44 protein-coding genes and 1 pseudogene (1 of these 45 running past the window's edge) are annotated in these 57671 nt (G+C 56.0%); 24 read left to right on the forward strand and 21 right to left on the reverse strand.

Annotated features, from left to right (window positions below; all coding sequences use genetic code 11):
• The 5 genes from C475_RS22665 to C475_RS21700 all read left to right on the forward strand — a co-directional run.
• Positions 1–1647 (forward strand): vWA domain-containing protein (locus tag C475_RS22665; protein WP_152436579.1); only part of this gene is annotated, 1647 nt, incomplete at its 5' end.
• A 137-nt stretch (positions 1648–1784) separates the two neighbouring features.
• Positions 1785–2789 (forward strand): hypothetical protein, encoded by a 1005-nt coding sequence (locus tag C475_RS23570; RefSeq protein ID WP_152436580.1) that lies wholly within the window; start codon positions 1785–1787, stop codon positions 2787–2789.
• Positions 2790–3086: 297 nt separating this feature from the next.
• Positions 3087–4337 carry an RNA-guided endonuclease InsQ/TnpB family protein gene (locus C475_RS21690; RefSeq protein ID WP_006886065.1) on the forward strand — a complete coding sequence of 417 codons (1251 nt, stop codon included), beginning with the start codon at positions 3087–3089 and terminating at the stop codon, positions 4335–4337.
• A gap of 278 nt (positions 4338–4615) precedes the next feature.
• Entirely contained in the window at positions 4616–4930 is a 315-nt protein-coding gene (locus C475_RS21695; RefSeq protein WP_049931180.1) for a hypothetical protein, read from the forward strand.
• A 313-nt stretch (positions 4931–5243) separates the two neighbouring features.
• A complete protein-coding gene (locus C475_RS21700) occupies positions 5244–5777 on the forward strand; it encodes a hypothetical protein (RefSeq protein WP_152436581.1) in 534 nt (177 codons plus the stop codon).
• A gap of 601 nt (positions 5778–6378) precedes the next feature.
• Here the strand turns inward: C475_RS21700 and C475_RS22670 are convergent.
• Positions 6379–7110 (reverse strand): universal stress protein, encoded by a 732-nt coding sequence (locus C475_RS22670; protein WP_006886068.1) that lies wholly within the window; start codon positions 7108–7110, stop codon positions 6379–6381.
• Between the two features lie 135 nt (positions 7111–7245).
• On the opposite strand from C475_RS22670, the gene C475_RS25390 reads away from it, so the two are divergent.
• The 9 genes from C475_RS25390 to C475_RS21740 all read left to right on the forward strand — a co-directional run bounded on the left by C475_RS25390 (position 7246) and on the right by C475_RS21740 (position 19096).
• Positions 7246–7506: a FeoC-like transcriptional regulator gene (locus C475_RS25390; RefSeq protein WP_394295285.1), complete on the forward strand. Its 261-nt coding sequence runs from the start codon at positions 7246–7248 to the stop codon at positions 7504–7506.
• A gap of 18 nt (positions 7507–7524) precedes the next feature.
• A complete protein-coding gene (locus C475_RS21705) occupies positions 7525–7950 on the forward strand; it encodes a universal stress protein (protein ID WP_006886069.1) in 426 nt (141 codons plus the stop codon).
• A 35-nt stretch (positions 7951–7985) separates the two neighbouring features.
• Positions 7986–9146: an NAD-binding protein gene (locus C475_RS21710; RefSeq protein WP_006886070.1), complete on the forward strand. Its 1161-nt coding sequence runs from the start codon at positions 7986–7988 to the stop codon at positions 9144–9146.
• A gap of 572 nt (positions 9147–9718) precedes the next feature.
• Complete coding sequence (locus tag C475_RS21715; protein WP_049931182.1) at positions 9719–12154, forward strand: amino acid permease; 2436 nt, start codon at positions 9719–9721, stop codon at positions 12152–12154.
• Positions 12141–12710: a diadenylate cyclase gene (locus tag C475_RS21720; protein ID WP_006886072.1), complete on the forward strand. Its 570-nt coding sequence runs from the start codon at positions 12141–12143 to the stop codon at positions 12708–12710. Before C475_RS21715 ends, C475_RS21720 begins: the two co-directional genes overlap by 14 nt.
• A gap of 366 nt (positions 12711–13076) precedes the next feature.
• Complete coding sequence (locus C475_RS21725; protein WP_006886073.1) at positions 13077–13814, forward strand: universal stress protein; 738 nt, start codon at positions 13077–13079, stop codon at positions 13812–13814.
• A gap of 2 nt (positions 13815–13816) precedes the next feature.
• Positions 13817–16099 (forward strand): amino acid permease, encoded by a 2283-nt coding sequence (locus tag C475_RS21730; RefSeq protein ID WP_049931185.1) that lies wholly within the window; start codon positions 13817–13819, stop codon positions 16097–16099.
• Positions 16100–16265: 166 nt separating this feature from the next.
• Complete coding sequence (gene trkA / locus C475_RS21735; protein WP_049931187.1) at positions 16266–17603, forward strand: Trk system potassium transporter TrkA; 1338 nt, start codon at positions 16266–16268, stop codon at positions 17601–17603.
• Entirely contained in the window at positions 17600–19096 is a 1497-nt protein-coding gene (locus C475_RS21740; protein ID WP_049931189.1) for a TrkH family potassium uptake protein, read from the forward strand. The genes trkA and C475_RS21740 overlap by 4 nt, the downstream gene beginning before the upstream one ends.
• A 254-nt stretch (positions 19097–19350) precedes the next feature.
• Here C475_RS21740 and C475_RS22675 read toward each other — a convergent pair whose 3' ends face one another.
• Positions 19351–20487, reverse strand: a complete 1137-nt coding sequence (locus C475_RS22675) for a lysylphosphatidylglycerol synthase transmembrane domain-containing protein (RefSeq protein ID WP_082223402.1) — start codon at positions 20485–20487, stop codon at positions 19351–19353.
• A gap of 409 nt (positions 20488–20896) precedes the next feature.
• On the opposite strand from C475_RS22675, the gene C475_RS22680 reads away from it, so the two are divergent.
• From C475_RS22680 to C475_RS21750, 4 genes are all read left to right on the forward strand, one after another.
• Entirely contained in the window at positions 20897–21922 is a 1026-nt protein-coding gene (locus C475_RS22680; RefSeq protein WP_006886077.1) for a lysylphosphatidylglycerol synthase transmembrane domain-containing protein, read from the forward strand.
• An 82-nt stretch (positions 21923–22004) separates the two neighbouring features.
• Complete coding sequence (locus tag C475_RS22685) at positions 22005–22928, forward strand: CPBP family intramembrane glutamic endopeptidase (RefSeq protein WP_161625240.1); 924 nt, start codon at positions 22005–22007, stop codon at positions 22926–22928.
• A gap of 245 nt (positions 22929–23173) precedes the next feature.
• Positions 23174–23653 (forward strand): cation:proton antiporter regulatory subunit, encoded by a 480-nt coding sequence (locus C475_RS21745; RefSeq protein ID WP_006886078.1) that lies wholly within the window; start codon positions 23174–23176, stop codon positions 23651–23653.
• Between the two features lie 63 nt (positions 23654–23716).
• Positions 23717–24916, forward strand: coding sequence for a cation:proton antiporter (locus tag C475_RS21750; protein WP_006886079.1), 1200 nt, complete (start codon positions 23717–23719; stop codon positions 24914–24916).
• An 8-nt stretch (positions 24917–24924) separates the two neighbouring features.
• Here C475_RS21750 and C475_RS21755 read toward each other — a convergent pair whose 3' ends face one another.
• The 4 genes and pseudogenes from C475_RS21755 to C475_RS21765 all read right to left on the reverse strand — a co-directional run bounded on the left by C475_RS21755 (position 24925) and on the right by C475_RS21765 (position 27283).
• A complete protein-coding gene (locus C475_RS21755; RefSeq protein ID WP_006886080.1) occupies positions 24925–25410 on the reverse strand; it encodes a cation:proton antiporter regulatory subunit in 486 nt (161 codons plus the stop codon).
• A pseudogene (locus tag C475_RS25470) lies at positions 25397–25671 on the reverse strand (DUF7386 family protein). Before C475_RS25470 ends, C475_RS21755 begins: the two are co-directional and overlap by 14 nt.
• 19 nt (positions 25672–25690) lie before the next feature.
• Positions 25691–26788, reverse strand: coding sequence for a putative sulfate/molybdate transporter (locus C475_RS21760; protein ID WP_006886081.1), 1098 nt, complete (start codon positions 26786–26788; stop codon positions 25691–25693).
• Positions 26789–26857: 69 nt separating this feature from the next.
• Positions 26858–27283 carry an arsenate-mycothiol transferase ArsC gene (locus C475_RS21765; protein ID WP_006886082.1) on the reverse strand — a complete coding sequence of 142 codons (426 nt, stop codon included), beginning with the start codon at positions 27281–27283 and terminating at the stop codon, positions 26858–26860.
• A gap of 215 nt (positions 27284–27498) precedes the next feature.
• Here C475_RS21765 and C475_RS23580 point away from each other — a divergent pair, with 215 nt between their 5' ends.
• The 3 genes from C475_RS23580 (at position 27499) to C475_RS21770 (ending at position 30884) form a co-directional block, all read left to right on the forward strand.
• Positions 27499–27912 (forward strand): hypothetical protein, encoded by a 414-nt coding sequence (locus C475_RS23580; protein WP_152436583.1) that lies wholly within the window; start codon positions 27499–27501, stop codon positions 27910–27912.
• Positions 27913–28048: 136 nt separating this feature from the next.
• A complete protein-coding gene (locus tag C475_RS23585) occupies positions 28049–29098 on the forward strand; it encodes a hypothetical protein (RefSeq protein WP_152436584.1) in 1050 nt (349 codons plus the stop codon).
• Between the two features lie 487 nt (positions 29099–29585).
• The gene (locus tag C475_RS21770) at positions 29586–30884 is read left to right on the forward strand and encodes a DUF6610 family protein (RefSeq protein ID WP_338034244.1); all 1299 of its coding nucleotides are present in this window, start codon (positions 29586–29588) and stop codon (positions 30882–30884) included.
• Between the two features lie 16 nt (positions 30885–30900).
• Here the strand turns inward: C475_RS21770 and C475_RS23590 are convergent, their stop codons facing one another.
• Entirely contained in the window at positions 30901–31344 is a 444-nt protein-coding gene (locus C475_RS23590) for a hypothetical protein (RefSeq protein ID WP_152436585.1), read from the reverse strand.
• A 105-nt stretch (positions 31345–31449) separates the two neighbouring features.
• Here C475_RS23590 and C475_RS23595 point away from each other — a divergent pair, with 105 nt between their 5' ends.
• Both C475_RS23595 and C475_RS23600 read left to right on the forward strand, forming a co-directional pair.
• Positions 31450–31809, forward strand: coding sequence for a hypothetical protein (locus C475_RS23595; RefSeq protein WP_152436586.1), 360 nt, complete (start codon positions 31450–31452; stop codon positions 31807–31809).
• The gene (locus C475_RS23600; protein WP_152436587.1) at positions 31809–32435 is read left to right on the forward strand and encodes a hypothetical protein; all 627 of its coding nucleotides are present in this window, start codon (positions 31809–31811) and stop codon (positions 32433–32435) included. Before C475_RS23595 ends, C475_RS23600 begins: the two co-directional genes overlap by 1 nt.
• A gap of 631 nt (positions 32436–33066) precedes the next feature.
• Here the strand turns inward: C475_RS23600 and C475_RS23605 are convergent.
• The 11 genes from C475_RS23605 to C475_RS24130 form a co-directional block, all read right to left on the reverse strand.
• The gene (locus C475_RS23605; RefSeq protein ID WP_152436588.1) at positions 33067–33477 is read right to left on the reverse strand and encodes a hypothetical protein; all 411 of its coding nucleotides are present in this window, start codon (positions 33475–33477) and stop codon (positions 33067–33069) included.
• Positions 33474–34259, reverse strand: a complete 786-nt coding sequence (locus C475_RS21780; RefSeq protein ID WP_006886083.1) for a ParA family protein — start codon at positions 34257–34259, stop codon at positions 33474–33476. The genes C475_RS23605 and C475_RS21780 overlap by 4 nt, the downstream gene beginning before the upstream one ends.
• A 492-nt stretch (positions 34260–34751) precedes the next feature.
• On the reverse strand, positions 34752–35885 hold the full coding sequence (locus C475_RS21785; protein WP_049931234.1) for a tyrosine-type recombinase/integrase: 1134 nt from the start codon (positions 35883–35885) through the stop codon (positions 34752–34754).
• 259 nt (positions 35886–36144) lie between these two features.
• Positions 36145–40746: an AAA domain-containing protein gene (locus C475_RS22695; RefSeq protein ID WP_082223405.1), complete on the reverse strand. Its 4602-nt coding sequence runs from the start codon at positions 40744–40746 to the stop codon at positions 36145–36147.
• A 369-nt stretch (positions 40747–41115) separates the two neighbouring features.
• Entirely contained in the window at positions 41116–43683 is a 2568-nt protein-coding gene (locus C475_RS21795; RefSeq protein WP_006886087.1) for a DEAD/DEAH box helicase, read from the reverse strand.
• A 2-nt stretch (positions 43684–43685) separates the two neighbouring features.
• The gene (locus C475_RS21800) at positions 43686–45143 is read right to left on the reverse strand and encodes a ribonuclease H-like domain-containing protein (protein ID WP_006886088.1); all 1458 of its coding nucleotides are present in this window, start codon (positions 45141–45143) and stop codon (positions 43686–43688) included.
• A gap of 283 nt (positions 45144–45426) precedes the next feature.
• Positions 45427–48336, reverse strand: a complete 2910-nt coding sequence (locus C475_RS21805) for a helicase-related protein (protein ID WP_006886089.1) — start codon at positions 48334–48336, stop codon at positions 45427–45429.
• 6 nt (positions 48337–48342) lie between these two features.
• Complete coding sequence (gene pglZ, locus C475_RS21810) at positions 48343–50493, reverse strand: BREX-5 system phosphatase PglZ (RefSeq protein ID WP_006886090.1); 2151 nt, start codon at positions 50491–50493, stop codon at positions 48343–48345.
• Positions 50494–50495: 2 nt separating this feature from the next.
• The gene (pglX, locus tag C475_RS21815; RefSeq protein ID WP_049931195.1) at positions 50496–54821 is read right to left on the reverse strand and encodes a BREX-5 system adenine-specific DNA-methyltransferase PglX; all 4326 of its coding nucleotides are present in this window, start codon (positions 54819–54821) and stop codon (positions 50496–50498) included.
• Between the two features lie 82 nt (positions 54822–54903).
• Positions 54904–55410 carry a hypothetical protein gene (locus C475_RS21820; RefSeq protein ID WP_006886095.1) on the reverse strand — a complete coding sequence of 169 codons (507 nt, stop codon included), beginning with the start codon at positions 55408–55410 and terminating at the stop codon, positions 54904–54906.
• Positions 55411–55418: 8 nt separating this feature from the next.
• The gene (locus tag C475_RS24130; RefSeq protein WP_161625241.1) at positions 55419–55586 is read right to left on the reverse strand and encodes a hypothetical protein; all 168 of its coding nucleotides are present in this window, start codon (positions 55584–55586) and stop codon (positions 55419–55421) included.
• Positions 55587–55770: 184 nt separating this feature from the next.
• Here C475_RS24130 and C475_RS21825 point away from each other — a divergent pair, with 184 nt between their 5' ends.
• A complete protein-coding gene (locus C475_RS21825) occupies positions 55771–56082 on the forward strand; it encodes a hypothetical protein (RefSeq protein WP_006886096.1) in 312 nt (103 codons plus the stop codon).
• A gap of 102 nt (positions 56083–56184) precedes the next feature.
• Here the strand turns inward: C475_RS21825 and C475_RS25215 are convergent, their stop codons facing one another.
• From C475_RS25215 to C475_RS21835, 3 genes are all read right to left on the reverse strand, one after another.
• Positions 56185–56307: a hypothetical protein gene (locus C475_RS25215; RefSeq protein WP_268869924.1), complete on the reverse strand. Its 123-nt coding sequence runs from the start codon at positions 56305–56307 to the stop codon at positions 56185–56187.
• 57 nt (positions 56308–56364) lie between these two features.
• Positions 56365–57414 carry a hypothetical protein gene (locus tag C475_RS21830; RefSeq protein WP_082223406.1) on the reverse strand — a complete coding sequence of 350 codons (1050 nt, stop codon included), beginning with the start codon at positions 57412–57414 and terminating at the stop codon, positions 56365–56367.
• A gap of 94 nt (positions 57415–57508) precedes the next feature.
• Positions 57509–57671, reverse strand: the 3' end of a protein-coding gene (locus tag C475_RS21835) for a hypothetical protein (protein ID WP_049931198.1). Its footprint extends 833 nt past the window's final position; 163 of the gene's 996 nt are visible here — the last part of the coding sequence; its start codon lies beyond the right edge, outside the window — the gene reads right to left on this strand; its stop codon occupies positions 57509–57511.

Below are 57671 nucleotides of genomic sequence, written 5' to 3' on the forward strand. Positions count from 1 at the left end.
ATCCAAGACTCTACGGAAGAAGGCACACCTGCGTCCGATGGAGATCGTGACGGTCGCGAGCTGCGAAAAGACGACGATGCCGTCACTGGGGGTGAGAGTGCAGACGACGTCGGCGCTCACCAGAGAAACGAGAACGACTGTCTGACCGAACACCGCTCTCCCGAGAACGTCGGGAACGAGACCGTTCCTGAACCATCGAGCCGGGCGGAGGCAATCGCCCAGGCGGCCGACCGAGAGCGGCGCCGTGAACAGGACCACGAGATGACCTCTCCGGGCCGTGCTCCTCCAGAGTCGGGAGAGGCAGACGAAACTACTGGCCCAGGTGGAGTGCCACTCGATACCGCTTCTTCGAGTTCATCAGGAGAGTGTCCTCCTGAGACGCAATCGACTCTTGGTGAGTTTGAAACCAACAGCAGTGGTGGTGTGTCTTCCGGGGACCACACTGAGAGTGAACCGGACGACGGGGAGGGCGATGATTCCACGGAGGAGACTGCTCCTGACAACCTGAGTACCACGGATACTCCGGCGAGGGCGGATCGCGAAGACACCCGCACTACCGCGAGTTCCGATTCGAGTGTTTCTCAGGAAGAGTTCGACCGGAGTTCCACACCGGGGGTGGAAGAACAGGTTCCCGAGGGCCCAGCCCATGCTGCGTGCTCTGAAAGGGATGAGTCGGAAACAGAGGACACGTACAAGGACGCTCTCGAACGCGATGAGCGGGCTGCTCACGACGAGGCAGACCGGGAGACTATCGACCAAGAGACGCTCGAGCAGGAACTCGCCGCTCTCTCAGAGCAACTTGAACGGTCTAGTGACGAGCCCGTGGAAGCAGAACCGGCTCAAGGGGATGGTGGGCAGTCCGGTGGGCCCGGGAATCTCGACGATCTCTCGATACTCCCTGAGGGTGACGAGGTCGTCCCTCCCAGAGAATGGGACGCCATCGAAGAAGGAGCTGAACAGGTCGGAGAGACACTCAATATGTACTTGCGACTGGATCGTCAAAAGAGCGTCCGTCGCGGCCTCTCTGCAGGAGCGTACGATACGGGGGCCGGCCATCGGCTTGCGATAGGCGATCCCCGCGTGTGTAAGAGCCGGACCCTGGGCAACGAGAAACAATACGCGCTGGTCCTCGTACTGGATCGGTCGAGTTCGATGCGCCATGGGTCGCCACGGAAGATCGAGGTCGCCACCCAAGCGCTCGCCCGATTCGCACTCGCTGCTGAGAATCTCGGAATCCGAGTCGCGGTCATCGACTTCATCGGGGGAGAGGCCAGACTCATCAAGCCCTTCAGCGTCCCGGTCCGGCTCGTTCAGGCGGCACTTCTAGATGATTCTGTCGCCGGAGGGACGCCTCTCGCTGACGCGCTCGGACTAGCACGGAATTTGCTCGAAACACAACGCGACGAGCCCATGATCATCACTGTAACCGATGGAGAGCCCAGTTCCGTCGAGGACGTGAAATCACAGATCATGTCGTCGTTTGCACCTATCTGTTCCCTCACCATCGCGACCGACTCTTCCTCGAATACGCTCTCAGAGAACGCTTCAGAACTCGCCCGTTACTACGAGCGCCAGGAAGCCGTCTTTACGCCCGAACGACTCGACGACCGGCTTGACCAATTTGCGAGCCTTCTCGCTGGCTTCTAATCGAGTCGGAAACTATCGCCAGATCAATCCCTACGCTACAACTTGAGTGATATACTTTGGCCATAGCGTAGGACTCGCCACCAGAGCCCTCTTTCTCTCCCTCTGGGCAGCGAAGGGGATTCTCCCCACCACCATCAATGACCACGAGGACAATCCAAGCAGCGGATGAACGCGTTCCACCGCTCACCCTACCGCCAGGCGCGCTGTCGAACGTTGATCGGGAGTACGACTACGACGTCGACGCCGACCCACCGAGTATCGAACCGGTCGAGCATCGAATTCGGGTCGATTTCATGCGTGGGGATTCAATTCGTCGCGACCAACTTCTCGGCGGCTTCAATTTCTGGGCATACGATCCAGATGACCCCGCTACAGACCCGTGGACAGGGGTGAAACAGAAACCGGCCGGTCTGGAGTATGCCGAGGCCACCTGTTCCGATCGTATCCAGGAAGAAGAACGCTATTACGAGGGCTCAGATGACGATACCATACTAGCTGATGCGCCTGCATTCTTGGCCGATCGCCTTCGCATCGCTCGTGCAAAGCAGGATGTTCGACAGGCGCTCGCTGAAGAGCGAGAGAGGCGGACGACTTGGTATCGGAAGCTCATCCCGGCGAATCTCTACCAGATTCTTAAGCAGTCTTCGTTCGGCTCCCTCATCGGGGAAACTGCGGGACCAACGATCGACGGCGATTCGCTGACAAAAGAGAACGCCTTCGTCGGGATGGTTCTCGTCGGCGACCAGACCTCTCCGAGCGATGTCGCTCGTGCGACCGGCCTCGATGCAACCTACGTCTGCAGAGAGAGCGAACTCAGTTCCGGCTCACACGATGTAGCTCCGTTGCTCGGTGATTACGGAATTGAACTGCCCGCTCCAGTCGTCGTCGGCGAATATGCGAGTGGTAGCCAGTATCCGTTCATCCCCTGGGGAGACGGGCTCACCTGTTCGTGTCCATATAAGCATGAGAAGCCGTTCCGCGTCATGTGCAAACACGAACTCTTGGCATGCATCGTTTGCGGGTCTCAGGACAGTATCTTCCTGCCATTGAATAGAGGCGTCGATATCCCTCATCGCGCCCGGCGGTTCGTCAGTCCGGAGGTCGCGTCCTCTCATCGTGTCCACGCCGGTGAGATGCAATGACTGGACCTTCGCTGAACGATTGTGGATGCGATTCTCCGGTTTTCTCTCCCCCGGGGCGGTGAGGAGTCCGAAACATGACCTTCGTCATAGAAGAAAATGCTCCGCCACGAGTCAGAAGAGAGGTCGAAAAGCTTCACCAACTCGCTGTCAACGAGTTCGGCTACCATACCGACCATGTCCTCTTTACCAGAATGGAGGCGAGAATGCTCTCTCCTCAAGGAGCGAGTAGGGAGCGGATGAATCGCCGCACGATAGTACAAACCATTAAGCTAACACATCGCTAATCGAGGAATAGCGATGGAGTACAGTCACCGCTACCCCGCATGCCCGACACAACAGGTAGCGGCTGTACTGGACTCTCACATCGACATTCATCGCCAAGCGTACAACTACGCCCTGTACGAGTACGAGAACGTGGACACCGATGACATCGGTTCCGCGTACAAACACCACTATCGGCTTCCCGACTGGAAAGACGAATACCCCCTCTTCTCGGAAGTAAACTCCAAAGCACTGCAACGAACCGTCACTCGGTTCTACCAGAACCTCAACGGACTCTCCGAGCAGAAGCAAAACGGACGCAACGTCGGGAAGCTCACGTGGAAGTCTCCAACGGAGTTCCAGAGTATGACGTATTCGCAGTCTGGTTTCGAACTCAAAAACACGAGTGGCCGACGTGCGACGCTCTGGCTCTCTAAAATCGGAGATATCCCGATCCGCTACCACCGCGAGATCCCCGACGAAGCCGACATCAAAGAAGTCACCATAAAAAAGGAGACAACTGGCGACTGGTTCGTCTCCTTCGGGCTAGAAACCGACGACGCCGACCTGACCAAGAAACCCGACGTGAACTCTCTCAATACGAGCAATAGCGTGGGTCTTGACCTCGGTATCCGCAACTACGTTCACACTTCAGACGGTACGACTGTCGATTGGCTCAACCTCGAAGACGAGTACGACCGACTCCGCCACGACCAACGCAAACTCTCGCGGAAAGAGCAAGGGTCGAGCAACTACGAGAAGCAACGCCGAACAGTGGCGAAGGTCAAGCGACACATCCGTCGGAAAGTGTTGGACTACCAGCACAAAATCACGACGTGGCTCGTCCGCGAGTACGATGCTGTGTTCGTAGAGGACTTGGACGTGAAAGAGATGTTGGAGCAGTCGCACAACGCTCGCAACAAGCAGGACGCGGCGTGGCACCAGTTCATCACGCTCCTTGAATACAAGGCAGACTTGTACGGCTGTCACGTCGTTCAAGTGGAAGCAGCAGGAACGACCAAAGAGTGCGCGAAGTGTGATGTGGAGACGGCGAAACCCATCTGGGTTCGAGAACACTCTTGTCCGTCGTGTGGGCTCGAGTGTGATCGTGACGCGAATGCGGCGATGAACGTCTTGCAGCGCGGCTTTTCTGAACTAGGGCTGGGATGGCCCGAAGACACGCCTGTGGAGACTGTGCTCCCTACGGACACCCACTCGGTGTCTGCAAAGCGCGTCATCGAAACAGGAAGCCCCACCCTCAACGAAGCCGCACCAGCGGCTGAGTAGGGAGGGGTAGTTCACTGCCCACGAAGATGGGAGGATCAAGGGAAGGATCGCCCTCGATGTCGCAACGAAATTTTACGAGGCGGAGAGGGGCCCGACTTACAACTCGACAAAGGGGGGTGAGGACTTCGATCCAGATCCACCAGCTATCGGTGTCGGCGCCTCTACGTCGGATGCATCGCCTGCTGTAGCCGAGTCGGAAGTGTAGCTATAGAAGGTAGCCCTGTTGCAACTCATTCAATCTGTCTTCATTTATCTCCAAAGGCGAGCAATCTTGAGACGTGAACTTCCCCTCCGAATATTCGACTCTATCGCTTGCGTCTGAGGTTCCACTAGACTCCTTCGACGTCGTCACAGTCATGGATGGTCTGGGAGTGAACGGGCTCGAGCGGTACTGGCTCGGGTTTTTCGACGAGGATTTGCACGACGACGGGGGCTCGTTACTCGCACGACCTGTGGGACATCATATGTTTCCACACCCGATGAGTCTCCCAGAGATCGAGGAGTGGGCTCTCGAGAACCTGAGCATCCCCAAAGAAGCTTTGGCAACCTGTGAGTCGAATGCTGGCCGAAGTCAGCGGACCAGTGAGGTCTGAAGGAACTGGACACAGAGTTCGATAAATTCAGATGCCACCTAAGAAACTATCAGGCGACGAGTCCGACTCCCGCTCCCAGCTTCCTCTCACTCGTCGAGCAGCACTCGCTAGTGCTGGAACAGTGCTCACAGCGGGGTTTACCGGCTGTCTTGGAATCATCGGGGCGGAGCCCCGTCCAGATCCCGTTCCCGACCAGATCGGTTCTCCGACGTCCACGTCGACTGCGCCGGCGAGTTCGCCTTCACCGGCGGCACGCGGACCGGTCAATCAAACGGCGCCGACCGCGGTCGCAACCCCCGCGAGAGGAACGGCCGTGCCGGCAGATGAACCCTCGGTCATGCCGCAGAATTCCTTGGAACGCCCTGGAGACGGGCCAATTTACAGCGGTCCTATCGAATCCGCATCCGTCAACAGCTGGAGTGATGGCGTTCGAAATCCCGCGCCGGGAATGAAGCTCGCAGATGTTACTTTACAGCTGTCACCGGTCGAAGAGTGGGAGTATGACCCGAGACATCTGCAGTACACGGACGATCTCGACGTGGATGTGTCCGAGGACGGCGACACCTTCGAAATCATCGGGCAGTTCCACCTTCGAACTTCGTGCGACACCTACGGTCTCAGCCACGTTTTCGTCGAGGATCGTGTCGGAAACGTGGTCATCGATTACGTCGAGCAATATTCCTGCGATGGCAGCGATCGGGACACCTACGGTCACTGGTTCGCCCAGTACGTCATTACGGGAGAGTTCGTCGGTGCGTTCGATTCACTAATCGTCTGGCACCGCAATGGTCACGTCGCCCACCCGGATTTTCCGAGCCCGATTCGGATCGAAACACCGGTTCCTTAACATTGCACTGAGCTGTGAGTGCGTCATACAACAGTTCACAAGCTCGTTCTTCGCTCCCTAGACTCGTTCAGTGCACACTGCCTACTGAGTACTGTGCGACCACTTTCCGAGTGTGTTAATACTCCGCACGGACTAGACACAGTATGAAGTGTGTCCGATGTGGAGAAGAAGGTGCTGAGCGAATCGAAGTGGAATTTGAGTCAGGAGCTGTTGTAGTAATGTATCTTTGTCCGAAGTGCTCTGCGGAGCAATCACGTGACCAGGATGTAACTGCACTCATCTCATCTCCGAGTAGGTAACCTCCAACGGTCCAGAAACGTATTCGTGATCTACATATACTGAGCGAATAGAGAACGCGTCGCACGGGTATGAAGGCTGCTGTACGACACCCCTCATGGCCCCCTAATCTTGTAGATCTCGAATGAATTGTCTATGTTGTCGGCGACAGTACTCAGGATGTCGACATCTGGTGGAAAAATAGCTGATGGCCCGATACCAACTGCTGTCGCTGTATCTTGAACGCCATATTAATGGCGGCTGTCAAGTTGATTCCGTTTCCGACCACTCGTACCCCTCATGGTCGGGTTAGCTTATGAAGCGTTCATTTACCCGTCCTGATTGTGAGCAACGGTTTCTCCGTCTCGTCAGCGATCTTCGATTGGATCGTTCCAAAAATGCGTTCTCGCAACGTTGGCTTGCTTTCGCCCATTACTACGAAGTCAAAGTCAGAAATTCGTGATAGAATAACCTCATTCGGCTTTCCGTTTGTCGACTGTTCCCATTCAGTTCGATCACAGTTAATTCCTAATTCGCTGAGCCGATCAACAAGTCCACGAAGCATGTACTCCGTTGCGTCGTGCAAGTGTTCGTTCGAATTCTCAACGGCGTAAAAGAGGTAGAGCTCCACATCGCTCTCGGCGAACAGCGACCCAAGAATGGTGACGATCCGATCAAGGTCAGTATTCGGTTTCACCAAGACTATTCCGCGTGTTGGTCCCGATGGCGCTGATTCTGTTCCCGGAATCAGGACCGACTGACACTCATACTTGTTTGTAGCTGTATCGATTAACTGATTCCGGTCTTTCGTAAACACCAGGTGGGTCTCGACCTCAACTCCCCGATCGATAAACTGATCTGCGAGAGTCTGCAGTTGCTGTTGCGCTTCGGTTTCGAATTGAGCGCGGGCCTGGTCAGGTGCTGATTGATCTGGAACCGGCCAGTACCCGAGGAGAACAACGTCCCTCAATGGTACCGTCTTGATGAGCGTCCCATCAAGCGAGCGCGACTCAGATACATCAACCGGAATCAGTACCCGCTTGAGCGAAGCCGTCATGATATGAAGGACTACAATCTCTGAAGGTAAAATAGCACATCCCCGTCGGAGTGTCTTTATCAGCACGTCTGTCGAAGCAGTCGTATGGGAGACAACAGTGATCAAAACCTTTCAACGGACGAAATTTACCATGAAATGGAGGTGCTTGAGCCATACACTACGGGGGAACTTGCCTCGTATTTCGGTGCCCCGAAAGACCGCGTTCGCAAGTTATTACAACGACTCTCTCACTCGGGGAAGCTTCGAAAGAAGGAACCCGAGCCGAAGCAGGCAATCTGGATTCGAGAGGCACCAATTCATGAGTGTGCAAACTGCGGGTACAAATATGAAGTCAAATTTCTCCATCCCGTTCTATCCGCAGTCCAGTTCTGTCCCCGGTGTGGAGAACAAGTATAGCGAGGGAGCTCGCCACATATGAACGTCTTTGTACCCGTCCAGTATCCGCTCACAGAAACCAACAAACAGGCGATCCAGCGAGGGATTGACCTCGTAGAAGATGACGATGTGTCGGAACTGCTCATCTTCCACATGAATGAGGTACAGACAGACCGGCGTATCAATCGACAATCGTTACGCGACGCTGTCGAGACCTCGTTTGACGGGCTCACTGCGAGTTACGTCGTGCGGGACGGATTTGTTGCTGAAGAGGCACTCATCGAAGCGGCGATCCAGTTCGATATGGATTATATTGTCCTGAGCAAGTATCGTCGTGACCGGTGGAAGCGACTTCTCGAAGAGGTTCTCAATCTGGATCAGGATCCCCAACAACTCCTTCACGAACGGACGGGGATCACAGTTGAGGTTATTACTGAGGACGAACACGAGTCCAGCAACGCATGAGTACGTCGCTTCTGTCACGAGTACGGGATCGTTGGATGGGCTGGAAAGCACTCGGACTCCGTGTGACTATCACCCTCACTGCCGCCGTCGCGTTACTCTCTGTCGTGACGGGAATCGCAAATATCAGTGCGCAGTCGGTTGCCGGCCCAATCGCCGAGTTCATCCCACTCGCAATCCAGCGAACGGCCGGATTTACCGGGGCATTGACCGGTTTTCTCATGATCGGGAGTGCGTACGGGATGCGCCGCAGGCTTCGGGTTGCCTGGTACTCGACTGTCGTTCTGTTGCCCGTCACGGCACTCCAGGGCGTGTTACAGTCGAGCCCGCTCTCGGTGCCGCTGATCGTTCTGTCCATCTTGGCGATGCCGAACGTCCTGTACAATCGCAGGCAATTCGAACGAGCGGTCGAATTAACGACCGCTCAAATTGCCGCCGGGATGGCTATCATTGGTGCACAGATTTACGGAACCGCTGGAGCCTACGCGCTCCGCGAGGACTTCACGAGTATCAGCACCCTCGTCGATGCGTTTTATTACACGCTCGTCACCGCGAGTACGGTCGGATACGGTGACGCTGCACCGACTTCGCAGGTCGCGCGCCTATTCGGGATGTCCGTCGTCATCATCGGAACAGCCAGTTTCGCGGTTGCGCTCGGAACACTCTTGGGGCCACTCGTCCAAGCACGCTTTGCGAAAGCACTCGGAAGAATGTCTGAAGACGAACTCAGCCTCCTCGACGATCACATACTCCTCCTCGGATACAGTGAAATCGTTCAGGTGATACTCGACGACATCCAGAATCGGGGCGACGTGCTCGTCGTCTCGCCCGACAGAGAGGCCGTACGCAACCTAACGGATCGGGGCGTCAATGCACTCACTGCGGAGCCTGATGATGAGGACTCTCTCCATGAGGCCGGTGTTGAGCGTGCTCGAACAGTTGTCGTCGCAACAAACGACGACGCAGCCGATGCACTGACGATACTGACCGTTCGGCAACTCAACCCCGATATCAAGATACTCGCTGTTGCCACCAACCGCGAGAACATGAAGAAACTGGAACGTGCAGGTGCAAACACTGTCGTGAGCCCGGCAGTCATCGCCGCACGGCAACTCGTGGATTCGGCTCTCGGAGCCGACTCCGAGAACGGATTTGACCTTCTGAACGAGCAGCGCGATGATGGTACAGATACCTCATAACCGCAGTCTCTTACTCAGAGAATTTTGCTAAGTAACCGGATCGTTGGGGGGAGCGTAACACGTAGCAGTGCTCCACCGAACCCGAGGCTAATAAACCCCATCAAGATGGCGAACTGTGACCTGTCGGTCTCGACTCCGACGAGAAAGTGATACAAAACGAGTGAGCCGGAACTTTGGACTAGAAACAGCCCGGTTACGCCTCCTCCAATCACGAAGAACGGGTCTGATTCAAGCGATAAGAACGGATATGGTGGATTGAGAACTCCCAAAAACCCTGCAGTAAGGCCTATCACAATATAGAGTAGAAACAAACTCGCAAAGAAGAGCATACCATACAAACCAATACGAAAAGATGTCTCCAGATACGTCTCAAGAAGAGTTACGAACCTGACTATTCGTGAGTGGGATGGTTCCATTCTGTTGGAAGCGGTGTTTCTTCGGTGAATGGTACGTCAGTAGCGGTTATCAAGCCATTGCAGCGAGCACGTACGAGCAAAAAACTGGCTGGATGATATGTCGAACAGGTCCCCGACACCCCTGATATTTAGTGTGTAGCAGACAGGACCGCTATTATGGCTGATGAGCCGCCATCTTCTGCACAGACAGGAGAATCACAAGTAACCGAAGAACTCAATCCCGAAATCGGGCTTCTCGGTGCGCTGGCCATCGGCGTCGGAACGATGATCGCGGCCGGAATCTTCGTCCTGTCCGGGCTGGCTGTGAGCAACGTCGGCGCAGTCGCTATCGGCTCGTTCCTCCTCGCGGCCGTCGTCGCCGGGTTCACTGCCGCCTCGTACGCGGAGTTCTCCTCGATTTATCAGGAAAGCGGCGGCGGCTACATGTACGTCGCCAACACGTTCGACAGCAATCTCACCTACATCATGGGCTGGACGATGATCCTCGGCTATCCCGCCAGTGCCGCCTTCTACCTCGCCAGTTTCTCCGAGTGGTTCTATCGCTTCATCTTCCCCGTTCTTTCGATCCCCCGCGCCCTCCCGTTCTGGATTCCCGGACTCGTCATCCTCGGCCTCCTCATCGTCCTCAACATGAAGGGAACCGAAGAGTCCAACCAGTTCCAGATCATCGTGACCGGACTGAAAGTCGCCCTCCTCATCCTCTTTCTGTACGGCGGCCTCCAGACGTTCGAGACTAGCGTCATCATGACGTCGGTCGCCGAAAACATCGACCGGGTCACGCAGATCGGGTTGACCAGCGCCCTCGTGTTCATCACGTTCTTCGGGTTCTCCGCGATCACCACCAATGCGGAGGAAATCAAAGACCCCGGAACGACGATCCCCCGTGCGATCTACCTCAGCATGGGCATCGTGACGGTCATCTACGCGCTGGTCGTGCTCGTTATCGTCCTCGCCGTCAACGATGCCGCATTCCTGGACTTTCTCACAGACAATGTCCAGATCGGTGGGTTGGCCCCCGCGGAGTTCGTCGCCGAAAATGGCGAAGTGTCCATGGGCTACGCCGCGCAGTACTACCTCGGTCCGCTCGGGTTCTACGTTATCATCGTCGGTGCACTGGTCTCGATGCTCTCGGCGGCGAACGCGACCATCATGGCGGGGTCACGGGTCAAACTCGCCATGGCGCGCCGGAACCACCTTCCCCGGGGATTCGAGGATGTGCATCCTGACTTCAACACGCCCTACAAGGCCGTCCTCCTCACGGGCGGGGTCATCCTCACGTATATCGTCGTGTTCGCGGTCATCTTCGGCGAAGCGGCCGGAAGCGAACCACTGTTCGGCCTCCATCTCGGGATCGAAGGACTCGCCCAATTCGCCAATTTCCTGCTGCTCACCGGGCTGAGTATCGTCAACATCGCGCTGATTCAATCCCGCCGAAAGTACCCCGACCTCGACCGTGGCTTCAGAGTGCCCCTCGTTCCCGTTATCCCGGCTATTGCGGTCCTCGCAAACCTCGGACTGCTCGTCAACGTCGGGCTCACGGCGTTGCTGATCGGCCTCGGCGTGGAAGTACTCGGAGTCGTCGTCTGGTTCGTCTGGAAGAGCCGAACGCCGCCGGTCGAGGAACTCGAAGAGCAAACCCCGACTGCCGTCGCGGAGTACCGGTCGTCGGGTGAGGACTATCAGGTCGTCGTCCCGATAGCCAATCCACGTAACGCCCGCCAGTTGATGCGGACGGCAATGACGCTCGCTGAGGACAACGACGGTGAGATACTGGTCATGAGCGTCGTGACCGTTCCCGACCAGACACCGCTCTCACGAGGGCGTGAACAGACCGACGAGAAACGCGAGGTGCTCGACCAGGCAATGGACCTCGCCGAAGAGCGTGATGTCCCGGTAAGCGGGACGATCCGCATTGGTCACAACGCTGCCGACGCTATCCTGAATACGATCACACAGCATGATAGCGATGCGGTCATCGTCGGGTGGAAAGGCCGCCGGTCAAAGCGACGCGACGTCGTCCTCGGAACGAACGTCGATCGAGTGGTCCAGGAGGCCGATTGCGATGTCTTTGTCGAGAAAATCGGGATGGATGCTGATGGGGTAGTGGACTCGATTCTGGTGCCGGTCGCGGGGGGCCCACACGCCGAACTCGCAATCGAGACTGCAGGCGCAATCGCCAGACACACAGGGGCCACCATCCACGCAATATACGTGATCGACCCGGACCCTTCGGCAGAGACCCGTCAGCGAGACGACTCGATGCTCGCTGACCGAACAGCGACACTCGAAGACGCCACAGTCGAAACGACGCTGCTGGAAAGCGCCGATGTTGTCGGTGCGCTCGTCGAGGAAAGTGCAGACCACGACCTCACGATCATCGGTGCGACGAGAGAAGGTGTAATTCAAAAATTTGTGTTCGGAACGATTCCGGAGACGGTCGCAGAGCGTGCACCGACAACCGTCATCATGACCAAACGAGAGCTCGACGTCAAAACACGGCTGCAAGAATCGCTGGACAAACTCCGGGAACGTGTGCGTGGCTCCCCGAATGCGATAGAGCAAAACGGCATAGGAGATAATGCCCGTGACTGAGTGGGACCCATTGCGCGTGGAGTACACGACGGTTGCAGAGCTCATCGATTTTATCACGTATACTGTCGAAAGTATCAGTCTCGGGTTCGATCGGTGGGAGGAAGAATATGTCCGGGGACCGGGACTGTATTTCGTGGTCGTGACTGGCGTTCATTCTGGCGACTACGCGGATCCATTGGGTGAGAACACGTGGCCGGTGGAGACCTGTCGGGTCGTCACGGAGAACCTCGACGGGTTCGTCGAGGCGGCGGAAACTGTTGGGCACACACGTGATGGCGCGGTCATCATCAGTACGGATGGGACCATCCAGAAACAGATGGTCCGCATCAAAAGCCAAAGTGACAGCGAGAAACGGACGGCTGAGAACGAGGCGGTCGAATATGCTGACTGGATGGGAACGAAGCACTTGAGCGCGATCGAGGTATCCGTCCGCGAGGAAGTGGTGGCAGCCATCACACTGAGCGAGGAGAATGGTCGGATGTCCGTCTTTCAGGACGGGGAGTATGATGATTATCAACGCGACGAGCTCGGTGGTGTGTGGCGTCCCACTGACTGAGCGGGGATTGGCCTCGTATACAGTCAACTGATGCAGTCACTCAGAGCCCGAGTGAGCGGTTTGTTCAGTACAGATCTATAGCGTGTCATAGAAGCTTTCACAGACGATCTACAGCGGTGTAACCTAAGTAGTGAAATGTTGAGAGAGATGTGGTTACGGAAGGCAGTGCAAGATATAGAGCAGGGAGTCAGCACACGACCGTGGTCTCCTCAGGGTCAAAAGACCAAGACACGGGCTGCAGATTCCATGCGAAATCTTCGCACCCGATCGTGACAGACAGAAGTTACACCAGTCATTCTGAGAGCTTTATCTGCCGATTCACTGTCTTACGATATTTTTATTCCTGGTGTCTCGGAACCCATAGGTGTGACTCCAACCGACGACGTCACCGTTCTGGTGCCAGTCGATATCTCCGGCAGTTACTCACTGCCAGTGCCGGTCCTAGAGCTGTTGTCGTCGGTACATGTCGTTGTGCTGGGATACTACCCGGTCCCGAGCCAGGCTGCCCCCGCACAGATCAAACACCAGCACGAAGCGAGTGCCAGACGACAGCTAGAGGCGGTCGCCAACCATTTGAGTAATCACGCAGACGCGGTCACCGACATCCTTGTATTCACTCACGACCGCGACGAGTCGGTCGATCGCATCGCCGACACCTACGATGTTGATGCGATACTCACTCCCGGGGAGGGCGCATCCATCAACCGCCTTCTGGTGCCCCTGCGGGGAGATTCGAACATCGAGAACATCCTGTCGTTGGTCACGGCCCTTCTCAATGCGACGAACGCGAGCGCGACACTGTTCCACTCCGTAGACGCAAGCGACTCCGACGGACACGGCGAGGGCATCCTTGAGGCAGCCGTCGACAATCTGGCCGGTAGGGGGATCGATCGCAGTCGGATCGACAAACAACTATCGACGGACGACGACACCGTTAGTGATATTCTCACGGCCGAGGACGGGTACGACGTTCTGGTCATCGGCGAGTCGGAACCCTCCCTCCGGGACCGCATCCTCGGGCGAGTTCCGTCCCGGCTTCTCTCGAATACGCCGAAACCAGTCTTCGTCGTCCGTGACACGAACGGCACTACCACGGATTCCTGACGATGGGTGTCGATAGCGGGCAACTTGAGCGGAACCTGGGCTTTCTCGAAGCGATGACGCTGGGCGGCGGGACGATGATCGGTGCCGGTATCTTCATCCTGCCGGGGCTGGCCGCGGAAGGGGCTGGTCCGGCGAGTGCAATCTCATTTCTCATCGCCGGCTTCGTCGCGTTGCTCGCCGCCCTCTCGCTGGCGGAACTCGCGACTGGGATGCCCGTCGCCGGGGGGAGCTATCACTACGTCAACCGCGCCCTCGGTGGCCTCTTCGGGAGTATCGTCGGCTGGGGGATGTGGACCGGACTCATGTTCGCCAGCGCGTTCTACATGATCGGCTTCGGCCAGTACATCGTCGGGCCGTTGGCCGTTCTCGATGGGCGCGCGCTCATCGTCCTGCTGGGCGTACTCGGCCTCGGTCTGATCGTCGGGATCAACTACTATGGCACCGACGAGTCCAGCGGTGCCCAGAACATCATGATCGGGACCGAGTTCGCGATCGTTTTGGCCTATGTCGCTCTCGGCGTGTTCTTCATCGATCCCGCCAACCTCCGGGAGTTCGCACCGACCGGTGCGACCGGTATCGTCGCGACCACCGGGACCGTCTTCGTCACGTATCTGGGCTTCGAGATCATCGCGACCGTCGCGGGTGAGATCAAACGACCTGGGAAGCTCATCCCGCTGACGATGGTTCTGTCGGTCGTCTCGGTGACTCTCCTGTACGCCATCATCATGCTGGTCAGCACGGGCGTCGTCCCCTATCAGGAACTGGGTGACTCGCTGGTGCCCGTCTCCGACGTTGCAGAGATCTCGATGTTTGGGACTATCGGTGTCGGGGCGGTCACGTTTGCCGCGGCCATTGCTGCGATCTCCAGTTCGAACTCCTCGATCCTCGCGGCCTCCCGCGTTATTTTTGCGATGGGCCGGGACAGCCTGATGAGCGAGCGCCTGAACGTCACTCACCACCGCTTCAGCACACCCCACCGTGCCATCATCACAACGGGGTGTGTCACCGGTGGACTCATCCTGCTGGGTCTGCGTGTCCAGGAGATCGTCGCCCTGCTCGCACAGGTGGCGAGTTTCAGCTTCCTGCTCACGTACGCGCTTGTCCACGTCGCTGTCGTCGTCTTCCGGAATGCTGATCCCGACGCCTACGACCCCGACTTCGAGTTGCCCGGTCTCCTGTACCCGACCGTCCCGATTTTGGGTATCGCGATGGCAGCACTCGTCATCTCCCAGATGCGAACACCAGTCATCGTCGTCGGGATCGGCATCGTGGCACTGGGCGTCCTCTGGTACGTGGTCTACGCCCGTGACCGTGCCGTCGAAGAGGGACTCGTCGACGACGCTCTCGACAGCCTCCGTGACGAGATCCCGGTTCCCTTGCCAGGGTCGGCACCCCCCTCGGCGGCCGAGGAGACGTACACGGTCGTCGTTCCCGTCGCCAACCCCGAGACACAGCACGGCCTCTTGCGACTCGCAGCAGCCAGCGCCCGCGCACACGCCGACGAGCGATCGCCCGAACTGGTGGCGATGAACGTCATCGAGGCCGAGGCCTCATCCCACCGAAACATCGAGTCCGAGCGCGTCGATCACCAGCACGCCTTGCTGGAGGAAGTCCACGACATCACCGACGAGATGGACCTCATCGTGCGCACGCGAGCACTCGTCGAGCCGGACGCCGGCGAGACCATCGTCAGGGTAGCGACTGAAGAAGACGCCGATCAGGTCCTCATGGGATGGAACGGGGTTCTGGCTCGTGACGAGCACGTCTTCGGCGCGACACTGGACCCGGTTATCGCGGACGCACCATGTGACGTGTCGCTGATCGAGATCAAGCCCGGCAATATCGGACAACCGGTCGCCCTCGCCGGTCCCGGACCCCACGCACCGAAAGCCGCCCAACGTGCCGTCGAGTTCGCAACGGTCCAGGGGACGACACCCGTGTTACTCAACGTGCAATCACCGGCTCCCGGTGAGGACGCCGACCCGCGCCAGCGCGGGCACGAGGCGATTGCCTGGGTCGCCGACAGGGCGGGGCTAGACCGCGACGACTACGAGCCACGAGTCGTCGTCAACGAAGAGACCGAAGCTGCGATTCTCGACGCAGTTGACGACTTCGACACTGTCTGTGTTGGTCTCTCCGAGAAAGATGCCACGTCACGCATCCTCTTTGGCTCTATCGCAGAGCGCATCAGCCAGCAAGCGCCCGGCAACGTCGGTATCATCCGAGGCACTGAAGAGGAGACTGCGGCGAATACAGCCACGGAATCGTTGGTCCGACAAGCGTGAAAGAGACGGGACAAACAGTCAGTAGTTTCCGGTCGTTCAGTTCAAACAGGCTGGTCTAATCTCCTCAAAACTGACATCCACCTGAGAAGTCGGTCTGGGGTCAAGAAGGACTTTTTAGTAGGTCTCATCCGATAGTCACCCCAATGATCGTATTGAGTGGGAGTCTATGAGAGTGATTGTCGTCGGTGCTGGTGAAGTCGGGTCGAATATTGCAACCAGCCTCGTCGAAAATCACGATGTTATCGTCGTCGATGTTGACGCCGAAAAAGTCGAGGAACTCACCTACTCAAATGATATATTGGCGATTGAAGGTGATGGAACTTCGCTGAAGGTACTCCGAGAGGCTGGCATCGCCGAAGCAGATATGCTTATTGCCAGTACAGACGACGATGAGACCAACCTCGTCACCTGTGGAACCGCAAAAACAACCGGTGATGTCTTTACTATTGCTAGGACTCGAAACGCGAATTTCTTTAGGACGTGGTCAGAGTACGAGGGCGCATTCGGCGTCGACTTCATGGTTTCGACGAATATCCTCACAGCAAATGATATCGTCCGTGTGGTTGGTCTCCCAGCGGCAATTGATGTCGACCCGTTCGCTGGCGGGCTCGTCCAGATGGCCGAGTTCGAGGTGATGGCAGGAAGTGACATCGCAGGACAGAGTGTCGAACAAGCGGATAAATTCGATTCGATCACGTTCGCAGCCCTAGTTCAGGATGGCGATGTCCGAATCGCTCGTGGGGAGACGCGTATAGAAGCTGGGAACAGGGTGATCGTCATCGGCAGTCCAGAGAGTGTCCAATCCTTTTCGAGAACGGTCGCCTCACCTGAATCCTCAGAGGGGGGCCACGATATCGTCATCGTCGGTGGGAGCGACATCGGATATCACACGGCTAAGCTGCTCGAAGAACGTGGTATCGAACCCCGGTTAATCGAACAAGATGCGGACCGTGGTCGAGAACTCGCCGAAGACCTCCCCGGAACAATCGTGTTGGAACACGATGCGACAGATACAGATTTCCTCGTCGGGGAACAGATCGACCGGGCGGACGCAGTCATCGCAGCAACCGACAGCGACGAAAAGAACCTCCTCGTCTCACTGCTCGCACAAAACATTGGAGTTCGCCGAACAGTCGCCGTTGTCGAGGAAGGGCAATACGGCGGCTTATTCGAGGCGATCGGGATCGATGTCGCAATCAATCCACGTGAAGCGACTGCGGAGGAGATTATCCGCTTCACACAGAAGGGGCAGGTTGAAAACCTCTCACTCATCGAAGGTCGCCAAGCAGAGGTGGTGGAAATCGAGGTCGATGAGGATAGCGTTCTTACCGGTCGGTCCATCCGGGAGAGCGTTACCGAACTCCCAGCCGATATCGTCATTGGGGCGATCACTCGCGACCAAGAATTCATCGTTCCCCGTGGCGAAACCGTCATTGAACCGGGCGATCACGTCGTTCTCTTTGTGGCCACAGATGTTCTGTCTCCCGTTATGGATGTTGTATGAGGATTCGCGTTGATTGGCGGGTTAGCTGCCGACTGGTTGGTACGATCCTCAAGTGGCTGTGGGTGCCACTACTCATTCCACTTGGAATCGCTCTCTATGACGGAACGGCGGTGCTCCCGTTCGCTCTCCCGATACTTGGAACAGCACTCCTCGGACTCGGTCTCGAACAGTTGACCGACGAGCAAGATCTCCGTGCCCGAGAGGCCTTTCTAATGGTCTCATTGACGTGGCTGAGCATCGCTCTCGTCGGTTCCGTCCCATTTCTGCTGGCTGGGGAAGGCGCTCTCGCTGAACCTGTGAACGCGCTCTTCGAGAGTATGAGCGGTATCACGACGACCGGCGCAACGGTTATCGTGAATTTCGACCGCCACTCACGAGCCATCCTTATGTGGCGAGCTGTGCTTCAGTGGCTCGGTGGGCTCGGAATCCTCGTGCTAGCCACGGCGGTCCTCTCCCAGTTATCAGTCGGTGGGGCACAGCTCATGGAGACGGAAACCCAGACACAGGACGTCGACAAACTCACTCCCAAAATTTCGGAAACGGCCGCTCTTCTCTGGAAGCTCTATATCGGCCTGACCGGGCTCCAAGTGGCAGTTCTCTACGGGTTTCACTTGCTTGGATATGCACCGGAGATGACGTTGTACGATGCGATTGCGCACGCATTCACGACGATCGCGACGAGTGGTTTTTCACCGCGGGGCGACAGTATCGCTGCCTTCTCTCCTGCTGTGCAGTGGGCGATTATTCCGTTCATGGCGATCGGTGCAACCAGTTTCGTGTTGCTCTACTTCGTCTTCCAAGGAAACTTCGACCGGCTTCGGAACAGCGATGAGTTTCGGTTCTACGTCGCGATTCTCGGATTCTTCTCCCTCGGTGTTGGCGGAATGCTATTCGCGAACGGCGGTCCATATACGAACCTCGAAGAGATCGCTCGACATGCTATCTTCCAGGTTGTCTCAATCGTCACAACCACTGGCTACGCGAGTACGGACTTCAACCTCTGGTCGGCGGGGCCCAAACACCTCCTGTTCGTCTGTATGTTCATCGGTGGGATGGCCGGCAGTACAACCTGTTCGATTAAAACGCTGCGCTGGTTGGTCGTCGTGAAGGCGTTTCGGCGCGACCTGTTTACCGCAGCCAGTCCAAGCGCGATTCGCCCAGTCCGACTGAGCGGATCCGTCATCGATGAAGAGACGGTTCGGGATATCTATGCTTACACCCTGGTCAGCCTCGTGTTTTTCATCCTGGCGACGATCATCGTCGTGCTCGACGCCTCCCGTGTACAATTAACCGTCTCTGAATTTGAGGCGATGAGTGCTGCAGCGGCCACGTTCTTTAATATCGGCCCGGCGTTCGGTATCGCAGGCCCACTCGAGAGCTACGAGACGTTCCCCGAATCGACGAAGCTTGTCATGACCTTCCTTATGTGGGTTGGGCGAATCGAAATCATTCCGGTGCTTGTGTTATTGACACCGTCCTACTGGCGGTCGTGAAAAGTGGGGAGTAGCGACACTAATCCAGCTAAGTCCCACATTGGGGCACAGACGGACTGAAGTGAGGATTGAATGAAGGGACTTGACCTGAAACTCAGAGCCCAGTTTCCACATTCGTAGACGGAAGGTTCTCGAATTCAAATCGGCCTATCTGGCTCCGGTTTTTCCGAACATTATCTTCTGCGACGAACTTGTTCAGGAACGACCAAATGAGCTGTCAAGCCCGGTTTCCGGTGAGACTGAATAGCTTCTGACTATCTTGCACGGTTAATCATGTCTGCCAAGTTAAGGTTCATCATTGGAAACCATCCCAAGAACGCAGGAAGGTACACACCGAGTGAGCGGTCGATTAGGATTGCCGCAACGGCGACCTCTTCGGAGACACCTAGACTAACAAATACTAAAGTCGCGGAAGCTTCCGCAACGCCGACGCCACCTGGCGTGAGTGGTAAAATTGTGACGCTATAGGCCATCACGAGCACAAGCGGAAGTAACCAGGCAGGGGTAAACGTGGATCCCAATTTTTCAAACAAGAGCCAAACCCGAAGTCCAGGGAATATCATCAGCGTACCCGCCCATGCAAGTGCATAGGGTATGACCACAGTTGGGTTCGCGGACAAATTCCGGAACAAAGCTGCTGACTCGGAGGTAAATGAGGGAAGTTTGCTGACCAGTGACGCTGCCTTTTCACCAACGGCTGGAAGTCGTTTGATGAAAATCTGAAGTCGTGAGAATACGACACTAGCAGAGTCAAGTCGACGGCCGGCCAGCAATACGACGATCCCAGCAGTAAGATACATTGCAGTCGAAAGAACGATGATTACGAGCAGTCCACGCGGTAGTTTCGTTGCGAGGAGTCCAGATCCTATGAGGGTGATAGTGCCGTACAAAATAGCATATAGCGCCGTGTTCAGTCCAGCAATGGTGACAGCCTCTGGCCAGTCAGTGTCCGTGTAATGGTGGATGACAACTGGTGCAACCGAGTGACCAGATACTTTTGAGGGGACAACATGGTTGATAGACTTTATGACAAGATCGATGTATACTGCAGTTAGAAATCGTGTTTTATTTTGCCCATTTAGAAGGACGTGCCACGACGAGAACCGAGATCCAAATTCCAGTATCGTGATAACTATAATTGCAACCAGAACAATAACGTCTAAGGACGCTAACAATGTGATTATTCGCTGGTGATCGATCTCCTGAAGTATATACGCGAATGCTCCTACTGCTATCCCGTACTTTAGTATCTTTAGAGCGAATTGCTTCAGCCGAGACAATTTTTCCCTTTGCATCTGGTTATTATGGTTAGCGTCAGATTTTGAGGGTACATTCTCAAGCTCTGATTCCGCCGAATCCGCCGGATCAGACGGGGTATTTCCGTTTGTCATAGTAGGTCCGTCGGTTCCGTCTTATTAGACTACCCGGAATCAGCTACCAAACCCTTCCGTTCACGGGCTTTTGGCCGTGTCCCTATATGACGGTGTTCTCGTCGAAGCAAAAAGACTATATCTCTCTTGAAGAAGGGGGGCGACATGCAAAAACTTCGAGAGATGGTTCGGAGATTGAGTGACATCTCCTTTCTTTCTAGTCCAGACTATGAATGTCCAAACTGCGAAACTACGGTTAAGTCACAACACGAAGAGTGTCCATCCTGTGGCCGACAGTTGCTCTAACTCCGAATATCTGTTATATGTTGATGAGACAGTCAGTTCTATGGTTTTGCAGGGAAGCGAAATACAAGTTCTGTTCTGGAAATAAACTCCTTCAAAATTGTGTTTGGATTGTAGGGACTGACTTATGAACCGGGATCAAGTACGCGCGACTGCACTCGGATTTCTCGGCGTGTTTGCCGTCCTTGGAATATTGGTATATCTTGTCGGCGCAGAGGGATTCATTCAGGAACTTGCTGATGCTAATCGCCGTATCGTTGCACTCATCGTCGTAGTTACACTCGGATGGCTCGCTGCGTGGGGAATTGGTCTTCGGACGGTCCTTGCAGTGATGGGTATCGAGATCTCATTCTTACGGTCGTTTTTCATCCTCAACGGGGCAATGTTCTCGAACAACGTCACCCCATTTGGGCAGGCGGGTGGTGAACCGGTGACCGCACTGCTCATCTCGAAAGTAACTGACTCTGAATACGAGCAAGGGCTGGCAGCTATCGCAAGCGTAGATACCCTCAACTTCATTCCCTCAGTGACGTTCGCACTGGTTGGTGCCGGGTATTTTGCCACCAAAACGTCGTTCGGGCGACGCCTGCAATTCCTCGTCGCTGGTATCATTATCCTTGCCATAGTAGCCTCCACCGTCGGATATCTTTCGTGGCGAAGACGAACTCGGGTACAGTCGTGGATCGTTCGAATTCTCACGCCGGGTCTCAAACGGTTAGGTGGGATTCTCCCGCGGATGCAATCCCCCACCCGGCAAGCGATTCGCTCTCGAGTAAGGCATTTTGTCGTCGCTATAGAGCGCGTGGCGGGGGATCGTCGGGGAATTATTGTTGCACTCGCTGCCTCGACAGCTGGCTGGATCCTCCAGATGGTAGCTCTCTGGCTAGCCTTTGTGGCGATCGGTTCTCCGATTCCGTTCTCCGTCCTGTTATTCGTAATCCCAGTAGGGGCTCTCGCTGCGGTCACACCGCTTCCAGGTGGCGCTGGTGGCATAGAGGCAGTACTCGTCGGCGTGCTCACTACCCTTCCTGAACTGGCGATTGGAGGAGGGACCGCCTTCGCCGCTGTCGCTATTTTTCGGGGAGCAGTCTATTGGGTTCCTGTGACTATTGGTGGCGTGGTGATGGGTGTCGTAGGCGTTGACGCTGTTTGATACACGTTCTTTGTTTCAAAGAAGTCTGCAACCATACCACGGATTAATACTCTACAGCCCAACCACCGGACAAGGATCCAGAGTGCACTCGTACCTCCGCGAATATCTCCGGCGTCTTCGCGTACTCGCATGGAACAAGCGAGAGCAGCGACTGCGGGCGTTTCTTCGGATATATATCTTCTTGATAGCCTACACCATTATCTTCATCTCGATTCCGGTCCTCGTGGCGCCATCTGGCGACACCCTCTTTCGGTCTGCTTTGCTTCGCACGATACTCACTGTCTGTGTGATTGGGCTCCTATTTGGGGCAGCAACCTACGTCGACAAACGTCCCATTCGCTCCTTTGGACTCGAAATTAACAGGCGGTGGGGAGTTGACGCACTTGTTGGTCTCATAATTGGGAGCGCAATCCCGACAGTAGCAACTGTACTCGGACTCCTTGGTGGCTGGATAACGGTTGGTGAAATAGTTTACACTCCAACAGCCACTTATCTTCGAGATCTCGGGTTTGCTATCGTTATTACAGTGGGCATCGCGGTCGTTGAAGAACTCGTCTTTCGGGGGTACATACTCTCAAACGCTATCGAAGGACTTGATTTTCGATGGCTGTCCCAGCCCGTGACGATCGCCACTGCATTGGGTTTGTCCGCGCTTCTATTCGCACTCACACATCCAGCACCTGAGCTCGCCAATGGTCTCCATTTCCTGAGTGCCGGGCTCTTTCTGGGCCTCGCGTATCTTCTTTCGGGACAGCTCGCCCTCCCAATCGGCATCCACGCTGGGTTCAATTTTGTTTCTGCGTACGTCTTTCCGACCGCAGCTGATCCATCATTCGCCGTTATTTCCCTCTCTACCACTGGACCTGACTGGCTTATATCTCAGACCGGACTCATACAGGCAGGACTCCAAATCCCGGCCGCCCTCGCGATAGTATGCTATCTGTGGTGGCGGACTGGCTCTTATAGTATTAGTGCAGACATCACGTCTAGACTCAAGACCAGATAGATGATCATCAAGCGGATCCATTCATAGGCTGATGTCATCGACCTCCGAAAGACGCGTATCAGTGCCGGGGACGGCAACTTGATCGTCCTTCCAAACCGGGATGCCGAAAAACATGGACAAACCAGTCCGTACCTCAGCGTCCAGACAAGTCGAGCCAGACAACTGATTAGTGGTAGGTAATCATATTACCAACTTCGTGATTAGAGCTACCGAACTGTAATTACGCTGCTCGGTCCATTACGACTATGAAGGTTTTCGAGACACAGTTACCCGGCGTCGGACGTCGATATCAGGTCTCGTTTCCCGACGGAGGGACGTTCACCATCGTCGTTCACAACGACGGCTCACGGAAAGTGTTCTGGCGAGACGATCCGGATGGCGACAGCGAGGAACTATTCACAGCAGGCGAGCGTGACGCACAGAAACTCGCAGAGATTTTCGAGGGAGTCTTCTTCGAGCCCGTCGCTGATGACCTCGACGACGCACTCTCCGGGGCTCGTGTCAAATGGGTGGCTATCCCGGATGACTCACCCGTTGTCGGACAGACTATCGGCGACGTGGGCATCCGAACGCGGACGGGGATCTCAATTCTCGCCATCGAACGCGCTGACCAAATCATAGCCAACCCGACGCCAGAAACGCAATTATTGGCGGATGACGTCATAGTCGTCGTCGGTGAAGACGACGCACATCAGGAACTCGATACCCTGCTCTCTCGATCCTGAAGGTCTACTGGAAATGACTCTCCCATCGGAACAATAATCCACTCAGAGAGAGGTGTCGTATCTGTGGCCCCGACGAGTCTCATACTCTCGGCTGGAATCTTTCTCACCATCCTTGCTATCGGGGGACTGATCGCCGTTCGAATCGGCCAGTCAGTCATTCCGGCGTACATTATCGTTGGGATTCTTATCGGCCCGTTCGCTCCCTCGCCCGGCGGGGTCTCTTTCACGGTAGTCGAATCGACGGAATTCATCCGTTTGTTGGCCGATCTTGGTGTGATCTTTCTGCTGTTTTTCGTGGGCCTGGAATTGAGTTTGACGTCGCTGATTCAGAAGCGGTCGCAGTTCCTTCGTGCCGGTGCGATCGACGTCAGTGTCAGTTTCCCCCTCGGTATCTTGGTCGGACTGCTCTTCGGGTTCCCCCTCCTCGAATCGCTGTTCATCGGTCTTATCACGTTCAACTCCTCGACGGTCATCATCGCCAAATCGCTTCTTGATCTGGAATGGATCGTCAATCCGGAGAGCGAAGCGATCCTCGGCGTGATCGTCATCGAAGACATTCTCACTGCCGCCGTCTTTGCGATCCTCTCAGCAGTCCTCATCGGTGCCGCTGACATCGCCTCACTTGGTCGGACACTCGGACAGGCAGCAGTCGTCCTCGTCGTCCTGACGCTGTTCGCCTACTACGGTGGGGAGTGGCTTGACCGCGCGTTCGATATTCAGTCGAGCGAACTGTTTCTCCTCGGCGTCCTTGGCGTCACGGCGCTTGTCGCCGGATTGGGCTTTGCTGCTGGCGTCAGTGACGCAATCGTTGCGTTCCTGGTTGGCTTGGCGTTCGGGCAAACCTCGCACGTCAAGCGTATCGAATCGCTGCTCGCACCGAGTCGTGACTTCTTTGCGGCCGTCTTCTTTTTCGTTATCGGCCTCCAGACCGATCCCCGACTAGTCCTCTCTGTCGCAGGGTTCGTTCTCGTTGCGGTCGCAGTCACGGTAGCTGGACAGATCGTGAGTGGATATTTCGCCGGTCGGAGTTTCGGCCTCACGGTCCAACAGGCGTCGAAAATGTCGAGTGCGCTCGTCCCACGTGGGGAGTTTTCACTGGTGATCGCAGCGTTTCTCGTTACTGCCGGAACCAGCGAAGCGCTCCGTGAGACGATCCCGGCATTCACCGTCGGATACGTCCTGCTCACGAGTATTCTCGGAACAATCCTCATGCGAAACGCCCACCTCATCGAGCGCATCGCACGTCTGTATCACACCGACTGACGACGCGGTCAGGAATCGCCTGAAACCAGGTCAGTCAATGTGGCGTGTTCCTCACGTGTCCCGATGGCGACGAGGATATCTTCCTCGCTGAGTTCGAAATCAGCAGCCGGATTCGGGGTCGTTTCGGTTCCTCGCTGGATAGCGATTATCGTCGTGCCAGTCCGGCGTTTTATTTCGCTCTCTTGGAGCGTCGTCCCGGCGAGAGGGGAGTCTGCAGGTATCTCGATCCATTCGATGATAGCGTCGCCGAGCGGAACGGTTAACTCGTCTACGTTTACTGACTCGAAGTACGCCCCCTCAAGAATCGACCCGAGTTTGTTCGCCTCTTCGCCGGTGAGGTTGAGGAGTTTCTCGCCGTTCGCGTCTCGGCTGGCGCGTTTGTAGAGTTCACACCGACCGTCGTGATGGATAACGACCGACGCGAGACTGTCATCAGCTAGTTCGAGGTCAAACTTGCGTCCGACTCCGGGGAGGTCCGTCTCATAGACGCTCATATTTGCTGTCCGTCGCCGAACCGAATAATACTGTGGCCTCTACGCCTTGATGGGTGCGAAAATTAATTTGCTGACGCCATTTCGATTCAATTGAGCTCCGGTAGCGTATGCCGATCACGCCTGTGTTCAGGCAATCTCTCACGTCTGAGTCGAGTACTTATTTCGAATCTTTCTCAAGTTTTCGCGGGATTCAATACGGTGAGTCAGTGCCGCGTCGCTCACGCCGCTACGAGGAGGTTCACTTCTCGGGTTTGAGGCAATGCTCTCTTACGCCTGTCCTTTATCCCGTCATCGGCGACCAGCGGCTGGCAGCCAGCGAGATGCTGACACCGACGACGAACGCGACTGCGAGGTTGACGACGAGACCGATAACGCCAATACCAACGACCAAGAGAATCCCGTCGGTCTGGTTGATGCTCGTCCATCCGAGCTGAACGGCGATCAGCATCAGGATGACCCCGAGCATTGCTGTCGGGTAGACGGCAACCAGCCCGACAGCTAGCAGCGCGACCCCAACATAGCCGACTCCGAGAATGATGTTTGCTGTTGCCGTCCGTGCGCCGAAGGCGTATTTCCCGGCGATACCACCGCTCCCGTGACACATCGGCAACGCGCCGAAGGGGATTGCCACGAGATTCATCACCCCCATACTCGTCGAGAGTTCGTCGGGGGAGATATCACGGTCGAAGTAATCGTTAAGCAGGACCGACGCCACTAGCGCCGCATTGCCGACTGTCATCGCCAGCTGCCCGATTGCTCCTTCGACTGCCCCGAGCGTGAGCGTGAGTGAATGTATTTGCTGAAGGCCCTTGATCGGCGGAAGCGCAGGTGATGGGAGTCCCGTCTGGAAGATAGCGATCCCTCCCCCAAGGGCGAGAACGACAAGCGCACTAAGGTTCCAGTAACCAGCTGCGATCAATAGCACGGCCACACCGCCAGCGAGAGCTGCTAATTGAGGGTCGGCAAGCCCGAGACGAACCCCGGTCTCCAGCAATACGAGGGCGACCCCGAACTGAATACCCCTGACCACGGAATCGTGGATGTACTGTCCGAACCGGTCGAGGGTGTGGGTTTGCCCGATGACAAGCAGGACGGCGCTCACCAGCAGGCCTCCGAGGAGGAGTTCACCGGTCGTGATCGACCCCGCGATGACCAGAGCGGCCAGCGCCTTCATCGGCTCGATGGAGATGGGAACGCCGTAGTACAGTCCCCACACGACCTGGAAGACACCGAACCAGATGAGCATGACTGCCAGCGAAAGGTCGGTCAAGACTGCGACGGCGACCACGATCGGCAGGACTGTCACCGAATCGCCAATCGCGCCCGTCACCTCGTTCCAGGCAAAGTCGAGGTCGGTACGATCGCGTGAGGGGAACACACTCCGCACACGCGCTCGTAGTCAAGCGGTACGGAAGTAGATTAGCAACTCGGTCGTTTCGGGTCGTTCCTACACTTGGTCGCGCTGTTGAAGGTCGTCGAAGAACTGCTTGACGCGACGGTCGAGTTCGTCCCGCTGGTCACGGGTATCGGACGACGATAACTCCCACGTGGTGCTGTCACCGCTCCAGTCATCAGGGCGGAACTGTTCGACTGAGCAACCCATTGTTACGACGTGGTCTACGTCCTCGATATCCTCGGGGGTGATCGCACGGGGCGTACGGTCACTGATGTCGATACCGATCTCCTGCATCGCTTCGATGACTTCCTCGTGGACGCTGTCAGCCGGGTCAACGCCACCGGTGATGATCTCGATGTCCAGTCCCAGCTTGTCACGCTTCCGTTCGGCGAAGGCAGTTGCCATCTGACTCCGACCGGCGTTGCCAACACAGACGAATGCGAGTTTTGTCATCGTGTCGAACAAGGAGAGGAACATACAAGAGCATTCACTTTACTCAGTTCGCAGACGTACTGAGCAGGTGATTCATCCTCGAAAACCCTGAAAATCAACAACCTTGTGAACTGTTCTATGATACCCTGCTGGGCTGTGTATACGCGCTCTCTATCGCTTTGTATCCCCCGAGACGATGCGGGAGAGATCTGCTCACCTCCCGTCTGTCGCTGTTCCCCAAAACGACGGCTTCGAAGTCCATGCTATCAGAAGAAGACAAACAGTCAGAAGTCAGTAGTACCGCCCATTCGTTCTCAGTGCATCACCAAGCAGTCTTTTCCGACTCCGGGACTGCCCACGATGATGGGGACGAACGTACCTCAATCGACGAGACCGGCTTCCTCGAACTCGATGATACCCCTTTCGAGACAACGCTGTTCGATCACGGAGTGGACATCGATACCAGGGCCCCGACTCCTCGTATCGAAACAGGCGGGAGTGACGAGTTCGTCGACGATCGTCCTGCCTCTGCTGTTCGCGAACGATTAGGAGGAGATCGTCAGGACTCTCAAGATCTCTCTCAGCAGGGGATGCTCTTCGCCAGTACGGATGCTGACCAGCGAACGCTCGACGGTGAGCAAGCGAGTGATCGTTTCCTGTTCGACCATCGGTGACAGCTGGATCGAACCGACGAGCAGGAGCACTAATCACAATCTATCGACTGGTTAGGCCAATTCGGAAACTATTCTGCGTTCTCTCCCTCGAAGTCACTTAAATAGGATGGTGGTCAACCCAGTGCGAGTCTCTTCAATGACTACCGACGACGAACGCAGATATAATCCATTCTACGATCCCGACGATTGCGACGCCGGGATCTTTCCCGACCACAACGGGACCTCAAACGACGAGGTCGACGAGGTCCATCCACTGGATGATGGGTTTGGAGACTTCTATGATCCCCCGTCGCCAGAAGATAGCCAGCGCCACAACGTAGGGTGTACCACTTGTGGAGTCACTCTCTCGAGTGACCGAGCTGAATGTGCTGTTTGTTCGACTTCAGATCGTCCAGATCCCACTGGGCCGAACGATCAGGCATCTGGAAACGACGTAGGAAGTCTCGATTCGCTCGTCGATCGATTGATCTTCGCAATAGTACCTGCCTCTTCTCGGTTCGAAGCAATCGTCCGTGGAACCCGAGGTTTACACCGGCGCGATACGAGTGGTAGCTTTCCGAGCGACTTTGAGGGTGAAACATTCGAGCTTGTTCACAACCTCAGCCGCCGAGAGCTCATACCGTACGCTCGTAGGTGGGGAGCTCTCCCAGATGCAGTACCAGTTGCCGCCAAGACGGGCCTCCAGCTGTTCACGCAGGCCAGAGAGCGGACATCATGGACCGATGGAGCGGAGGCCTCCGTCGACGGTCCGGCTGAGCGGGCGTATCTCTTCAGTGAAGAGGGGACTGCAATTCACGACCGAACTCAACTAGTCCCTCTCCTGGCTGAATATCTTGCTCCGAGCGATGAAGCGGATTGCTCAGTTACAGATATGGGGCGTGGAGAAGAGGAACTCTGGCTGGTTCCCGCAGTCGGTTTCAAAGCAGTTCGCAAAACCTCTCAGACCTCCCTCGACGTTTCGAAAGATGAGCGCGAGCGTCTCTATTGCGACGTGTGTACGAAACCACTGATTCACGAATATTGCGCTGATCACCGGCTTACTCCAGACACTGTCGACGGAAACCACCCCGAAGGAAACCCCACTGATCTCTATTCTGAGGCCGATGCTGTCACCTTCTTCATCTGGTCTTGTCGTAGATGTCGGACGGACAGATACGGGCCGGATCCCTACGAAGCGACGGAATGAACCGTCCGGCCCAGTAGTCTGGGCTTCTCCGCTGACCTCGCTTGATTTGTTGCTCCTCGAGAAGGCGGAGGAGAAGAGAAATGCTCCGCTTCACGTCTGTAACCGAACGAACCATCGACCTCATGGCGCTGCCTCTGCTCCACTGTACCAGCACAGTAGCAGATATAACGTCATCGAGTGGCATTGCCGCCCCTTGCTCAGGAGGTGACTCTTGGTGAAGGCGGAGACCCAGTCTGCTCAGTTACTCGTCTGTGGGACCTGTAGCGGTGAACGGTTCTCTTGGATAGTCCATCAGGTACAATACGGGACGGTCCATCGCTTGCCGGATAGCGAGCCGTTTGAAGAAGGCTGTAAGATGGGAGAAATCGTTGGTGACGACATTCAGAAGAACGGGCTATTCTGTGTTGCCTGTGAGGAATTCCGGTCCTATGACGATCTAGTGTTGGCGGACCGGACTCCGGAAAATCTTGGACAGACGGAACAGTAGGTGGCAGAACGGTTCTCCCCTCACCAGAGTAGAGTTCTAACACTGCGAGCCTGTGCGCCGCAGCTGACCATCGTCGACCCTTCCAACACTATGGCGAGTTCTGAGACAGAGGCATTTGAACCGTACGTCCAAAGTGATCTCTTCGCTTTCGGTGAGCGCCCGGAGGGTCTATCTTCTCCAGAAAGCCGGGATAGACAACATCACTGGGACTTGGCTCAGAAGGGTGGAGATCTCGAAAGGTCGGATACTGTCTCCTCATCTATCGAGAGTGCTCGACAAGCGAACTACGTTGCCTTCCTCTCGCGCCATCCGTTTGCAACTGAAGCACACGATCTGGGGTTCACGACTGGTGTACGAGAAGACTGTCGGCTTCAAACGGACGGCTTGCCGAACGTCAGCGTTCCCCTCTCTATGCTCGACAATGATTTTAAGCGACCTGACCTTGGGCGGTATCTTTCTTGTTTCCGGTCGCTGGAGCCAGATATCGGTGTGATCGGGGATGCAGAAACCGGCCGGGATGCAGAACGGTATGTCGATGCTGCACTGGACCTCAAGGTGGATTATCCATCGGCGACGCTCATCATCGTCCCGAAGTGTCTCGAGGCGATCGAGGTCATCGCGACCGCTGAGGTTCCAGGGACGCCACTCGTCTTGGGGTACTCGATGGGGTATTCAGATATACTGGCTGAGGACTTCTCCGATTACGCCGACTGGCGCGGTCAGCGCGTTCATCTCCTCGGGGCTAGTCCGACCAAACAGTGGGAGGTCATTCAGCAGCTCACCCAACCGACCCTCGTAGGCGACCCGTCCGCAGATATTGTCGGCCTCGACTGGAACGGCGCTCATAAGATAGCGTATCTCGGCGAGTATTGGTCGCGGGACGGGTGGAAACCTGCAGACCATCTCTCAGTTCGTAGTACTGTTCGCCGGAGCCTTCGAGAGATACGGGCTTTCTGGAAAGAGCGCGGTGTCTGGCCTCCTACTGGATCTACGCCTATCGGTCGGCACGGGCCTGCGGTTCGCGTGCCCGACGACCCCGTCTTCGCAGTGAACGGAGCGGATATCAATGACCCAGACCCGATTCTTGGACCATCGGAGTGGGAAGAGCGCGTCGATTACGAGAACGATGAAAGCACACCTCTTGAACACGCTACCGTTGTTTCATACGAGGACGGCCGAACATTCGCATATCGCTCAAAGTCCGAGCGGGACTATGTGGAGTATCAAGAGGGTCTGTGGGGAACGGAGATTACTGAACCATCTCTTCAGTCTGTCTGTAGTGAGGAGACTATAGAATGAGTCTACTATACGAGTTCTACGCTTTCCCCGCGTATACTGAGACGGGAGTCCCCTTGCTGTTTCTCATCTTCAGGTAGCGATAAGGTCCATGGGGGCAACCATCACACCCCGGCCCGCAGGGGATTTTTCTAATCTCGACGGTCCCATACCTCCGCAATTCTTCGTCGCTGAGCTCTTTCATATCCTCTTTCGATAACTGCTCGACCTCTTCTTGTGCTTCGCGCCGTTCTTCTGGAGACTGGTCTTTCTGTGGTTTCTTCTCGACAGTTGTTCCTTCTGAGTCGTCTCCACCTTCGGCGACCGGTCTTGTCTTGTACTCGATCAGCTCTTCACAGTAGGCGATGATCTGGTCTAACGCCCCGACGTTCTGCGCTTGGAGCGGCTCAACGACCCAGTTTGCGAGATCTTCCGGGGGCTCAGGTGGCATGTCACCCGTAGAGTCCGAGTCATCAGTGGTCATTGTTCTTCCTACGCTACGGTATGAACGTAGTCATCATAGTAGTAGCGTAGGAGATGGCTGATTCCCGCCGGTTTGTCTCCCCCGAGAACGGCGAGGGTTCTACACATGAATACCGATACAGCAGCCTCACACCCGATTGAGACACTTTCGGGGATGGAGATGGAGGCTGCCGTAGCCGACGTCCGTCGCGTACAGCATCTGAGCGCAATCGTCCTTGAGTCCCTAGGTCCAGACCCAGATCGTGAGACACTGGTGCGCGAGGTGCTGGTCGAACTCTACGAAGCTCATCCAGCCGTTCGGTTGGAGGACAGCCTCGAGCTCGTCCATCTCATAGAGTGCCCCGCCGGTTGCTCAACGAACACCGCGATTCGCACAGTCATCGAGGAGGCGTGTGAATATCTCGTCGAATGGGGGCGTCTCGGTCACCATCAATTCGCGAGGCAGGCATCTCTTTCTGACAGCTAATGGCATACGATCAATCGGTCTTGGAGGATCTACCGCCCGAAAAACTCCTCGCCGCAACGTCACTCTGCGTAATCACGCCAGCAATCCAGATGCTGAGCCAGGTGGAAACCCTCGAACGCTATCTAGAGTACGAGCGCGACCATCGGGATCGACCAGCAGTCGTCCGTGAACTTTCAAACCGGATCTCCGATTTACAGACGGCAAACGGAAAGAGTGGCGCTGACGATGAAGAATGCTCAGGTACTGATTCGAGAGACGTGGAACGTTTACCCGGGGGATCTCCTCGGGCTGACCAATCACGCGATCGTTTAGATTCTGCGTGGCTCAAGAACGACTCTAGGAGACGAGAAGAGCGTGCACAGTCACAGGAAATGGACGTCGCGCTGTACAAGCAAGGAGGTATCTACGAAGTACGCTCCGAGTCTGGCGGCGTTTACATGGTGGATGTCCTTGAGAAAGAATGTTCCTGCCCAGATTCGGTCGATGTCGGCGGCTGTAAGCATTATCGGAGGGTTCGTACAGATATCCTCGCCGGGCTCGTACCCCGACCAGATGGAAAGCTTCCCGAGACGATGAGCGGCAAACGGAAAAACGAATTATCTGGTGGAGGTATCCAGGCTATCTGAACTGCTCAGGCAGCAACTGTTAAACTACAGGTCCTCAATGCCTTACTCTCTCGCCAATATGGACGACTTCGTCTCGGCAAGGCGCAGCTGGATTTCGAGTTCTTAGTTGCTCTACTCTAGGAACTGAACATGGAACATAACTCTTCTGAGAAGTCGTAGACTGAGGGAGGGCCTTCGCTATTCGTGTCGGTATAGTGAACATGGATACACCGCTTTCCGGGGCACCCACATGGCGTGCTTGCACTCCTCCAAAAGTGCGTACACGTAACCCCCTCCAATGGCTTTGAAGTGACAGCTGTCACTATCGCATGTGAGTGCCCTTACCGGGCCGTGTAGCCAGTTCGGGTATTCCATAAGATTATGACTCACTTAGCCTTTGGCCTCCCATTCTCACTCCATAATTGGATACTCGTTTTCAGATGGATTATTTCCACCCATCTATCACTAAATGTCAAAACACAGTCAAGGTCGTTGCGGGAAATACACCCTGAAGATCAGCCCATCATTTACCAGCGTTCAATATTCATGGCCGTTGTGACAAGTCTCGCAATCCGAATGCGATGGCTCTTCTAATGTCTCGAACTCATACTCCAATACTGCGGCCTGTCCGACAACAATTAGAACTTCGACGTTACCCGTCGCGCTGGTCTAGGACGATTTCTTCGAGATCGTCGTTCTCGAGCCCTGCTTTGAGAAGACCTTCGTAGAAGTGCTTGTGTTTCTCAAGGGGCTCCTCGCCATCTATCATCAGCTGGCCGTTGATCTTGTTGAATCGCTCCTCAACTCTGTCAACGAGTTTTTCGCTGACATAGAGGGCTGTATGTGGTCGATTTCGACGGGTGTCCTCATTCGATCCCTCGGAATCACCGGTCTTGTCAGCTTGTTCCGATTGGCTCGCCTCTGCAGGATTATCCGTATTATCCGACTTGTCCGTATTATCTGGCTCATCCACTTGTTCTTCTGGCGACTCCTCCTCAGAATCTGGGTCGTCCGGATCCGGCGGGTCGAACCGGTCCATCATCGGGTTGTCTTCGCCGCTCATAGGAACTCCTCCAGGTAGTTCGCAATGCGATTGTAGGACGCCATGACGTCTTTCTGAGCGTCTTCGTCCCACGGGTAGCCCGCTTCATCGGGATCATATTGGAAGATGGATGTTCGGAATTCGATCGCGTGCTCGACAACGTCTCTCTCGGGGACTTTGAACACGTAGTCCTCACCGAAAGTTTCGAAGAACCAGTCTTCTACCTCGCGTGCGACGTTCCCTTGGGACGGCACTTCGTTCAATACGGCGCCCATCGTTTTTATGTCGTACTGGTCGAATTTCGTCTCGATCGTCTCGATCTCGTCAAAGAGGATCTCAAGACTGTCCCTTGCAATCGTGTTCGGGTGACTGGGGAAGAGGACATTCTCGCTTGCTATGAGCGCACCATCTGATAGCGGCCCCAGGTTAGGTGGGCTATCGATTAAGATGAGATCGTATTCTGTATCCAGCCGGTCTACTGCCTTCCTTAGGGCCTCGTGGCCCCCCGCTTCGGAGTAGAGGTACTTCTCGAGGTTGAAGTTCTTCAGGTGGGATGGAATGATGTCGAATTCATCGGTTTCTACGATGAGTTGATCCAGGTCATCGTACGTGAGCTGGCCCATATCACTGAGTATGTCGAAGAGGGCATGCTCTGAACTACGATATTCGTCCCTCAAGCCCATCTTAAGCGTCGCGCCCCCCTGCGGGTCGGCATCGACGACGAGCACGTCGTGACCTCGATCGCTCAGCGCACCGGCGATATTGATCGTCGTCGTCGATTTTCCGACGCCGCCCTTCTGCATCGCGATTGTCACTCGAAATGTCATGGATTATCCGGCTCAGATGGATTATCCGGGTTATCCATCTTACCTTCACTATCCATCTGGTACGTCTTTGCCAATAAAGCCTTGTCAGACGAAGGGACTCGACTTGTCTGGATAATATGGATAATATGGATAATTTGGATACTCTGTATTATATTGATTATACATGCTGTGTGGATAATTAGAATAATACGAGTAATTTATATTGGATGGATAAGCCTCTAGAAGACGCATAACCCATGTTCTCCGAATACTCTGGATTGCCTGGGGAAGATTGGCGTGGTGGATTGTCCGGATAATACGGATTACGTGGAAGTTATGGACAATGCAAATTATGCGGATTATGTGGACAACCTGGATTATCCGTACAATCTGGATTATGTCTCTGGTACGGATTGTGCTGGAATATATCCGGTACTGTATCTACAAGTGGAGCAGGCCGAGTGTCGCGGGGCTTGACCCCGAGGCAGTTCACTCGTCTAGTAATTGCTCTAGACGTTTGCGGCGCTCAATGACGTTCTGTTCGCGGTAGGACTCGTGTGTGGTCTCGATGGACTCGTGTCGAAGCGTTTCCTGTGCCAGCTCGGCGTCCTGGGCGTAGAGATCACTGCCGAAACCTCTGCGCCCTCCGTGCGGCTTCAAATACTCGCCGTCGATATGGAGCTCAGCAGCCTCACAGAGCCGCTTCATCATGGAACGGGCGCCGTTCTTCGAAAGCGCCGGTGGCGCGATCTCGTGCTCTCGGAGGAGTTCCATAGATGTAGCCTCGTCCAAGACAGACTCGATGTCATCTGTATCCCAGCCACGCTGTTTAAGCCCGGTTTCGACGGCGTCCGCGAGTGAAGGGTGGTGGCGAGTCGGAAACACCGGCCAGTCCACGGTCGGGGGGTTGAGAACAGTTCGGTACCGCTTCAGGCTATCGACAACTTGGTCGGTCAGGGGAATGGGCTGCTGTTCGCGGGTCTTCCCGAAGACCTCGGCGACGCCACGGTTGAGGTCGACATCGCTCCACTGGAGTCCGTCACGGTGTTCGTCGCGCGGGTCGTTGAACAGTTCGGCGCCGCGAGCGCCGGTGAGGGCGAGCATCGTCACGATCGCTCTGTCCCGAAAGGCTCGCTCTCGTACGTCGGCTGATTCGTCGAGTGCGGCGTGTGCCCGTTCGTTCACGAAATCAAGCAGTGCTTCGCGGGCCTCGGCGGACCAGAACTGGCGGTCGTGATCGCCGTGGGGTTCAGGGAGTTCCTGTTTCACTCGGTTTGGACGGGCTGGGTTGGAATCGAGGCGTTCGTCGTCGACGCACCAGCCCAAGAAGGCCCGGACGATGGTGAAGTACGGGCCGTTCGCGTGCGCGGAAGCCGCCGAGAGGTCGTCATCGTCGTCGTGGACGCGCTCGCGGAGCCACTGGGCGTATCGGCGACAGTCAAGGATGTCCAGCCCTTCGAGGGTCGTCACGCCGCGGTGGTTCTCCAGGAACTCAGCGAAGGTACTCAGGACGAGTCTGTTGTTCGTGCGGTAGTTCCCGGAGTCGAGGCTGGCGAGTCGCGCGTCGATCGCGACCTCGATGCCGGTCTCGGCTCCTGAACCCCCGGTCTCGGCGGTCGTCATCGGTTCGGATGCGGAGACGGCGGCCATCCACTAATACTTACTGTGTCTTTGTGTTCTAAGACAAAGTACAGTGGTGATGCCACTATTCGGAAGAAATCGCCATTTTGAGGCCTTGAGAACCTCAAATCGCCACTTATAAACTGTATATTGCTATACGGATTCTTTGGCCTGGGAGCTCGACGGATTCGGGATTTTGCTTCCCGATAGTCTGATTACACCGGACTAGGAGGGAATCATGATTGGGCGGGGTCTTCCATCCTCATTGAGCGTTTTCATACGTGTAGACACAGATTTGCGGATCTTCATCGATAGACGACGGTAGCTCTGTACTGAGAATTTCACTGAGCGTCCCGTCCCATATTGGATTTTGACCACGGTTTGTAGGGGCTTCACCACTACCTATCCCGATCTCTTTCCAGATGAGCGTTTCATCGTAGAGGTCGGGATCTGCTGGAATATAGCCCAAGAGCGTTTCTGGGGCGATGATTACTAGCTTATCGCGATGGCGGGTAAGTGATACGTTGACCCGGTTCTGACTTAGCAAGAAGTCGCTCTCTTTAGAGATATACTGAGGATCAGAAACGGTCGCACTCACGATCATTAGGTCTTGCTCGCCTCCCTGGAAGCGATTTACTGTCTCTACCGCGATCTCGCTCTTGTCCTCGTTGGTGGGTTTCGCATCTTCGAGTAGGGCTGTCACCCTACTCCGTTGTGCATTGTGTGGTGTGACGACTCCTGCAGACGTGGTATGATTGCGCCCCTCGAGGATCCTCGTCGCTAGTGCTGCTTCGATTGGGTTCCACTGCTGGAAATGCTCATCACTGTGGTACGTAACCAGTGTCACAGACGCATCTCCCAGGATAGCATCCACTGGTCTCGGTAAGTCGACATCAGAGACTTCCACGGGTGCCGATTCCCGTCCCGATTCGTAGTCAATGCCGTCCGCTTTGTACACGGTCTGTCGAGCCAGGTCCGCCGTTGTCGACCCAAATCGGTAGGTTCTGGACAATCGGAAGAAAGGAATGCCGGTGGTCTCGGTGGACGCCCGATGTTCGTGCTCCCACTCACTCTGCCGCTCCTCATCCAAGACGTCGTCTTCCCCGCGTAGAAGACGAAGATAATCGAGAGCAGACAGATAGGGAACGGTCGCACGGATGTCCCGTCGGGACTCATCATCCCAGTCGTGCTTCTGTACAGGCGGGAGTTGCCGGTGGTCGCCCCCGACCAATACTTGCCCTCCCGGCGCGAGTGCGCTTCCTGCTAGAAGGAAATTAGGGAGCGTGAGCATCGAGGCTTCGTCGGCGGCAAGCACATCCCAGTACTCTTGATCAGCAGTTTCCTCGTCTTCAGAGTCAGGACATAACTTGCTCACTAGACGCCATGCACGCCCCGGTGTAGCGAATACGAGCGTTTGTACGGACTCGTCGGCGTCACTATCGTCGTTTGCGACAGCACCGAAGTTACTCAGTCTTGACTGTCCACCCGAGCCTGTTTCGCTTGAAGCACTGCCGCCGGAGGTCACCCACTCTCGAAGTTGTTCCAATTTCTCTGCATCATCCGAATCGTTGTAGTCGATGTAAGTGACGTTTTCTGGCGCATTTTCTGGCTCATCGTTGGCGATGCGGACGAGATGAGCATTCTCGAGCGACGCTTTGAGCTGCGAGGTATCCTTCCCAGTCGCCTGTTCCGCGTCGGCCATCGTCTCCGCTACGTCCTCGAGGAGCTCGTCTATCGCGGTATTCGAGGGGGCAGTCACGAGCCCGGCGAAGTGAGCGTCATTGGCAGCTGCGGCATACATCCGCGCGCACAATCCCGGTGCGAACGCGCCGGCAGTCTTCCCCGTTCCAGGAGGCCCCTGGAGACCGACGATTTGTGCAGTGCCCTCCGTAATGAATGCTCGCTGCTCATCACTCGGGAGTGAGTCAGGACCAAACGACTCAGAGAGCCAGTCCGCGAACGTATCCAACCCATTATCGCTGATACCGCTGGCTTTGGGCGAAAGCTCGTTTCCAAACCGAACAGCTTCTAGCACCTCATGAAGTTCGTTTGTGTCCGCATGATCTAATGCAGCTTTGGCTCGTCCAGCTGTGATATCGTCCGTTTGCGGGTCAAGAATGACCTGTTCACCATTAGCGAAGTAGGTCTGATTACTGTCTGACGTGTCGTATTTTTCTTCAGTAGTCCATTTATCGTGTGTCCGTCCGAAATCGTCGCCCTCGCCGTAGAAGTTGTGTGCATCGAAGGAGATGGCTCTACTATCCAGATCTAAGGTTTCCAGCGTTACCTGAACGCCCGATTCAATTTCGTATGGCTGTGTCGTCTCGGTATCCAATCGACCGAAGTCGTAGGGATTCGCCACCATCCAAGACCCGCTCGAAGACCCCTCACTCCCCTTTTGACGACACGCGCGTCGGATTTCTTCTTCGTTCCTGAGAAACGGCAGATCAAATCGAACTACTCCTTCGACGTGAAGCGTGCGACTGTTCTTCTCTTCGACTTTGTTGATCGAAACGGGGATCGATTTTCCGGACAACATCCGCTGAGTCGGAAGCTTTCGATAGTGGTCATACTCTTCCTTTCGTTGGGCTGTATGTTCTATCCAAAGATACCGGTGACAAGCTGCTGCGAGTGATGGTGGTGAGTAGGCATCGACGGCCAATCGTCCCATCGGATACGGATCCTTGTTGAGTACCGCGTCACGACTGTTTAGAGAACGCTCAACGTGTTCCAAGGCATCGCAGAAGTGTCGGCCAAGGGCTCGAATATCTTCGGAGTCAATTTCCCGGTCCTTGGTTCGAATATCGTGGTATCGGTATCGAGCCAATTCACGCCCAGCGATGTCGTATTTCGATTTTACTTCTTCAACCCACTCATCATCGATACGCCCGACAGCAGACCAGAGGTATCCAAGTGGGATCTCTGCTCCATAGCGGACTCTCGTAGGGATCCCGTGAATGAAGTCTCGTTCTGTCGGGTCAATCTTAACCCCCGGATCAGACCGCTTCTCGCCCGTGACGCTATAATCGAACAGACGGTAACTGAAGACCGACCGCAGGTGGATCGACTCGGCTTCGTCCGTACTATCGGGGGTGTATGACCATTCCTCGCTATCTCTCGATTTGCGAAATACGTCATCCGAAACAGGAGAGAGGTGGTCGTACGCTGGGAGCAGTCCCGGAGAAGGAGCGGGGATAGCGGTGTGCGTATCTACTGAAGGACGTAGTCGAGACACCATCGGGCTATCGTGTCCAGGTGATCCTTCGAGCATGGACTGGAACGAATTAATGACCGGGGTCGTATGTCGGTCAAAAGCGTCTTCTAAAGCGGTCCGCTCCATTCCCGTATAGAGATAGAAGTGGAGAGGGGGATCTGACTGATCAATCCCAGAAAATTCGATTCCCTCGCTTATTGCCCGAATGGCGTCATAGAGGCGCGTTATGAACGTCTCAAGCAATTCTTTTTCAGCAGCCTGTGATTGAGAGGCACCGTCGGGCGCACCCTGTGAAACGACGGAAATACGCTGTGCCTCCGCTTCACTCGCCGTAGCAGATACGCGAGCGCTCAACTGAAGTAACCGATCTCGGAGATGGTCTACCTGGATGTTCAGATACACCCGGACCATGGAACCGTGAAGCCAGTCGTGAGCTATATTCGTGTCTTCGGGGGGTTCATCTTCTGGGAGTGGGCATCGTCCCGTACTGGGAATCCACGGGACGAATCGACCGATGATCTCTCCCCCATCTGGGTCCAAGTAATCGGCCATTGCCTTCGCTCGGTAGAGGAGCGTGGGGAACTCCTCTCCAATTCCTGGGGTAGCCTTCAACTCACGGTACTCTTCTCTTTCAAAAGTGGGACTTCTGTACTCCGTTGGATACCAGTCTTCGGGATCAGGCGGCCTGGCGATATCTGCAAGGTCGTCGACCGTCTCGATTCCGTGCTCCTCAAGCGTTGCTTGCTGGGCCGGCGATAGTCCCAAGAGCCTCAGGTGGCCGTCCTCGTAAGCATCTGTGAGACAGCTCTCGTTGTACGCACAATTGGCACATTTATCATTGAGCTGGTACGGAACATCCTCAAACGGTTTGTCGGCGAGTTTGTCAAGCTCTCCGTCCGGCGCTAGCAGTCGACGAACATCGATGATTCTAGGTTCTACGTCGAAACGGGGGACGTTCTCTGGAGAAGGCGGCGTGTATGAATCTGCCCGAGTGATGATCCCTCCTTCGCAAGTAATGGCATCCTCATTTAGTCTCTGAGACTCGTCGATGAGCCTCCTCAACAAGTCAACGTAGGTCGCGGCCTGAATTTGGTGGTAGGACTTCTCCTCCTGCGCACTCTTGACGTCGAGTACGCGTGCTTTTGCGCCATCCGGAGTCGACCAGACAAGAATGAGGTCCGCGTCACCGGCGACATGCCAGTCGCCGATATTATCCACGAAGCTAGCCTGATAAAGTACAGTTGGCTCGTCCGGGGCTGCCGGTTCCTCGCATGCCGTTCTCAGGACTTCTATGATCGCATCGTCATCTGGTGCGAAGTTTTCAGCGTCTCTCGCGAGGTCGACGAGCGCGTCCTCTGAGGAGAGGATTTCGTCACAAACACGTTCTTCAAACTCTTCCCCAGCCTTCGTCAGGAGGATATTGAGCGGCTGAAAAGATTCCTGAAAGTCGTCGCCATCGTGGTAACGGGAAGACTCAATCTCCTGTACGGAGTGTTTAAAATAGCGCGGACACTGCTCGAATCCGATGTACTCCCCGATTCGAGCGGGGGTAATCACGCGCTGTTGACCCTCACTCTCGGGAAGCCGAATGTTGTCCCATTCCTCGTCTTGTCGTGGTGGCGTAGAGTCGTCTGGATCGTAGCTAGACATGGTTACCTCCCTCGGTGTGAAGCTGAAACCACAGTTCGGTCATGTGACCCGCGTGAGAACCTTCCGCCTCTTTTTTCTGGATTCGGACGTCTAGCCCACTCCAGGACGGCTCCAGTGGCATCTGACAACCAGAGTCGAGGCCGAAACTATCGTATTGAGGGAGTGCAGCGTGGCTGTCGGGTCGTTCATTTACTTCTGACATTCCTGACTTGGTCCCGTTCAACCTGCGAGTTGCACGAGGGAGAGCGGCTGCTCGTATTGACTGCTGGTTCCTCGATCGCGAGACAGCACCGTTTGCTGACCAAAGCGTCCGGAGCATGGGTCTGGCAAGCCGGCATCGGCGTATTTTGGGCCACAGAGGGATGCTGATCATGAGATTGAGGCTGGGGGCCGCTGTTCATCGATGGGCGTCACTTCACTCTCTGTGTCCGGCAGATTCTCAGCGAGATCCTCCTCGTCCTGATCACCGAGGAGATGTTCAAGTACGTCTGCGGCTGCAGGAGAATACAACGGACGATTATCGTTCCCACACCGGTCGTCCATCGTACAGGCGGGGCACCCTTCATCGCGACCGCAGGAGCAGTCGACGATGAGGTCGTGGGCGCGTTGGGCAACGTCTTCGAAGTGTTCGTAAATCGACCGCGAGAACCCGAGACCCCCCTCGATACCGTCGTAGATGAACCATCCGCTCTTTTCAGGATTCTCTGGGAGACGATTCGTTGCAAGACCTCCAATGTCACCCCCATCGACCTTTAGCTCGAGCGGCGAAACGGCAATCATGGCGTGCTCGACGGCGTGAATCCCACCGAGATATCCGTGAAGCCGCGGTGGGAGGTTGATGCACTCCGGGTTGTGATACTCCGAGTGCTTGTTGAGCATCGCTTGTTCGATGTCGTTAGGGGTCTCAGCCCAACACAGCTGGGTTCGCATCTCTAACGGCGGGACATCAGTTTCATTACCCAGTTCGAGCACGTCCCCACTCCCGATCTCTCGTTTGAGGTACGTGCTGTAGTGGACCGATACCGTTCCATACCCCCAGTTGAGTGTGAACGGCCCGACCTCACGAGAATCTTCGACGACGGTGTCGTAAATGTTGACTTGGCCTTGGGACTGGGTGTAGTAGTTCACATTCGCTTTTTCGAGCGAGATATACGGCTGAGGGATGTCTTCTCGGAGTTCGACGACCTGGTACTGCTCACCCTGGTGTAGAACAGTTGCACCCTCGTGGTAGTCTCTATAGGCCCGGTCACGGCCTATCGCCTGATGATCTATCGAGCCGTCCCCAGCAAGCCGGACGTCAAAGGCGTTTCCACCGGAGGAATACAAGCTAATCTCGTCCTGTGGGCGGTCGCGATGGGCGTACATCACACCGCTATCGAGCGACCCCTCGAGGTCGCCGTTCCGTCGGCCGTACTCGACGGCACGCTCTAGTCGTTCCTCACCTCCGAAATCCTCTGCGTCATCGCGCGTCAGCGGCAGTTCCTGCGCAGCGCACTCGAGTTGCTGCAGGTACACTGGATTGTTGTCGAGGTCGACGACAGCGCTCTCGTGGTCCTCTTCGAGGACGTACTCGGGGTGCTGGAGGATGTACTGATCGAGCGTGGAGTGGCTTGGGACGAATACAGAGAGCGCATCCCGGGTTCCCCTGCCTGACCGACCGATCCGCTGCCAGAACGATTGTCGCGACCCTGGATACCCCATGAGGACGGTCCCGTCGACGCCGCCGATGTTGATCCCGACTTCTAAGGCACTCGTCGTCGAGACGCCGTCGAGCTGGCCTTCCTTGAGCTGGTGCTCCGTCCCCCGACGCGATTGCTTGCCATGTCCAGCGTGGTAGGCCGCGAGATCTGGTCTCCCCTGATACCGGTTCTCTGGATCGCCGATGAACCGCTTCGCGCGGTTGACGGATAACTCGGTGAGCTTTCGCGAGTCACAGAACAAGAGCGACTGAACGTTCTTCTGGCACATGTGAGCCCACACCTCCGGAGCCTCAACCGTTGCCGGACGTTTCGACAGTGCCGGAGAGTCGATCTCGTCGGTAAGACCGTCGTCACCACTCATGGGGGGATCCCAGAAGACGAGATGACGAATGCCTCTCGGCGAACTGTCTTCGTCGACGACGGCCGCGGGTTCTCCGGTGAGTGCGAGGGCATGTTCCGAGGGATTGCCGATAGTCGCTGTTGTGAGAACGTACTGTGGATCTCCGCCGTAGTAATCGATGATCCGTTGTGCACGTCGGAGTATCCAGGCGACGTGCATCCCACCGAGACCAGTCCACATGTGCGCTTCATCGATAGCGACCAGTGAGCAGTTCGAGTGGAAGTCTGCCCACAGGTGGTGACTCTCCAGATATTGATTCAGCCCCACGAAGTTCGTGATTACGACGTTGCACTCATCTCGGATGCGAGACTTCTCTTCGCTCTTCGTGTCGCCGTCGTAGACACCGACACTGATATCCAGGCCAAGGGTGTCACGAAAGAACTCGTTGAGTTCCTGTTCTTGGTCACGGCTGAGCGCCTTCGTCGGATAGACGATCAGCGACCGTGTTTCCTGATCCTCGAGGTATTGACGCGCGATGTGGAGGCCGTATACGAGCGTCTTCCCGGAGGACGTACTGGTTGCTACACAGACGTTCTCACCGCGTTCGAGCACTTCGAGGGCGTCTGCTTGGTGACTCCACGGATCAAACTCCAGGCTCCGAGCGATCTCCGGAGGAAGAACGTCTTCTGCTGGAACGGTCTGCTCTTCCCGAGCGGGAATCTCGAATATCTCGTGGGCCTGCCCAAAGTAGCGGTTATTTGGGTAGGTACTCTCGAGTTCCTCGCCGGTCAGCTGGAGGATATCTGTCTCGATGTCGATTTCATCGTTGCTCGTATTGCCCTCCGTGTTGGTCGTAAGGTCTGTCTGGCCGTAGTCGGTGTCGTGGTCGTCGTGCATTGTTAGAAGTCCATGAGTCCGGTCTGCGTGGTGTTTTCATCCCCAGGAACGCCAGCACGCATTTGGCCGGGAGTCGCCTCGGCGATGGCTTCGTAAACTGCGGCCAACTCACGGACATCCGCTTCACAGTATGCCCGGGCAGCCTCCCAGTCTACGTCGCGAGCGCGCTCTGGAGATCTGAGGAGCCGCTGGATGGTCTTTGCCAAGGATTTCCCGTCAAAGGCGGCAGCAGCCGCGTCACGCCCATGTCCGAGGGCTTCGGCGACGTCCTCAACTCGGTTTGTCCGGCCCGGGAGGACGGCGTTGTCCTTTCGCACGGCCCAGTCCAGCAGGTCGTACTCGAACACGGAGTCCGACCAGTAGTCTGCATATTCTGGAGCGTATCCCCGAATGAACCGTCTGAGGTGTTTGAAATCGAAGTCGTGGCCGTTCCACGCGATGAGTGACGTGCGATCGTATTCGCTGGCGAGCCACGTAACGAACTCTCGGGTGGCTTTTCCCGGATTGTCTTGCGACGGTTCCCTATCGATGAAGTCCACGTACTCGTCTGCTTCTGGGTCGTAAACGCCGATGAGCCAGATGATACTCGGGTTGAGGCTGTCCGTTTCGATATCAATGAATAGTGGGCTGTACTCTGCTGCAGGGACAGATTCGTTCGTGAGACGGATGACGGAGCCCTCGGACAGCGCGTGGGCGCTCTGTCGGATGCTCTGAGCCTTCGACTCACCAATGCCTCGAATCTCCCGAAGCTCTCGTTCCGTCGCGGCTGCGACGTCGTCACGCGTCTCGTACCCGTTTTGAGCGAGCTTCGGAGCAGTCCCCTTACCCACTCCCGAAAGAGCCCGGAGACCGAATTTATCTGCGGGTGTCGTGGACACGCCGATGCGGCCGTCTGAATCAAGCGAGACACAGGCGAGTTCTGGTGCCCCTTGTCGGCGGGTCGGAGCAAGACCGCGGACTGGAAGGCGAACGCTCTCGTCGTCGACGTCCGCTTTCCAGACGAAGTCATAACTGGCCTCCATGGCCCCGGTGAGGAACGTTGCCTCTCGGTCAGTTCGGTGCTGAAAGCGAGCGAGGTGTTCGAGGCCATCGAGCGAGACATCCATCGTGACTGAGTCGGCACTCGTCTGGATCTCATCGCAGATGACGTAGTCGGCGCCGTCTGGGATTCCGTGCCCGCTGGCAGAAGAGGCCCCACCTACAAAGTCGAGGGAACTGACGATGGAGACGGTGATGTCGTCAATAGTCTCGGTGCAAACCGCGCTACGTCGAGTGTATATTACCGGGCACGAGGCAGTACGCTCGACGGTACTCGCGGTCCGCATATCCAGCTTTTCCTCGATAATGTAGATGAGATCTGCATCGAAGTAGTCGATGAGGTCAGCGATGGCATTCGTCGACGCGTCGGCTAACGCATCGCAGCGGATGGTAAGCAGACGCACCCCAGGGTCGCTTGCCATATCTCAGAGGCGGATTGTTCCCTGGTCCGGGTGGTTCATGCTAGATTGCCCCTCGTTTCGTGAATTCGTCATACGCCTACCATGGGAATCCCCCGGCTTATAGTTTCTGACTAGCGGACCTTCGATGTGCCTATTTTCTATTTTGGCGGATCGCAAAGTCATTCGATCATATATGCCGCTAGAACTCCCTACCCCGCGTATTATAGTGGTTCATCAGAATCGGGAGATTGGTATAGTGCCTGCGCGGGCCTCAATGAAGGGGATTTCAAGGTCTACGGAAGAATTAGATGGGGAGGGTCAGGCACAGGTTCTCGATTTCTGGGGCAAGTGAGATGACCTGAGATTTTCGCTGAAGCTCCTGGCGGCGTTTCTCGATTCTATCCTCGAGCTTCGAAAGCCGATCCCGCTGTCTTCTAATCGCGATGTCCATGTCAGTCCCTGATTCGGCTTTCCGCTCGTAGTCCGCGATGAACGTCTCGATTCGTTCTCGTTCAGACTCTGCGTACGCTTCGAGGTCATCGAGTTCTTGCTGCGTTTCCTCTCGTCGCCATTTTTGTAGTTCGTCTCGACGAGATTCGACACGCTGGCTAATATAACGATCAGCGGATGAACGCATCTCACTCTCGTTTTCCAGTAGCACTTGGACAGGCTCCCCATCAGGGCTGCCTTTGATACTGTCCCCGTCAACGACTCGCTGTCCAAGACGCTCTTGTGGATCGTTGTGTGCTGCATCGACGAAGACCGGGAGTATCTCTTCACGGATCACTTCGCCGGTACCGTCCTCAAATCGGACTCGGTAATTGTAGGTAATCCCTGGATCATCGACGAACGGGAGCATTTTGAGACCCACAGAACCCTGTTCGCTGTCGAGGACACGCTGCATCAACTCTTGAACCAGCCGCGCGTCTGGAGAGACGTAGTCGATGTCATCGTGATCCATCGCGAACTCGCGGTTGAATGTGAACGGCCCGTAGAGGTCGCCATCGGTGGTTCGACGAAGATTCTCCGGTAGATCGGCTCGGAATAGATTGGTCCCAGCTTTTTCGACCTCGCCGCCCAGTGCAGAAATGCCGCGCTCGAAGAATTCTCGAATGTCGGCCTCGCTACCGTAGACGTCTTCGGACTGATCCATGACTTCCTGGATCCTCTCTCGGCTCTCCTGGTCGAAGGTGCTGGTGTCGATGAGACTGCACTCGTACCACTCTGCGAGCGTCCGTTGTCGTTCGTCGATGAGTTCCTCGAGTTCCTCTTTCGTCGCACTCGTCGGTTCGTCGTTCCGGATAGATTCCATAATGAGCGAGTCCACGTCGACGTCGTCGAGCATCCCGAGGACGTCGGCGGTGTTCCCGAGTTTCCCCCTGATGTTCTCGACTTTCTCCTGCAGCATCTCGAAGATCTCGCCTTCGCGAGTGTCTTCGAACGTGAAATTCCACACCTTCACTTCCTTCTCCTGCCCGTAGCGATGGAGGCGACCGATCCGCTGTTCGAGTCGGTTGGGATTCCACGGCAGCTCGTAGTTGACCATGATGTGGCAGCTGTGCTGCAGGTCGATCCCTTCGCTCGCTGCGTCCGTTGCGAAAAGCAGACGAGACTGGCCGTGATTGAACTCGTCTTCGATATTCGCTCGGTCCTCTTTGTCGACGTCGCCATGAATCACGAGGATTTCATCTGCCCACGGCTCGTCCTTCACGAGATCGAGGATGTAATCGAGCGTATCCCGGTACTCCGTGAACAGCAACACCTTCTCGTTCGGGTTCTCCTCGAGCAGTTGCTGGATGTACCGACGAACTTTCTGGGCTTTCGAATCGACCGAGATTCCTTCGGCGAGAGAGACGAGGTCACGTAGCGTTTCGATCTCTTCTTCGAGCTGGGCGTCGCTCTCGGTGATGGTGAGGCCTGCAAGTTCTTCTTCGGCCTTTTGTTTATCAGCCTCCTCGAGGTCTTCACCTTCGAGGTATGCGGACGCCTCTTCGGAAAGTGAGGTTGCAGTGGATTGTTGATCGACCAGATTCGCTAGCCGGCGGCTCAGGGTGGCTTGGATAGCTCCAATAGAACTCACGAGGCGCTTTTGCATCAACGCCATTGCGAACCCGACTGCGGGTTCGTTGAGCTGCTCTGAGCGATTGTAGACGTGCTTAACGTATTCTGTGACTGCTTGGTAGAACTGCTTTTCTTCGTGCGTCCGCTCGACCGGGATCGTCCCGACTTCTCGATTCGGGAAAAGCCGTTCCCCGTCGTCGTCGTAGATAGTCTGCTTGCCGCGACGCATCATCACGCGGTCGACTGCCTCTTTGGAGAGGTCCTGGTCCTCCGCAACGAGGAACGGATCGATATATTCGATGAGAGAGCGGAACGCATCTCCTTTGCCGTCGTGTGGTGTCGCACTGAGGAGGAGCAATGAGTCGGAGTTGTCCGCGACTCGTTCCACCATCTTCGAGGTCTTGCTGGGGGACTCGCCTCGTTTGGCCGCCTTGTGCGCTTCGTCGACGATGACAACGTCCCAGAACGCGTTGTCGAGTTCGTCCCGGAACTCTTCCTGGCGCAGGAACGCCATGCTCGCGACCATCTGCTGGTGGTCCTGATTCCAGATGTTAGCTTCCTCACCGAGCCGACGACGTTCGCCCTCGACCCACTGGCGGTCCCCAGGCGTCAGTGAGATATCGAAGAATCGGTCCATATCTCGAATCCACTTCTTCTGGAGATGTGCTGGGACGACGAACAGCACCCGATCTGCACGATTGCGTGCGGTGAGTTCTTTGAGGATCAGCCCCGCTTCGATGGTCTTCCCCAGCCCGACGTCGTCTGCGATGAGCGCTCTCTGGCGGAGCTTCTGCATGACCCAGTTGACGCAGGCCAGTTGGTAGGGCTCGAGACGAACGAGCGAGTTCGAGATACTGAGTAGCTGACCCTGTTCGTGGGCGATCTGAAGCTGGAGCGCCTGTGACCGTAAATCGAACCACTCGGCCGAAACCGCCTCATGGTCAGGATGGAGTTGCCCGGCGGTTGCGGTGTCGAGTGTGCCGAGTTGTTCACGTTTCGGTTCGATGTTCACGTCGTCGATACAGACGGTTTTCACACCGACGTTCTCGACGTAGGCCCTGAGATAATCGAGGTCGCCGACGGAATACGTCTTGATGACCTCTGCGGGCTGATCGTTGAGTAGAATCGCCTCTCCAGGTACGAGGTCATTCATGGATCGTTACTCTTGCGTGATCGTGACGAAGTTCAGGACGAACTCCTGTGGGAGGACGCCACCGTGATAGAAACGGGCGTCTGGGAGCCCCTGGTTCCTGAAGCGCTGGATCGGGTCGGTGAGGATACTGATTTTGGTATCGTCGTCGAGGTACCCTAGGTGCGTGTCTTCGTCCAGCAAGACACCAGGCGTGTCGTCGTCTAGGTCCGCGCCGGCGATCCACCGGCGGGTCACCTTCTCGGCGTTGCTCGGCGGATGCAGGTCGTCGATATCGACGTGCTGTGGGAGTGAGACGAAGCCGTGATCTGAGAGGATGTACGCACGATCCCACTCGCCTTTCCGGAGCTTCTCGCAGATGATCCGGGAGATGGCATCGATGCGGTCGCTGAACAGCTCCTCGAAGTCCGTGAGCTCCTTCTCGCCGGTCTCGTCGATGTCGTTCCAGTAGTAGGCGACGCGCGTGTTACTCCAGCCGACCTCGTCCTCGGCATCCTGCATGATGTAGCTCCAGCCGTCGTTTTCGAGGAGCGTCTGTCGGCGGTGATTCGTGATCTCGCGTCCGTTTCGTTCAGGAACGAGCTCACCGTCTTGCAGTTCGATGTTGAAACTGAACTTGCTGCCGGGGGTGAGCGCGGCCTTCCCGAACTCGGTGTCAGAGGGGAGGGTCCCCACCCACTTGCTCTCGTCAACTTCGAGCTGGGGGAGCTCACTTCGAATGGACTCGGCAAGTTCGTGGGCCAGGTCGAAGCGCAGGGCGTCGACGATGAACAGCGCGACGCTCTGACCGCTCTGGAGGTGTTCCTGTTCTTCGGCGAAGAACTGGTGAGCGTGGTTCTCGCCGACGAACGGCGAGCCCGCTTCGATCTGGTCCCCGACGAGGTCGCCCAGATCGGTGAGGTACTCCAGGTATCTGGATTCGACCAGCGACGAGCGGAGATCTTCGAGTTTCGCGGTTGCTGGATGCTCTTCAGGGAGGGCGGTTTCCGGCTCGCCGGAGACGATAAGGTTGAACACGGCGTTGTCGATCTGCCACGTTCCATCCTCTACGTCGCCGTACAGCTCTACGACATCTCCGGTATCGCCGCTTTCCTCCCACGTTTCGAGTTCGTTCGCGAGCGTCGCGATGTCAATGGCCTGGTCCCAGAGCTGCGTCCACGGAACGTCGCCGTAGGTCGCGTCGAGGCGTTCGTGGCGTTGTTCCGCCTGGGTTGCACACTCCTCGTAGTCGCCGGCGTGGAACGACTGCGTCCACTCGTCCCAGAGGCGGTGTTCGAGCGAGGCGTCGACGGGACAGTCGACGAGCTCCCACGGGTCGTCGTGGGTGCGAAGGACGTCGTGCCAGAACCGCTGGTTTGGGTCGAGATAGACGCGAGCCAGTTCCTGCTTGCGTTCGGTCTTGCTCAGGACGGAGCGGAGTTCCGGTCTGGAGACGCCGAACCCGCTGCTGGACTCGGGCTGGTACTCCTGAGGGAGCAGGGATTTGTCCAGTCCCTCGTCGACGAGCCACTCCGCGACGGCCCAGCGGCGCGTTCGTTCGACGATAGTCTGGGCGTCGCTTACGCCGTCGACGGCGTCCACGCCGTTGTCGACCAGGAGATCGCGAATCTCGATCAGGTCCTCGTCGCTGGGTAAATTCTCGGCGCCGTGTTCGAGGACGAACTGGACGGGGTCGTCGTGCCCGTCGAGGACGATCTTCGTCTGGAGGCCCTGGAGCGATGGAAGGCCGCCTTCGTCATTGAGTTCTTCGTAGAGCGTCTTGGCGACGTTCTCCCGGTCGTCGGCGTCCTCGTAGGCTGTCCGAATCGTCGCCGCCTGCAGTCGGTCGTTCTCGAAGCAGCGGGCTGCGAGCTTCCCGATGTGCTGTTCGATCACGTCGCCGGTGTGCTCGACGTCTTTGAACCAGTCGACGTCGTCGCTGCTGGCCTGTGGGACGTACCAGACGGTTCGGTCCCGTGGTGCCTCTGTGCGGAGTTCCAGCGGCGTCTGTTCCGCGGCTCTGAACTCACAGCCGAGCTGACTGCTGGTGTCTCGGACGATGTCGCGTAGGTAGCCACCGTCGTCCCACCAGAGGACGACAGGGTCCTCGTCTGCGGCTTCGTCGATGGCGCTCTCGATAGCGTCGTGAGCGCACTGTGGGAGTGTCTTCGTCGCTGGCATGGTTAGAGAACGTCATCCTCCACCGTCTTCGGGACGATCTCGGCCTGTGCGAGCGGTGTGATATTGATTTCGACGCCGTGCTTGTGGTTCGGCTGGTAGCCTTCTGTCGTTATCTCGGAGAGTGCGCGGTCAGTCCAGTCCGAGGGAATCTGCTTGTCGATAGTCTGGCAGCGGTCGTCGATCTCCTCTGCCAGGGCCTTGAACTCTGCCAGCGGTGGGAGATCGTCGACGTCTTCGACGCCCTCGTCGTCGGCAATCTCTTCGAGGAACTCCTCGTCGACGACCGAGGGGTCGTCGAGTCCGGTCGCGAGCGAGGCGAGCAGGCGTTCGTCGTCGGTCAGCGTATCGAATGGCTCTCCGTCATCGTCGAGGAGGTCAGCCCCTTCGCGCTCGAAGTAGTAAGTCATGAAGAGGATGCCCGTGCTGGAGTAGTGGTCCGACCCCTTGAGTCGCCAGTTGAAGTAGTCGAACAGGTCGGCCAGGTGTGCCTCGACGGACTCGTCGGCGGGCTTGGCGTACTCCTCGCAAGCGCGTTCGAGTTCGTCGAGGGCGTCGATCCATTCCTCTCGCCACTCGTCGACGGCGCTCCAGAAGTTGTCCGAGAAGGTGTCTTGGAACCACTCTTCGCTGTTGCGCTCGCGTAGTTTCGCCAGCGTATCCACGCGTTCTCGGGTCTCCTCGCGGAAGGTGGCGACCTTCGGAGCGAGTTCCTCGACGAGTTGTCGATCCTCGTCTTCGAAGTCGCGTTCGTCGGTGCTGCCCAGGTCCTGTAGCACGTCCTCGAAGACGCTGATCTGGTTAAGCCCGCTCGCACAGCGCTCGTATTGCTCGGCGGCTTCCGCCTGCTCACTCGTCGAGAGGGATTCATCGCTCCGGCGGCGATTTGCGGCACTGCGGCGCTCACGTAGCTCGGCCTTCCGGGGTTCGAGGTACTGATTGGCGAGTCGGTCCAAGAGCCCTGAATCGAGATTGTGGTAGTCGACATAGCAGGCGAACCCTTCGCCCTTTGAGTCGGCGATCAGGCGCTCTGTGGTCAGTCTCCAGAGGATCGGTGTGTTCTCCATCCTGTCGACGTGGTAGTCAAACAGATCGTTCTCGACGAAGGCCCGGAGGTTAGGATAGGCCTCCTCGGCAGCGGATCTGGTACCGAGAATCTCGTCGACTTCGATCAGGCGATCTTCTGCATATTCACCGTAGGTGTCCTCGAACTTCTCGATGATGCGGTCAAGCATGTTGGCCTGTCCTTCAGTGCCGTGAAGAGGGATGATGCCGTCGGTCTCCTTCCGGACAGACTCCATTGCGAAGTGGTGGATGAGATCCCTTACTTGCTGATCAATGTTTTCTGGGATATTGGAGACTGAATCAGGGTCCGGTATTTTACGGTCTTCGGGGTCTTCGGCTGTTCGGAGGAAGATCTCTTGACGGATCTCTTTTTGTGTCTCTTCAGAGACTCCAACAGCTTCATAGATAAATTCATCAATTTCATTAGATGACTCTTCTAGGCGCTGTTTCTGCTTCAATTCACTTTTGCGCGTTTCACGAGCTATTGTTTCTATTGATTTATTAGCTGACTGGTCTTCAACTTCGATGTCCAGTCTTGCCTTTGCAGCCTCCACGTGAGGATGATCGTAGAAAAACTCATTATCTTCTTGACTAATTGGAAGTAGTGAAGGGCCGATATAATAGGGGCTGATTGGGTCATTCATCCTCAATCGAATCGTGAGCCTCTGCTGTTCCAATGATCTGCTTTCCAATTCTTCGATACTATTTAGCTCTTTTAACCAAGGGACACTCCCGACTTCCCCGGAGTTCCAATGCCGCTCTGTCGTCATCGACAGGATTAGACTGTGATACAGACTAGAGTTGATGGCTGGTAATAATTTGTTCAGGGATAAACTTTCCTCTGGGATGAGCATGTAGCCTGTATTGCTGTAAAGACCATCTGCCGGGAAGTAACCGAACCTACGACCAGTTTCTTTGATATATGTCCAAGTAAGTCCCTCTTCCCCATAGAGTTCCTCGTTTCGAGTCCGATATTCTCCTGGTGATCGTCTAATCGATTTTCCGTTTTCTCCCCACTCAACAGTCTCTGTCACCTGAGGAACTACCCACGAATTTGTTCCCCCTTTTGAAATTGGTTTGAATATGTCTAGGTCGCCCGCTTCCCAGTGGTTTCGAATAAACCTGAAATCATCCGCAGTCGTGAGACCTTGACGAGCCTTACACACTGAGGTTCCTTCTGTCTCAGCTTGTTCAGCATCTATTTTCAATTCTCGGTCATGGAGCGATCTGACCTCCTCTGGGGTATAGTATGAGATTGGATTTCCAGGAACCTTCGCGAATTCGGTCAGTTCAACCTCGAAATATCTCTTAACATCAGTGTCCCTTTCCGCTAAAGTTCTAAGGAAATTCGACTCCTTGTTTGAGGTCTCAACGTCGTGAAGTCGGATGAATGAACCCGTCTCGGCTTGGTTTGCTCCAGTGCGTACGACTGTCCCGACAGTACGGACCGTAGCATTGTCGAGAACACCGATTCCATATTCCGAGAGGAAGTCGAAGCTACCTCTGTCACCAATGAAGTCAGTTCGGAAGTCCTGGTATCGCTGCTTGAACATAAATGAACGCGGTACAAGCATCCCGATACGGCCGTTTCTACGAGTTATTCTATCACAGACCTCGAAGAAATTGATGTAGAATTCTGTACTGTAATCATAGTGGTCTTCAACATATTTTGTAACCGTATCAGGCATCCGGTTATCTGACCCATACGGCGGGTTCATCAGCGCCACATCGTAGTCCTGGGCCAGAATATCCAGTAACCGGACGAAGCTCCGAAGGTCCTGTGCGAGGAAGGAGTCCGAATCTCGGTGTTCTTCGACAGCCTCACGCAGACTGTGGAGGATCTGTCCGAGCGTGTGGTCTGCCGTCGGGTCGTCGCCGAGCGTGATCTGCACGCCCTCGGTATCGCTGTCGTCCTCGAATAGGTCACCGAGCGTCCCGCGAACGTCGAGCAGGCTCCCGAGCCCGTGAACCTCCTCGAAGGCGTCGAGGATCCGCCGGAGGGCATCCTCAACCTTCGGATCGTCGCCGGCCACCTCGTCGAACACTGCTTCGACGCCGTCGACGTCGGCCACCTTCGCGTCCGCACAGACGATACCGACCTCGGGCATGTCGAATCCGTCAGCACCTTCCGCCTCTGCGCGGGTCCTGCCCTTTAGATATAGATTGAAGGCCGCGAGCTGGCAGGCCCGCATGTCCAGGTCGACGCCGTAGAGATTGTGTCGGAGAATCTTTCGCGGGATCTCCTCCTCGGGGAGGTTCGTCTCGGCACGCCAGATACGCTCCAGTACGTCGAACGCGTACAGCAGGAAGTGCCCGCTCCCACAGGCAGGGTCGATGACGCGAAGCTCCTCCGGGTGCTCGAAGTCGGTCGGCTCGCCCTCTTCTTCGGAGGGGACGAGATAGGTGCAGAAATCGGCGATGTCGGGCGACTTATCGGGGGAGAGCGGCCGGTTCTTGCGCTCGTCCGGGGAGATCCCTTCCTGCGCTTCGACGACGTCCTGCAACTCGCCGGTGTGTTCGAGGTAGAGCTTCCCGAGGGAGTTGTCGGTGAGCATCCGGACGACCCAGTGGGGCGTATAGAACTGGTTCGCCGGGGGGACGTCCTCGGGATCGAGGCCTTCGCGATCGCCTTTGCGGCGCAGGTCGTCGAGCAGCTTGACGTTGTAGTATTCGTAGACCCATCCGAGCACGTCGTCGGCCCGCCAGACCTCGTCGGGAACCTCGTCGAGCATTCCACAGAGTTCCTCGAAGGTGTCGTCGTCCGGATCGACGAGGCTGTATGCCGACGAGCGATCGAACAGGATCTCGATCTCCTCGGCGAGCGAGTCACATGCCCGATGGTACGCCTCGAGGATAGCTTCGTCTTCTAGGAGGAACTCCTCGTGGACGAGCGTCTCCGCGGCGGGCGTCAGGCCGTTCTCCTTGAAGACGGTGACTTCCTCCTCGACGAAGTTCCGAACCTCCATACAGCGGAGTGCAGCCAGTCGATTGACGATCGTATAGCCGACGCTCGTGACGTACTTCTCGAAGCCATCGCCCCAGGAGTGGCCGTCCACGGCTTCCAGTTCGATAGCCTCGACCAGTGACGTCGTGTCCTCGTCCAGTGTGCCGGTGTCTTCTGGCTTGCTGTCGAGGTCCTGCTGAGTGAGTTGGAACCGAACGTTGTCTTCGACGCGATCTCGCATCTCGGTGACGACGTCTTCGAGATGCTCGCGTTCGCCCTTGTCCAGTTGCGCCTTCCGCTGAGAGAGAGACTCGCTTTCCATTCGAAGATGACCTGTATGGTATTCTCAACTGACCACCACCAACTTCAATGTTGCCGAGGGCGGCCGGGTACTGGCCTCCCACTCACCACGTCAGTGAGAGCTCTTCGACGGTGATGTTCTGTAGACCGAACGCTGCCGGCGATAGTTCCCCGAAACCCCCATCGTCGGTCAAGATATGCGGCCGTTCGTATCGGTACTCGTACGCCAGCGAAAAGATAGGCACGTCTTTCGCCTGGATGTCCAGCAGGTGTCCCAGTAGCTGATTGTGGGGTTTCTGTCGAACGTCTCGTAACTGGAGGTCCTCGAGTTCGTCTCCGTCGAAGCTCGTGATCACATCGTCACAGCTACCGAATAGCTTGAACAGGAGTGTGAGTGCCTCGTCGATTTCCTCACTCTCTACTCGCTCTGACCGATGCAGTCCCTGCTGGATTTCTTCCACCATGTACGCTGAAACCACGGTCTGGTGACGACTGTCGTAGAATTCTTCAGTGAAGTAGAGACGTTCGCCAAGCGTATCGGAGTAGATCTCTACCGGGAGTTCCGCTGCTGTCGCTATGTATATCCAAACATTGCTGTCCAAAATCAGCATTCAGGAACTCAGTCGTCGGCCAGCACCGATTCTCGCTGGCTGACTGATTCTGCGATGAGGTTCTCTCGATCCCAGTCGAGATCTCGATTGAGTTCCTCGAGTGCTGCCTCTATATCTGCAGGTGATTCATGACAGTCTTCCGCACGCGCCCACAGTTCCGCTGTTTTCTCACTCATGAATCTCACCTGCCGTTAGTAGACTCTAAAAGGAGCGGGACTTATAATTCTAGCGGCGAGCGTTCGCTAACGTTCTCCAGCAAGAAGGGTGTCATAGAACAGTTCACGCGCCTAGTTTTTCATAATCCCTGTTCACTCAATACAGCCGATAGATTCTATTGCCCAGATACTCTTTCCCCGAAGTATGGTATCCTCTGATTCCGACGCCGATGAGGTTATTGCAGGTCTGGAACAGGACATCGGTGAACACGTGCGGGCCACGGCGAAATCCGGGGAGAATCGCATCGAGGTTACGGGTGAGACCCGTGGAACGGATATCTATCCCAATGCCATTCTCGAATACTTCTCCATCTTGGGATGGGCTCCTGACCGAATCCGGTACAATATGAATAACGAACCCGTCGTTGATTTTGTCCGAGACGATGAGTACGGGCTCTTAATCAGCCGCGGAAGACAGAAGTTCGATTCAATCGAGTTTGAAGAACAATTTCGATGAAACCGCACACCGGTTGAGCAGGTGATTCACTCCTCAATTCTGACGATCAATCGTCTTGTGAACTGTTCTATGACTTCCTCTGCGACAGCGAGTCAACGTGTTCTACTCGATCTGGGTTTCGTACTCGTTCCACAGGGTGTCGATGTCCGTACCAGTCTCCTCAGCGATGTGCCGGAGCAGCTGTGCCTTGTTCTCGAATCGACGGAGCTGACCCTTTGCGCCCATACTACCACGGTGGCGTCCTAAGCTAATAAATTCCGAGACATCCCTTATCCAGGAAATTCAGAGGTAGGCGTTGAGTTTCAATAACGCGGAGTCTGGAAGAAGGCCCGTCTGCTCTTTTGCGAACTCGAAGACTTCGTCGGGGCTGATCTCGAACATATTATCGTACTGTCCGACATCGATCGGTTTCTCGGCGAAGAAGAATACGTCTCCGTACTCTGCCTTCTCTACGTACTCTTCCTCAGAAACGGACGCGTTTCCGCTTTTCACCTGTACGAACGCACGTTCAACCTCATCATCATGAATCCGCCGTAGTTCGCACTCAATGTCTGCTTCAGAACTGCTGGTCGTCGACTTGATGATCGACCAATCTCCCTTACCTGCTTGGAGGTTCAGAAGGACGATGTCCTCGATCTCAGCGGGATCGAGAATACCAAGGAACTGCGAAGGCGTCACATCAGCCCGCAATTTGTCTGACACAGCCGCGGAAAGCCCCTCAGTAGCATCGTCAAATTCACTCACCGCGAAGATTTGTTTTGTGATCAGTTTCTGACTATCTTCGATGTGCATCTGACTCAGCGTGTTTCCCTGGCCAGCGAACCGGCGCTTTACGAAGCCGGGAACCATCGGGTACGGAACGATCTCCCAGTCTGCCTTACGGAAATTCCGAACGTCGTTGCTCTCGAACTCGTCCTGTTTCTCGGTGCTCAGACCGAGGTCAGTTTCCCAGTCTCCGGATGCTCGACAGAGAGCGAATTCGCTTTCCTCGTTCACCCAAAGAAAATCCCCTTTCTCGATGTCTTCGATCATATATCGCAAGGAGGACTTGAGGCTGCCACTGAGTTTAACTCGAGAGGGGGTGTAGTCGTCGCTCTTCCGTTCGCGAAACCTTTGTTCGATTTCGTTGTGTCGGTCGACTGCAGACTCAATGTCCGGCATCTCATCTACCTCATCAATTTCACCATCTTCGAGCAACACCGTCGGATTATAGCCCCATCCAATCCCAACAATGCCTTCGCTCTTACAGAATTCGTACGGATTCACAGCCTCAATTGCCCCGCCAGGCTGTATTTTCAAACGGTATACCGAAAAGTCAGTCTCGGAACTCACGCTGGCCGATTAAGGGGTTCCAATAATAAGTGTGGCTCTCGGCTACAAATTGAGACCACGCTGTGCGATGTACAGTTTCACCGCTCCGGCCCTCTCACTCCTCTAATTCGGTAGTATACGTCGGGTTTCTCTGGAGTGTCGTTAGCGATACGTAGCGGTGGCCCTGAACGAATGCGACCGTCCGATTGGAATCGCTTGCTGTCTTGTCGTTCCGAACTGCCTGTTCTAATTCGATGTCTTCTTCCAGGAAAAGGACT

The sequence above is a fragment of the Halosimplex carlsbadense 2-9-1 genome (assembly GCF_000337455.1).
Taxonomy (GTDB): Archaea; Halobacteriota; Halobacteria; order Halobacteriales; family Haloarculaceae; genus Halosimplex; species Halosimplex carlsbadense.

Coding starts and splice junctions, on each gene's coding strand:
- C475_RS21690 (WP_006886065.1), top strand. CDS start 3,087: ATGGAGTACAGTCACCGCTACCCCGCATGCCCGACACAACAGGTAGCG.
- C475_RS22670 (WP_006886068.1), bottom strand. CDS start 7,110: ATGACGGCTTCGCTCAAGCGGGTACTGATTCCGGTTGATGTATCTGAG.
- trkA (WP_049931187.1), top strand. CDS start 16,266: ATGAGAGTGATTGTCGTCGGTGCTGGTGAAGTCGGGTCGAATATTGCA.
- C475_RS21740 (WP_049931189.1), top strand. CDS start 17,600: ATGAGGATTCGCGTTGATTGGCGGGTTAGCTGCCGACTGGTTGGTACG.
- C475_RS21715 (WP_049931182.1), top strand. CDS start 9,719: ATGGCTGATGAGCCGCCATCTTCTGCACAGACAGGAGAATCACAAGTA.
- C475_RS25390 (WP_394295285.1), top strand. CDS start 7,246: ATGGAGGTGCTTGAGCCATACACTACGGGGGAACTTGCCTCGTATTTC.
- C475_RS21755 (WP_006886080.1), bottom strand. CDS start 25,410: ATGAGCGTCTATGAGACGGACCTCCCCGGAGTCGGACGCAAGTTTGAC.
- C475_RS23600 (WP_152436587.1), top strand. CDS start 31,809: ATGGCATACGATCAATCGGTCTTGGAGGATCTACCGCCCGAAAAACTC.
- C475_RS21785 (WP_049931234.1), bottom strand. CDS start 35,885: ATGACGACCGCCGAGACCGGGGGTTCAGGAGCCGAGACCGGCATCGAG.
- C475_RS23580 (WP_152436583.1), top strand. CDS start 27,499: ATGCTATCAGAAGAAGACAAACAGTCAGAAGTCAGTAGTACCGCCCAT.
- C475_RS21720 (WP_006886072.1), top strand. CDS start 12,141: ATGCCCGTGACTGAGTGGGACCCATTGCGCGTGGAGTACACGACGGTT.
- C475_RS24130 (WP_161625241.1), bottom strand. CDS start 55,586: ATGAGTGAGAAAACAGCGGAACTGTGGGCGCGTGCGGAAGACTGTCAT.
- C475_RS21805 (WP_006886089.1), bottom strand. CDS start 48,336: ATGAATGACCTCGTACCTGGAGAGGCGATTCTACTCAACGATCAGCCC.
- C475_RS21765 (WP_006886082.1), bottom strand. CDS start 27,283: ATGTTCCTCTCCTTGTTCGACACGATGACAAAACTCGCATTCGTCTGT.
- C475_RS22680 (WP_006886077.1), top strand. CDS start 20,897: ATGAACCGGGATCAAGTACGCGCGACTGCACTCGGATTTCTCGGCGTG.
- C475_RS21795 (WP_006886087.1), bottom strand. CDS start 43,683: ATGCACGACGACCACGACACCGACTACGGCCAGACAGACCTTACGACC.
- C475_RS21745 (WP_006886078.1), top strand. CDS start 23,174: ATGAAGGTTTTCGAGACACAGTTACCCGGCGTCGGACGTCGATATCAG.
- C475_RS21705 (WP_006886069.1), top strand. CDS start 7,525: ATGAACGTCTTTGTACCCGTCCAGTATCCGCTCACAGAAACCAACAAA.
- C475_RS21730 (WP_049931185.1), top strand. CDS start 13,817: ATGGGTGTCGATAGCGGGCAACTTGAGCGGAACCTGGGCTTTCTCGAA.
- C475_RS23590 (WP_152436585.1), bottom strand. CDS start 31,344: ATGACCACTGATGACTCGGACTCTACGGGTGACATGCCACCTGAGCCC.
- C475_RS23595 (WP_152436586.1), top strand. CDS start 31,450: ATGAATACCGATACAGCAGCCTCACACCCGATTGAGACACTTTCGGGG.
- pglZ (WP_006886090.1), bottom strand. CDS start 50,493: ATGCCAGCGACGAAGACACTCCCACAGTGCGCTCACGACGCTATCGAG.
- C475_RS21780 (WP_006886083.1), bottom strand. CDS start 34,259: ATGCAGAAGGGCGGCGTCGGAAAATCGACGACGACGATCAATATCGCC.
- C475_RS23605 (WP_152436588.1), bottom strand. CDS start 33,477: ATGAGCGGCGAAGACAACCCGATGATGGACCGGTTCGACCCGCCGGAT.
- C475_RS25215 (WP_268869924.1), bottom strand. CDS start 56,307: ATGGGCGCAAAGGGTCAGCTCCGTCGATTCGAGAACAAGGCACAGCTG.
- C475_RS21710 (WP_006886070.1), top strand. CDS start 7,986: ATGGGCTGGAAAGCACTCGGACTCCGTGTGACTATCACCCTCACTGCC.
- C475_RS21820 (WP_006886095.1), bottom strand. CDS start 55,410: ATGCTGATTTTGGACAGCAATGTTTGGATATACATAGCGACAGCAGCG.
- C475_RS21825 (WP_006886096.1), top strand. CDS start 55,771: ATGGTATCCTCTGATTCCGACGCCGATGAGGTTATTGCAGGTCTGGAA.
- C475_RS22695 (WP_082223405.1), bottom strand. CDS start 40,746: ATGTCTAGCTACGATCCAGACGACTCTACGCCACCACGACAAGACGAG.
- C475_RS22675 (WP_082223402.1), bottom strand. CDS start 20,487: ATGACAAACGGAAATACCCCGTCTGATCCGGCGGATTCGGCGGAATCA.
- C475_RS23570 (WP_152436580.1), top strand. CDS start 1,785: ATGACCACGAGGACAATCCAAGCAGCGGATGAACGCGTTCCACCGCTC.
- C475_RS21800 (WP_006886088.1), bottom strand. CDS start 45,143: ATGGCAAGCGACCCTGGGGTGCGTCTGCTTACCATCCGCTGCGATGCG.
- pglX (WP_049931195.1), bottom strand. CDS start 54,821: ATGGAAAGCGAGTCTCTCTCTCAGCGGAAGGCGCAACTGGACAAGGGC.
- C475_RS23585 (WP_152436584.1), top strand. CDS start 28,049: ATGACTACCGACGACGAACGCAGATATAATCCATTCTACGATCCCGAC.